General features: G+C 74.1%; 53 protein-coding genes and 1 riboswitch (1 of these 54 cut by a window edge). Of the genes, 26 read left to right on the top strand and 27 right to left on the bottom strand.

The window, feature by feature from the left end; all coding sequences use genetic code 11:
* Nucleotides 1-332, top strand: the end of a protein-coding gene (locus tag AB0K17_RS24090; RefSeq protein ID WP_365969235.1) for a S8 family serine peptidase. It extends 1,219 nt beyond the left edge of the window; the window shows 332 of its 1,551 coding nt (coding positions 1,220-1,551); the start codon falls outside the window, past its left edge; the stop codon is at nucleotides 330-332.
* Here AB0K17_RS24090 and AB0K17_RS24085 read toward each other — a convergent pair.
* Both AB0K17_RS24085 and AB0K17_RS24080 read right to left on the bottom strand, forming a co-directional pair.
* Nucleotides 322-1,002 carry a lysoplasmalogenase gene (locus AB0K17_RS24085; protein WP_365984208.1) on the bottom strand — a complete coding sequence of 227 codons (681 nt, stop codon included), beginning with the start codon at nucleotides 1,000-1,002 and terminating at the stop codon, nucleotides 322-324. The two genes, AB0K17_RS24090 and AB0K17_RS24085, sit on opposite strands and share 11 nt — an antisense overlap.
* Nucleotides 999-1,949: a sterol desaturase family protein gene (locus AB0K17_RS24080; protein ID WP_365984207.1), complete on the bottom strand. Its 951-nt coding sequence runs from the start codon at nucleotides 1,947-1,949 to the stop codon at nucleotides 999-1,001. Before AB0K17_RS24080 ends, AB0K17_RS24085 begins: the two co-directional genes overlap by 4 nt.
* A 233-nt stretch (nucleotides 1,950-2,182) precedes the next feature.
* On the opposite strand from AB0K17_RS24080, the gene AB0K17_RS24075 reads away from it, so the two are divergent.
* The 5 genes from AB0K17_RS24075 (at nucleotide 2,183) to AB0K17_RS24055 (ending at nucleotide 9,322) form a co-directional block, all read left to right on the top strand.
* On the top strand, nucleotides 2,183-4,810 hold the full coding sequence (locus tag AB0K17_RS24075; RefSeq protein WP_365984206.1) for an MXAN_6230/SCO0854 family RING domain-containing protein: 2,628 nt from the start codon (nucleotides 2,183-2,185) through the stop codon (nucleotides 4,808-4,810).
* Between the two features lie 61 nt (nucleotides 4,811-4,871).
* Nucleotides 4,872-5,861, top strand: coding sequence for a DEDDh family exonuclease (locus AB0K17_RS24070; protein ID WP_365969230.1), 990 nt, complete (start codon nucleotides 4,872-4,874; stop codon nucleotides 5,859-5,861).
* A gap of 56 nt (nucleotides 5,862-5,917) precedes the next feature.
* Complete coding sequence (locus AB0K17_RS24065) at nucleotides 5,918-6,742, top strand: SURF1 family protein (protein ID WP_365984204.1); 825 nt, start codon at nucleotides 5,918-5,920, stop codon at nucleotides 6,740-6,742.
* A 29-nt stretch (nucleotides 6,743-6,771) separates the two neighbouring features.
* Entirely contained in the window at nucleotides 6,772-8,562 is a 1,791-nt protein-coding gene (locus tag AB0K17_RS24060; RefSeq protein WP_365984203.1) for a glycoside hydrolase family 15 protein, read from the top strand.
* A 4-nt stretch (nucleotides 8,563-8,566) separates the two neighbouring features.
* The gene (locus AB0K17_RS24055; protein ID WP_365984202.1) at nucleotides 8,567-9,322 is read left to right on the top strand and encodes an SDR family oxidoreductase; all 756 of its coding nucleotides are present in this window, start codon (nucleotides 8,567-8,569) and stop codon (nucleotides 9,320-9,322) included.
* A 249-nt stretch (nucleotides 9,323-9,571) separates the two neighbouring features.
* Here the strand turns inward: AB0K17_RS24055 and amaP are convergent, their stop codons facing one another.
* The 8 genes from amaP to AB0K17_RS24015 all read right to left on the bottom strand — a co-directional run bounded on the left by amaP (nucleotide 9,572) and on the right by AB0K17_RS24015 (nucleotide 14,947).
* Entirely contained in the window at nucleotides 9,572-10,168 is a 597-nt protein-coding gene (amaP, locus tag AB0K17_RS24050; RefSeq protein ID WP_365984201.1) for an alkaline shock response membrane anchor protein AmaP, read from the bottom strand.
* Between the two features lie 7 nt (nucleotides 10,169-10,175).
* Entirely contained in the window at nucleotides 10,176-10,724 is a 549-nt protein-coding gene (locus AB0K17_RS24045) for a DUF6286 domain-containing protein (protein ID WP_365964797.1), read from the bottom strand.
* Nucleotides 10,721-11,074, bottom strand: a complete 354-nt coding sequence (locus AB0K17_RS24040; protein ID WP_365984200.1) for a hypothetical protein — start codon at nucleotides 11,072-11,074, stop codon at nucleotides 10,721-10,723. The genes AB0K17_RS24045 and AB0K17_RS24040 overlap by 4 nt, the downstream gene beginning before the upstream one ends.
* Before the next feature lie 3 nt (nucleotides 11,075-11,077).
* Nucleotides 11,078-11,278: a hypothetical protein gene (locus tag AB0K17_RS24035; protein ID WP_344436967.1), complete on the bottom strand. Its 201-nt coding sequence runs from the start codon at nucleotides 11,276-11,278 to the stop codon at nucleotides 11,078-11,080.
* 10 nt (nucleotides 11,279-11,288) lie between these two features.
* On the bottom strand, nucleotides 11,289-11,750 hold the full coding sequence (locus AB0K17_RS24030) for an Asp23/Gls24 family envelope stress response protein (RefSeq protein WP_365964799.1): 462 nt from the start codon (nucleotides 11,748-11,750) through the stop codon (nucleotides 11,289-11,291).
* A gap of 70 nt (nucleotides 11,751-11,820) precedes the next feature.
* The gene (locus tag AB0K17_RS24025) at nucleotides 11,821-12,612 is read right to left on the bottom strand and encodes an enoyl-CoA hydratase/isomerase family protein (protein ID WP_365964800.1); all 792 of its coding nucleotides are present in this window, start codon (nucleotides 12,610-12,612) and stop codon (nucleotides 11,821-11,823) included.
* 123 nt (nucleotides 12,613-12,735) lie between these two features.
* On the bottom strand, nucleotides 12,736-12,957 hold the full coding sequence (locus AB0K17_RS24020; protein ID WP_344436970.1) for a helix-turn-helix domain-containing protein: 222 nt from the start codon (nucleotides 12,955-12,957) through the stop codon (nucleotides 12,736-12,738).
* 391 nt (nucleotides 12,958-13,348) lie between these two features.
* Entirely contained in the window at nucleotides 13,349-14,947 is a 1,599-nt protein-coding gene (locus AB0K17_RS24015) for an ABC-F family ATP-binding cassette domain-containing protein (protein WP_365964801.1), read from the bottom strand.
* A gap of 191 nt (nucleotides 14,948-15,138) precedes the next feature.
* Between AB0K17_RS24015 and AB0K17_RS24010 the strand changes: the two genes are divergently transcribed.
* The gene (locus AB0K17_RS24010) at nucleotides 15,139-16,029 is read left to right on the top strand and encodes a neutral zinc metallopeptidase (protein ID WP_365984199.1); all 891 of its coding nucleotides are present in this window, start codon (nucleotides 15,139-15,141) and stop codon (nucleotides 16,027-16,029) included.
* Between the two features lie 4 nt (nucleotides 16,030-16,033).
* Complete coding sequence (locus tag AB0K17_RS24005; RefSeq protein ID WP_365984198.1) at nucleotides 16,034-16,456, top strand: VOC family protein; 423 nt, start codon at nucleotides 16,034-16,036, stop codon at nucleotides 16,454-16,456.
* Between the two features lie 134 nt (nucleotides 16,457-16,590).
* Here AB0K17_RS24005 and AB0K17_RS24000 read toward each other — a convergent pair whose 3' ends face one another.
* The 3 genes from AB0K17_RS24000 to AB0K17_RS23990 all read right to left on the bottom strand — a co-directional run bounded on the left by AB0K17_RS24000 (nucleotide 16,591) and on the right by AB0K17_RS23990 (nucleotide 19,987).
* Nucleotides 16,591-17,997, bottom strand: coding sequence for a hypothetical protein (locus AB0K17_RS24000; protein WP_365964804.1), 1,407 nt, complete (start codon nucleotides 17,995-17,997; stop codon nucleotides 16,591-16,593).
* Between the two features lie 102 nt (nucleotides 17,998-18,099).
* Nucleotides 18,100-19,245, bottom strand: coding sequence for a prolyl oligopeptidase family serine peptidase (locus AB0K17_RS23995; RefSeq protein WP_365984197.1), 1,146 nt, complete (start codon nucleotides 19,243-19,245; stop codon nucleotides 18,100-18,102).
* A 49-nt stretch (nucleotides 19,246-19,294) separates the two neighbouring features.
* A complete protein-coding gene (locus AB0K17_RS23990; RefSeq protein ID WP_365964806.1) occupies nucleotides 19,295-19,987 on the bottom strand; it encodes a class II aldolase/adducin family protein in 693 nt (230 codons plus the stop codon).
* A 115-nt stretch (nucleotides 19,988-20,102) separates the two neighbouring features.
* Here AB0K17_RS23990 and AB0K17_RS23985 point away from each other — a divergent pair, with 115 nt between their 5' ends.
* The 9 genes from AB0K17_RS23985 (at nucleotide 20,103) to cobC (ending at nucleotide 30,047) form a co-directional block, all read left to right on the top strand.
* Nucleotides 20,103-21,350, top strand: a complete 1,248-nt coding sequence (locus AB0K17_RS23985) for an inorganic phosphate transporter (RefSeq protein WP_365984196.1) — start codon at nucleotides 20,103-20,105, stop codon at nucleotides 21,348-21,350.
* 26 nt (nucleotides 21,351-21,376) lie between these two features.
* A complete protein-coding gene (locus tag AB0K17_RS23980) occupies nucleotides 21,377-21,601 on the top strand; it encodes a hypothetical protein (protein WP_365964808.1) in 225 nt (74 codons plus the stop codon).
* 209 nt (nucleotides 21,602-21,810) lie between these two features.
* Nucleotides 21,811-21,935, top strand: a riboswitch (cobalamin riboswitch).
* A 57-nt stretch (nucleotides 21,936-21,992) separates the two neighbouring features.
* Nucleotides 21,993-22,964 (top strand): cobalamin biosynthesis protein, encoded by a 972-nt coding sequence (locus tag AB0K17_RS23975; RefSeq protein WP_365984195.1) that lies wholly within the window; start codon nucleotides 21,993-21,995, stop codon nucleotides 22,962-22,964.
* On the top strand, nucleotides 22,961-24,517 hold the full coding sequence (locus AB0K17_RS23970; protein ID WP_365964810.1) for a cobyric acid synthase: 1,557 nt from the start codon (nucleotides 22,961-22,963) through the stop codon (nucleotides 24,515-24,517). Before AB0K17_RS23975 ends, AB0K17_RS23970 begins: the two co-directional genes overlap by 4 nt.
* Nucleotides 24,517-26,622: a putative cobaltochelatase gene (locus AB0K17_RS23965; RefSeq protein ID WP_365984194.1), complete on the top strand. Its 2,106-nt coding sequence runs from the start codon at nucleotides 24,517-24,519 to the stop codon at nucleotides 26,620-26,622. Before AB0K17_RS23970 ends, AB0K17_RS23965 begins: the two co-directional genes overlap by 1 nt.
* On the top strand, nucleotides 26,622-27,221 hold the full coding sequence (cobO, locus tag AB0K17_RS23960) for a cob(I)yrinic acid a,c-diamide adenosyltransferase (RefSeq protein WP_344436983.1): 600 nt from the start codon (nucleotides 26,622-26,624) through the stop codon (nucleotides 27,219-27,221). Before AB0K17_RS23965 ends, cobO begins: the two co-directional genes overlap by 1 nt.
* Complete coding sequence (locus AB0K17_RS23955) at nucleotides 27,215-28,594, top strand: cobyrinate a,c-diamide synthase (RefSeq protein ID WP_365984193.1); 1,380 nt, start codon at nucleotides 27,215-27,217, stop codon at nucleotides 28,592-28,594. Before cobO ends, AB0K17_RS23955 begins: the two co-directional genes overlap by 7 nt.
* Nucleotides 28,591-28,962, top strand: coding sequence for a cobalamin biosynthesis protein (locus AB0K17_RS23950; protein ID WP_365984192.1), 372 nt, complete (start codon nucleotides 28,591-28,593; stop codon nucleotides 28,960-28,962). Before AB0K17_RS23955 ends, AB0K17_RS23950 begins: the two co-directional genes overlap by 4 nt.
* A gap of 11 nt (nucleotides 28,963-28,973) precedes the next feature.
* Nucleotides 28,974-30,047, top strand: a complete 1,074-nt coding sequence (gene cobC, locus AB0K17_RS23945; RefSeq protein WP_365984191.1) for an Rv2231c family pyridoxal phosphate-dependent protein CobC — start codon at nucleotides 28,974-28,976, stop codon at nucleotides 30,045-30,047.
* Nucleotides 30,048-30,310: 263 nt separating this feature from the next.
* Here cobC and AB0K17_RS23940 read toward each other — a convergent pair whose 3' ends face one another.
* Nucleotides 30,311-31,213, bottom strand: coding sequence for an SCO1860 family LAETG-anchored protein (locus tag AB0K17_RS23940; protein WP_365984190.1), 903 nt, complete (start codon nucleotides 31,211-31,213; stop codon nucleotides 30,311-30,313).
* Between the two features lie 173 nt (nucleotides 31,214-31,386).
* Nucleotides 31,387-32,508 carry an amidohydrolase family protein gene (locus tag AB0K17_RS23935; RefSeq protein ID WP_365964817.1) on the bottom strand — a complete coding sequence of 374 codons (1,122 nt, stop codon included), beginning with the start codon at nucleotides 32,506-32,508 and terminating at the stop codon, nucleotides 31,387-31,389.
* 146 nt (nucleotides 32,509-32,654) lie between these two features.
* Between AB0K17_RS23935 and AB0K17_RS23930 the strand changes: the two genes are divergently transcribed.
* From AB0K17_RS23930 to AB0K17_RS23915, 4 genes are all read left to right on the top strand, one after another.
* On the top strand, nucleotides 32,655-33,659 hold the full coding sequence (locus AB0K17_RS23930) for a hypothetical protein (RefSeq protein ID WP_365984189.1): 1,005 nt from the start codon (nucleotides 32,655-32,657) through the stop codon (nucleotides 33,657-33,659).
* Nucleotides 33,656-34,909, top strand: coding sequence for a histidine kinase (locus AB0K17_RS23925; RefSeq protein ID WP_365984188.1), 1,254 nt, complete (start codon nucleotides 33,656-33,658; stop codon nucleotides 34,907-34,909). Before AB0K17_RS23930 ends, AB0K17_RS23925 begins: the two co-directional genes overlap by 4 nt.
* On the top strand, nucleotides 34,906-35,583 hold the full coding sequence (locus tag AB0K17_RS23920; protein ID WP_365984187.1) for a response regulator transcription factor: 678 nt from the start codon (nucleotides 34,906-34,908) through the stop codon (nucleotides 35,581-35,583). The genes AB0K17_RS23925 and AB0K17_RS23920 overlap by 4 nt, the downstream gene beginning before the upstream one ends.
* A 75-nt stretch (nucleotides 35,584-35,658) precedes the next feature.
* On the top strand, nucleotides 35,659-36,855 hold the full coding sequence (locus AB0K17_RS23915; RefSeq protein ID WP_365984225.1) for a TerD family protein: 1,197 nt from the start codon (nucleotides 35,659-35,661) through the stop codon (nucleotides 36,853-36,855).
* Here the strand turns inward: AB0K17_RS23915 and AB0K17_RS23910 are convergent.
* The 3 genes from AB0K17_RS23910 to AB0K17_RS23900 all read right to left on the bottom strand — a co-directional run bounded on the left by AB0K17_RS23910 (nucleotide 36,803) and on the right by AB0K17_RS23900 (nucleotide 41,090).
* Entirely contained in the window at nucleotides 36,803-37,858 is a 1,056-nt protein-coding gene (locus AB0K17_RS23910) for an MsnO8 family LLM class oxidoreductase (protein ID WP_365984186.1), read from the bottom strand. The two genes, AB0K17_RS23915 and AB0K17_RS23910, sit on opposite strands and share 53 nt — an antisense overlap.
* 11 nt (nucleotides 37,859-37,869) lie before the next feature.
* Nucleotides 37,870-39,297 (bottom strand): alkaline phosphatase PhoX, encoded by a 1,428-nt coding sequence (locus tag AB0K17_RS23905; RefSeq protein ID WP_365964934.1) that lies wholly within the window; start codon nucleotides 39,295-39,297, stop codon nucleotides 37,870-37,872.
* A 257-nt stretch (nucleotides 39,298-39,554) separates the two neighbouring features.
* Nucleotides 39,555-41,090, bottom strand: coding sequence for a hypothetical protein (locus AB0K17_RS23900; protein WP_365964822.1), 1,536 nt, complete (start codon nucleotides 41,088-41,090; stop codon nucleotides 39,555-39,557).
* A 748-nt stretch (nucleotides 41,091-41,838) separates the two neighbouring features.
* On the opposite strand from AB0K17_RS23900, the gene AB0K17_RS23895 reads away from it, so the two are divergent.
* A complete protein-coding gene (locus tag AB0K17_RS23895) occupies nucleotides 41,839-43,695 on the top strand; it encodes an endonuclease/exonuclease/phosphatase family protein (protein WP_365984224.1) in 1,857 nt (618 codons plus the stop codon).
* A gap of 73 nt (nucleotides 43,696-43,768) precedes the next feature.
* Here the strand turns inward: AB0K17_RS23895 and dapD are convergent, their stop codons facing one another.
* Complete coding sequence (gene dapD, locus AB0K17_RS23890) at nucleotides 43,769-44,761, bottom strand: 2,3,4,5-tetrahydropyridine-2,6-dicarboxylate N-succinyltransferase (protein WP_365964823.1); 993 nt, start codon at nucleotides 44,759-44,761, stop codon at nucleotides 43,769-43,771.
* A 259-nt stretch (nucleotides 44,762-45,020) separates the two neighbouring features.
* On the opposite strand from dapD, the gene AB0K17_RS23885 reads away from it, so the two are divergent.
* Nucleotides 45,021-46,235 (top strand): S8 family peptidase, encoded by a 1,215-nt coding sequence (locus tag AB0K17_RS23885; protein WP_365964824.1) that lies wholly within the window; start codon nucleotides 45,021-45,023, stop codon nucleotides 46,233-46,235.
* Between the two features lie 73 nt (nucleotides 46,236-46,308).
* On the opposite strand, the gene AB0K17_RS23880 is transcribed toward AB0K17_RS23885, so the two are convergent.
* The 8 genes from AB0K17_RS23880 to AB0K17_RS23845 all read right to left on the bottom strand — a co-directional run bounded on the left by AB0K17_RS23880 (nucleotide 46,309) and on the right by AB0K17_RS23845 (nucleotide 52,908).
* Nucleotides 46,309-46,647 carry a metal-sulfur cluster assembly factor gene (locus tag AB0K17_RS23880; RefSeq protein WP_344436998.1) on the bottom strand — a complete coding sequence of 113 codons (339 nt, stop codon included), beginning with the start codon at nucleotides 46,645-46,647 and terminating at the stop codon, nucleotides 46,309-46,311.
* On the bottom strand, nucleotides 46,644-47,099 hold the full coding sequence (gene sufU / locus AB0K17_RS23875) for a Fe-S cluster assembly sulfur transfer protein SufU (RefSeq protein WP_365964825.1): 456 nt from the start codon (nucleotides 47,097-47,099) through the stop codon (nucleotides 46,644-46,646). Before sufU ends, AB0K17_RS23880 begins: the two co-directional genes overlap by 4 nt.
* 12 nt (nucleotides 47,100-47,111) lie before the next feature.
* Nucleotides 47,112-48,371 (bottom strand): cysteine desulfurase, encoded by a 1,260-nt coding sequence (locus AB0K17_RS23870; RefSeq protein ID WP_344437001.1) that lies wholly within the window; start codon nucleotides 48,369-48,371, stop codon nucleotides 47,112-47,114.
* Nucleotides 48,368-49,132: a Fe-S cluster assembly ATPase SufC gene (gene sufC / locus AB0K17_RS23865; protein WP_365964826.1), complete on the bottom strand. Its 765-nt coding sequence runs from the start codon at nucleotides 49,130-49,132 to the stop codon at nucleotides 48,368-48,370. Before sufC ends, AB0K17_RS23870 begins: the two co-directional genes overlap by 4 nt.
* 7 nt (nucleotides 49,133-49,139) lie before the next feature.
* Nucleotides 49,140-49,460 (bottom strand): non-heme iron oxygenase ferredoxin subunit, encoded by a 321-nt coding sequence (locus tag AB0K17_RS23860; RefSeq protein WP_344437005.1) that lies wholly within the window; start codon nucleotides 49,458-49,460, stop codon nucleotides 49,140-49,142.
* On the bottom strand, nucleotides 49,457-50,638 hold the full coding sequence (gene sufD / locus AB0K17_RS23855) for a Fe-S cluster assembly protein SufD (protein WP_365964827.1): 1,182 nt from the start codon (nucleotides 50,636-50,638) through the stop codon (nucleotides 49,457-49,459). The genes AB0K17_RS23860 and sufD overlap by 4 nt, the downstream gene beginning before the upstream one ends.
* Before the next feature lie 66 nt (nucleotides 50,639-50,704).
* A complete protein-coding gene (gene sufB / locus AB0K17_RS23850) occupies nucleotides 50,705-52,126 on the bottom strand; it encodes a Fe-S cluster assembly protein SufB (RefSeq protein ID WP_365964828.1) in 1,422 nt (473 codons plus the stop codon).
* Nucleotides 52,123-52,908: a helix-turn-helix domain-containing protein gene (locus tag AB0K17_RS23845; RefSeq protein WP_365964829.1), complete on the bottom strand. Its 786-nt coding sequence runs from the start codon at nucleotides 52,906-52,908 to the stop codon at nucleotides 52,123-52,125. The genes sufB and AB0K17_RS23845 overlap by 4 nt, the downstream gene beginning before the upstream one ends.
* A gap of 136 nt (nucleotides 52,909-53,044) precedes the next feature.
* Between AB0K17_RS23845 and AB0K17_RS23840 the strand changes: the two genes are divergently transcribed.
* From AB0K17_RS23840 to AB0K17_RS23830, 3 genes are all read left to right on the top strand, one after another.
* Entirely contained in the window at nucleotides 53,045-53,971 is a 927-nt protein-coding gene (locus AB0K17_RS23840; RefSeq protein WP_365984185.1) for an ABC transporter ATP-binding protein, read from the top strand.
* Nucleotides 53,968-54,738 (top strand): ABC transporter permease, encoded by a 771-nt coding sequence (locus tag AB0K17_RS23835; protein ID WP_365984184.1) that lies wholly within the window; start codon nucleotides 53,968-53,970, stop codon nucleotides 54,736-54,738. Before AB0K17_RS23840 ends, AB0K17_RS23835 begins: the two co-directional genes overlap by 4 nt.
* 66 nt (nucleotides 54,739-54,804) lie before the next feature.
* Nucleotides 54,805-55,800: a COX15/CtaA family protein gene (locus AB0K17_RS23830; protein ID WP_365984183.1), complete on the top strand. Its 996-nt coding sequence runs from the start codon at nucleotides 54,805-54,807 to the stop codon at nucleotides 55,798-55,800.
* The last annotated feature ends 118 nt before the right edge of the window (nucleotides 55,801-55,918 follow it).

Here is a 55,918-nt window from a genome sequence, read left to right as displayed (position 1 = left end):
GCGACTCGCTGCAGATACCCGAACTGCCCGCCAAGGACGGCAGGATCCTGTCCACCCTGCCCGGCGGCGACTGGGGCTTCCTGCAGGGCACCTCGATGGCCAGCCCGCACGTGGCGGGCGTGGCGGCGCTGCTCAAGAGCGCCCACCCGAAGTCGAGCCCGCAGGAGATCCAGTGGCTCCTGAAGGCCCAGGCGAAGAACCCGGGCTGCCCGGCCGCCGGCTACGACCCGGACGGCACGGGCAAGTGGAAGGCCGCGTGCACCGGCACCAAGCACGTCAACAGCTTCTACGGCTACGGCATCGTCGACGCCCTGGCGGCCGTCACGGACTGACCGCCGCCCGCGCGGGGGCCGGCCGGCCGCTGCCGGCCCCCGCCGCCGCGACGCACCGGTGCACGCCGTACGCGAGCAGGGCCTGGGCGGCGGCATAGGTGAGCATCACCCAGAACTGGGCGGCGGGCGCCTGCGGCCAGCCGGCGAGCCCGCCGGCCAGCAGCGAGTCGGAGACGAGGAAGAGCAGTCCGCCGGCCGCGGCCCACACCCCGGCCCGGGTCGCGGCCAGGGCCATGGCGGTCAGCAACAGGCTGTACAGGACGACGGGCAGCCGCATGCCGGCCTCCAGGCCGGGCCACAGCAGGGCCACCGTGGCGAGCCAGGCGGCGGCGTAGGCGACGGCGAGCCGGTACGTACGGCTGCCGCTGGACGTGCCGTGCCGGGCGAACAGCGCGAGGTAGCACAGGTGTCCTGCGGCGAAGGCCGCCATGCCCACCAGGAACGGCGTACGGCCGTCGGCCTGCAGCAGGATGTCGCCGGCGCAGCCGCACAGCAGGGCCGCGGCGAGCAGGCGCGAGCCGCCGTGCAGCAGCACGGCGGCGGCCAGCAGCGGCATCAGGGCCGGTTTGGTCAGGTGGGCGAGGGTCGTGGCGTGGGCGAGCAGCGCGCCGAGGTGGGCCGCGGCGACGGTGCCGAAGGCCGCCGGCACCGCCCGGGCGGCGGCCCTCACGCGGCCCGTCCGGGCTGCACGGGATGCACGGGCGCCGGGCGTTCGGCGCGCGCGGCCGGCTCCGCGGATTCGACGGGCTCGACGGGCTCGGCGGGCCCGGCCGGTCCGCCGGTCGCCGGCCGGGGCTGCCAGCCGGGGCCACGGAAGACGCGGCCGGCGCGCTCGCGCCAGCTGCGGGCGGCCCGCACGTCGCGGGCGATCGCGGCGTACTCGTGCGTGGCCACGCGCAGCGGGTTGTAGGTGGCGATGTTCTTCGTCAGCCCGTAGACGGGACGTTCGCCCTCCGGCACGAAGGAGCCGAACATCCGGTCCCAGACGATGAGGATGCCGCCGAAGTTGCGGTCGAGGTAACCGCCCTGGGACGCATGGTGGACGCGGTGGTGCGAGGGCGTGTTGAGGACGAACTCCAGCGGCCTCGGCAGCGTGCCGACGCGCTCGGTGTGCACCCAGAACTGGTAGACGAGATTGACCGACGAGCAGAACGCCAACGCCGCCGGGTGCACGCCGGCGAGCACCATGGGCACGTAGAACGGCCACACGGTCAGCGACGTCCACGGCTGGCGCAGGGCGGTGGTGAGGTTGAACTTCCTGCTGGAGTGGTGCACCACGTGGCAGGCCCACAGGATGCGCACCACGTGGTGGCCGCGGTGCGACCAGTAGTAGAAGAAGTCCTGCGCGAGCAGCATCAGCGGGAGCGTCCACCACAGGACGGGCACGCGCAGCGGGGTCAGTTCGTACAGGGCCGTGTAGAGCGCGACGATCGGGATCTTCCACAGGGCGTCGAAGGCGAGGCTGCCGAGCCCCATGCCGATGCTGGTCGCCGCGTCCTTGGCCGCGTACCCCTCCAGGCGGTCGTCGGGATGGATGCGGTAGCTCACCGCTTCCAGTGCGGTGAGCACGACGAAGGCGGGTATGGACCACAGGACCACGTCGGGTAGGTGCGGCATGGGCGCACCATAAACACGCCGACGGCCTTGTCGCTAGGGGTTGTTACCCCCGGGTACCGAATCTTTGTTACCGGCGGTCGCCGGGCGCCGGAAAACCGTTCGCACCGGTGATCGGCGGGCTCCTAGAATCGTGGCGCGGGGGCGGCTCCGCGGTGTGCTTCCTTCTCCTTTCCTCCAAAGAAACGAGCGCGCCCACTTCCCGCCCCCGCTTCGCTTTCTCCGGGGGGTTCTTCGTGTCCACGCTTCAGGCCGTTCTGCTGCGCCGCGCCCAGATTGTCCATGTCGACCACGAGCCGGCGACGGGCCCGGCCGCCGGCGACGCGCGCACGGCTGCAGGGCTGACGGCCCTGGAGGCCGAGCTGCTCGCGCGCGGGCACGCGCTGACCGAGCCGCTGCGCTCGGTGCTGGCCGGCGCCGGGCCCGAGGCCCTCGCCGACACGGGGCGCAGTCTGCTGCGGGCGCTCGACGCGCAGTTGGGGGCGGACCGTACGCACATGCCGCTGTTCCGCGACTTCCCCGCCTCGGTGCCGCACGACACGCTCGCGCTGTACGTCGACCGGGTCTTCGCCCTGCTGCTGCAGCAGCCGGACCAGCCGTGCGTGCTGTGCGGGACGGTCGGGCGGGTGCATCCGGTCGCGCCGTGCGCGCACCTGGTGTGCCGTTCCTGCTGGGACGGCGCGGACTACGCCGGGTGCCCGCTGTGCCACCGGCGCATCGACCGCGAGGATCCGTTCCTGCGGCCGTCGCGCCAGGTGCCGCCCCCGGGCGCGTCTTCCCAGGGCCCGCTGAAGCTGCTGGTGCTGGGGACGTCGCGGACCGCGGACGCCGCCCGCGAGCTGGCCGCACTGCTCGCCCGCGCCACGCCGCTGTCGCCGCAGGACCGGGACGACCTCAAGGTGCTGCTGGCGCACGCCGGGCCCGGGGGCCTGACGTGGCTGCCGCAGGACGTCCCGGTGCGCGAGACCAAGGCACTGGTGCTCGGCACGCTGCTGCGCGACGGCGGCCCGGCGACCGTGGCGGCGGTGCGCGAGCTGCTGCCGCTGCGGCTGACAACCGCCACCGACGTGCTGCGGCTGCTGTGCGTGTGGTCCGGCGGCGAGGCGGACCTGCTGCAGCCGCCGCGCCAGCGCGGCCTGCCGCGCCCGCTGCGCCGCGAACTGCTGGAGGTGCTGGACGCGTTCGACACCGCCTCGCTCGTCGAGGACCTGCTGCGGCACCGGGCCGCGTGGCTGCGCGCCGCCGAGCTGCTGCACCCCTTCGAGCAGCACGCGCGCCACCCGCGGGCGGCGCTGGCCTTCGCGGCCCTGCGCAGCACGGACGTCTCGGGTGCCGGCCCGCTGGCCCGCGCGCTGTCGGTGACGGCGCAGCGGCACCCGCAGGCGGTGGCGGTACGGGCGGCGGCCGACGGCCGTGCGCGGATCGTGCCGCACACCTGGGCGGGGCGCACCGAGGAGGCGCTGCGCGCCGGTGATCCGGCAGCGGCCGTGGCGCTGCTGCGGCAGCGGCCCGGCGAGCTGGTGCGGCGCCTGGACCATGTGCTGCGGCTGTACGGCGGCGGCGAGCTCGCGCCGGCGGTGGCCGAGGCGCTGGAAGAGGGGTTGCCCAGGGTGGGCCCCGGGGCGCTGCTGGGGGCGCTGGGCGCCCTGCGGGGGCGGCACCTGCCCTCGGGGCGGCGGGTGTTCTTCCCCCGGGGCGCGGTGACGTGCGTGCACGCGGTGGAGGACCTGCGCGAGCCGCTGGCCGCGCCGGTCGTGGAGCGGGTGTGCGCGCTGCTGGAGGCGGAGGCGCTGCGGCGGCTGTCGGCCGCCCCGCCGTTCGAGGTGGCGCTGCTGGACTGCGGCCTGGCCGCCCTGGCCGTGCCCTTCGCCGAGCACTCGGCGGCCGCGTCCCTGGTGGCGGTGCCGCGCGGCAGCACCCTGGACCTGCCCGAGGGGGGCGTGCTGCGGCTGTTCCTGCACTGGATGGAGCCCGAGGGCGCGCGGGTGGACCTCGACCTGTCGGTGGCCTTCTTCGACGAGGAATGGAACGGCGTCGGGCTGTGCGACTACACGAAGCTGCGGTTCCGGCACGACGCCGCGGTGCACTCCGGCGACCTCACCTCCGCGCCGGCGCCCGACGGCGCGACCGAGTACGTCGACCTGGACGTGCTCGCCCTGCTGGAGGCGGACGTGCGCTATGCGGTGCCGGTGGTCTTCAGCTACAACAACATTCCCTTCGAGGAGCTGCCGGACGCCTTCGCCGGGTTCATGACGCTGCCGGGCACGGGGGCGCGCGGCGCGGCGTACGACCCGCGCACGGTGCGCCAGCGCTTCGACCTGACCGGGCGGTCGCGGGCGTGCGTGCCGATGGTCGTCGACCTGGCGGAGGGGCGTGCCCTGTGGACCGATGTCCATCTTCCGGGTGACAGCGGCCTGCACAGCGTGGGCCGGCACGGCAACGCGATGGGCGCGCTGGGCCGCGAGCTGACCGGCTACTTCTCCGGCGGCGCCCGGCTGAGCCTGTGGGAGCTGTGCTGCTGGCACGCGGCCGCCCGCGCGGGCGAGGTCGCGGTGATCCGGCGCGTGCCGGGCGGGGCCGCCGAGCTGTGGCGGTACGGGCGCCGGGAGGGCGAGGGCGCCGGTGCCTTCGCGGCGCGACTGCGCGCGCTGGCGCCCCCCGACTTCTGCGAGCCGGTGGGGGACGCCCACGAGCTGGCCGCGGCGGCGGTCGAGGGCCGGCACGCCTTCGTCGCCCTGCTGGAGGGGGCGGTGGGCGTGCGCAAGGCGACGGGTACGGTCTACCGTCTGCTGCCGGGCGCGGTCGACGGGTGCGAGGGCACGGTGCGGGTGACGGCCGGCGGGCTGCTGTCGGCGCTGGCCTGAAGGTGTCGCTCGGCACGGCCGGATCCCGCGCTGTCAGTGCGGGCCCTTAAGCTCTTGGACCATGCTCGACGACCGCACCGACACACCCCTGCCCGACCCGTGGCCGGCCGCCTATCCCGAGGGGTACGCGGTCGTCGACGTGGAGACCACCGGGCTCGCCCGGGACGACCGGATAGTGTCGGCGGCGGTCTACCAGCTGGACGCCCGGGGCCGGGTCGAGGACCGGTGGTACACGCTGGTCAACCCCGAGCGCGACCCGGGGCCGGTGTGGATCCACGGCCTGACCTCCGAAGTCCTCGAGGGCGCGCCGCTGTTCGCGGAGATCGCCGGCGCGTTCGCGGAGCGGCTCGCGGGCCGGGTGCTGGTGGCGCACAACGCGGCCTTCGACTGGTCGATGATCGCCCGTGAGTACGCCCGGGCGCGCTCGGCCGCGCCGGTGCGCCAACGGCTGTGCACGATCGCGCTGTCGAAGGAGCTCGGGCTGCCGCTGCCCAACCACAAGCTGGAGTCGCTCGCCGCGCACTACGGCGTGGTGCAGGAGCGCGCCCACCACGCGCTGGACGACGCCCGGGTGCTGGCGGAGGCGTTCCGGCCGAGTCTGCACCGGGCGGCCGCAAGCGGGCTGCGGCTGCCGTTGCTGGCCTGCCAGCCGCTGACGGAGTGGTCCGACTCGCCGGCGCCCGTCCCGTCGCCGAGGGCCGGTTATCAGCCGTCGTTCCGCTCGACGTGGCGGGCGAGCCGCAAGCGTCCGGCGTGTCCGTATCCCAACCCCGGACACTACAAACCGGGCGAACAGCTCATTCAGGGCATGCGGGTGGCGTTCTCCGGCGACACCTCCATCGACCGCGAGCTGCTGGAGGACCGGGCCGTGGAGGCCGGACTGCACGTGGCGACGAGCATCTCCCGGCTGACCAGCGTGCTGGTCACCAACGACCCCGACTCCCCCACCTCCAAGGTCACCAAGGCCCGCACCTTCGGCACCCCCGTGATCGACGAGGCGGCCTTCGTCCAGCTCCTGTCCCACGTGATCCCCGCCGAGAGCCGGGTCTGACCGGCAAGCGGCACCCACCGGCCGGGGTGCGAATCCCACCAGGTACCGTCAAATGCGTGTACCGCTTCCTGCTGACCCGGCAGTGGGTGATCCTCACCCTCGTGGGGCTCGCCCTGATCCCGGCGATGATCAGACTGGGCTTCTGGCAGCTGCATCGCCACGAGGCCCGGGTGGCGCGCAACGACCACATCGCCCGTAGCCTCACCCGGCCCCCGGTGCCCGTCACCGAGCTGACCGCCCCGGGGCGCGACGTGGCGCAGGACGCCGTCTGGCGCCGGGTCACCGCGACCGGCACGTACGACGCCAAGGGCGAGGTCGTCGCCCGCTACCGCACGGACGCCTCCGGCAAGTCCGGCTACATGGTCATCACCCCCCTCGTGCTGGACGACGGCCGCGCGGTGCTGGTCAACCGCGGCTGGATCCCGGCCGACGCGGGTCAGCTGACGTTCCCCGAGGTTCCCGCGCCCCCGACCGGGAAGATCACCGTGACCGGCCGGCTGCGCGCCGACGAGACGGCCAGCAGCGGTATCAAGGACACCAAGGGCCTGCCGCCCCGCATGATCATGCGGATCAACAGCGAGCGCCAGGCCGCCACGCTGCACCGCAGCCTGCTCGGCGGCTACCTGGAGCTGATCTCCCCCACCGCCGCCGGCCAGCCCCAGGTCGTGCCCGACCCGGACCACAGCAGCATCGGCAACCACATGGCGTACGCGATCCAGTGGTGGCTGTTCTCCGCGTTCGTCCCCGTCGGCTGGGTCGTGCTCGTGCGCCGTGAGCGCCGCGACCGGGCCGCGCAGGCCGCGCAGGCCGCGCAGCAGCAGACGATCGCGCAGGACGGCGCACCCGAACCGGTCGCCCGGACAGCCCCCGGCGCGGAGTAACCACCCTCCCAGCTGGGAAGACGCCACGCGTGGCAGCACTCATCGAGGACTACGCGCTCATCGGCGACCTCCAGACCGCGGCCCTCGTCGGCCGCGACGGCTCGATCGACTGGCTCTGCCTGCCCCGCTTCGACTCCCCCGCCTGCTTCGCCGCCCTCCTCGGCGACGAGGACAACGGCCACTGGCGCCTGGCCCCCGCAGGCGCCGGCACCTGCACCCGGCGCGCCTACCTGCAGGACTCCCTGGTCCTTCAGTCCGTGTGGGAGACCGCCGGCGGCACGGTGAAGGTCACCGACTTCATGCCGCAGCGCGACCGCGCCCCCGACCTGGTGCGCATCGTCGAGGGCGTCAGCGGCCGCGTCGAGATGCTCGGCGTGCTGCGGCTGCGCTTCGACTACGGCGCCATCGTGCCCTGGGTGCGCCGCACCGACGGACACCGCGTCGCCGTCGCCGGCCCCGACTCCGCCTGGCTGCGCAGCGAACCGGAGGTGCCCACCCGCGGCGAGGGCCGCAGCACCCGCTCGGAGTTCACGGTCGGCGCCGGGGAGAAGATCGCCTTCGTCCTGACCTGGCACCCCTCCCACGAGCCCCGGCCCGCCCTCATCGACCCCCACGAGGCCCTCGACCACAGCCTCGCCGACTGGCGCGCCTGGGCCGGCCGCTGCCGCTACCGCGGCCCCTACCGCGAGGCCGTCGTCCGCTCGCTGCTCACCCTCAAGGCCCTCACCTACGCCCCCACCGGCGGCATCGTCGCGGCCCCGACCACCTCCCTGCCCGAGGAGATCGGCGGCGTGCGCAACTGGGACTACCGCTACTGCTGGCTGCGCGACTCCACCCTCACCCTGAACTCGCTGCTCGCCCTCGGCTACGAGGACGAGGCCCGCGCCTGGCGCGACTGGCTGGTACGGGCCGTCGCCGGCGACCCCGCCGACCTGCAGACGATGTACGGGCTGGCGGGCGAGCGCCGGCTGCCGGAGACCGAGCTGCCCTGGCTGGCCGGCTACGAGCGCTCCTACCCCGTACGCACCGGCAACGGCGCCGTCTCCCAGCTGCAGCTCGACGTCTACGGCGAGGTCGTCGACTCCCTGCACGCCGCCCGCGAGGGCGGGCTGCGCGCCAAGCCGCACGCCTGGAACATCCAGCGCTGCTTCCTGGACTTCCTGCGCGAGCACTGGCGCGAGCCCGACGCCGGCCTGTGGGAGGTGCGCGGCCCGCGCCGGCACTTCGTGCACTCCAAGGTCATGGCCTGGGTCGCCGCCGACCGCGCGGTGCGCACGCTGGAGGCCGACGCGACCCTGGACGGCGACCTGGACGGCTGGCGGACCCTGCGCGAGGAGATCCACCGCGAGGTGTGCGAGAAGGGGTACGACGCCGGGCGCGGCGCCTTCGTCCAGTCCTACGGCTCCACCGAACTGGACGCCGCCACCCTGCTCATCCCCCGCACCGGCTTCCTGCCGCCCGACGACCCGCGCGTGATGGCCACCGTCGACGCGGTACGGCGGGAGCTGACCGACGACGGCTTCGTGCGCCGCTACGGCGACGGCCTCGCCCACACGGCGGTGGACGGCATCTCCGGCACCGAAGGCACCTTCCTGGCCTGCTCCTTCTGGCTGGCCGACGCACTGCACCTGACCGGGCGCCCCAAGGAGGCCCGCGCCCTCTTCGAGCGGCTTCTGGCCGTGCGCAACGACGTCGGCCTGCTGGCCGAGGAGTACGCCCCGGGCGCCGGCCGGCAGCTGGGCAACTTCCCGCAGGCGTTCAGCCACATCGGCCTCGTGGGCACTGCCTTGTTGCTCGACGGCGCCGGACCGGCACACTGAGGGCATGGATCTTGGACTGAAGGACCGGGTGTACGTCCTGACCGGAGCCAGCCGCGGCCTCGGCCACGCCACCGCACGCCAACTGACCGCCGACGGCGCCCGCGTGGTCCTCTCCGGCCGCGACGCGGACGCCGCCGCGGCGGCGGCACGGGAGCTCGGCCCCGGCGCGATCGGCATCGGCGCGGACAACGCCGACCCCACGGCGGCCGAGCGGCTGCTGCGCGCGGCGCGCGAGCGCTTCGGACGCCTCGACGGCGTCCTCATCAGCGTCGGCGGCCCGCCGCCGGGCACGGCCCTCGGCAACGACGACGACCAGTGGCGGGCCGCGTTCGACTCCGTCTTCCTCGGCGCGGTGCGGCTGGCCCGGGCGGCCGCGGCGGAGTTGGGCGAGGGCGGCGTGATCGGCTTCGTCCTCTCGGGCTCCGTCCACGAACCGATCCCGGGCCTGACCATCTCCAACGGCCTGCGCCCGGGCCTGGCCGGCTTCGCCAAGTCCCTCTCCCGCGAACTCGGCCCCCGCGGCATCCGCGTGATCGGCCTCGCCCCGGGCCGCATCGCGACCGACCGGCTGAAGGAACTGGACGCCCTGTCCGGCGACGCCGAGGCGACGAAGGCGCGCCGCGAGGCGGAGATCCCCCTCGGCCGCTACGGCGCCCCCGAGGAATTCGGCCGCGCGGCGGCCTTCCTGCTCTCCCCGGCCGCGTCGTACGTGACGGGGGTGGTCCTGTCGGTGGACGGGGGCGCCCGGCACGGGTTCTGATCCTCGTCACACGGCCACCACGGCGCCCCGTCAGGGTCGCGGGGACACGCGGCCACCACGGCGCCCCATAAGGGGCGCGGGGAACTGCGCGACAAGCCAGGGCGCACCCGCAGAGGGAATACTGCGCTTGACCCGGTCCCGCGCGTCGACTGCGGGCCGTCGCCGGCCGATCGCGCCCACGCGGCGGCAGCCGCAGATCGAACGCTGCCCCGCGCCCCTTATGGGGCGCGGGGAACTGCCATTCGCTGCCTATCCCACCCGCTCCGCGCGGCGGCGCGCCGCGCGCAGGCGGATCTGCGCAGGCAGGCGGCCCAGCCCCGCCGAGGCCCGCGCGTGCCGCAGCACCTCGCCCGTCAGCCGGGCCAGCGCGCCCGCCGGCGCCGCCCGCGCCCCCAGCACCACGACGATGCGCACCTGCGGCGCCGTGCGTCGTCCCGACAGGACGACAAGGGCCCGGTCCACGCCGTCGAGCGCCTCGGCCTCCGCCTCCATGGCCTCCTCCAGGGCCCGGCCGCGCACGACGTCGACCTGACCGCCGCCGCCGACGACGGCCACCTCCCGCAGCCGCCGGCGGCGGCCCTGCGCCCAGAGCCACCCCAGGGCGAGCAGCACGGTGACGGCCAGGGTGGCGAGGACCGCCGGCCACCACCACGACCGTGCCCGCCACCGCTGCCGCTGTGCCGGGGTGAGCAGGACGTCGTCGGGCCCGTCGAAGGGCCAGGCCGCCGGCAGCCGGACGGCCCAGCGCCGTTGCAGGTCGAGCGCGCCGACCAGGACGGCGGCGCCGAGTGCCACGAGCAGCACTCCGGCGAGGGCGAGCAGCACGCGGTTGACGGTCCTGAGCACCGTGGGCTCACCCCTTCGGCGGGCGGCGGACGTGCACGGACAGGGAGGGTTCGCGGACCAGGCCCAAGGCGCGGACGCCGTCGGCGAGGGCGGAGTTGACGTCGGTGCGCACCTCGTCCAGGTCGCGGAAGTGGGACTCGGCGCGGGCCCGCACGACCCGGCGCCCGACGTCGACGCGCACCGAGCGCACGCCGGGCACCTCCAGGGCGCGGTCGCGCAGCACCAGGGCCGCGGCGCGGCGTTCGAGCGCGGGGCGTACCTCGGCGTCGTCGTACCGCATCGGCAGCAGCCGGCGCATGCCGGGGGTGAGGGCGAGGGCGATCAGCCACCCTCCGGCGAGGACGCAGGCCACGGCGCCGGTGACGATCCAGGGGTTGTGCAGGGGCACGGTGGCCAGGTCGTGGGCGAGGGTGCGGCGCCAGGCCATGGCGGGGTGGCCGGCCCGTACGGCGGCGGTGTCGTAGAGCAGCAGCCCGGCGGCGGCGAGGAGGGCGGCGGCGAGCAGGGCCGCGGGCAGCCTGCGGGTGGACCACGGGCGCCGGTCGCCACGGCTCATCGCACCCGCTCCCCGGTGGTGCGCGCGGTGTGGACGGAGTGCAGCCGTTCGACGGTGACCGCCACTTCGGGCACCTCCATGCCCGCCAGGGTGCGGACCCTTTCGACGATGCGTGCGCGGACGTCCCGGCAGCGGGCGGCGAGGTCGGCGGGGTAGTCGAGTTCGACGGCGACGCGGACGCGGGCGGTGCCGTCGTGCACGTCGACGGCGGCGTAGGGCGGTTCGTGGCCTTCGGGCAGGGTGCCGGTGAGCGCTTCGCGCGCCGCCTGGCCGGCGATCTTGGCGACGACGCAGTCGGCGATCCGGGTGGCCCCGCGGTCGGCGGGCTCCACCGGGCGTGGTGCGGCCACCGGCTACCTCCCGCGTCCGTCGCGGTCGCGGGGGCGCAGCAGGCGCGCGAACTCCCCCGGTTCGAGGTCGCCGTCGAAGTAGCGGCCGGCGACGAAGCCGATCGCGCCCAGCGAGCCGACCAGCAGGAAGGCGCCGAACCCGCCGAAGTATCCGGCGAAGCCGAGTGCCATGCCGGCGGCGAGGCCGGCCACGGCCATGCTCATCACACGCTCCTCACTGGATCCGCGGCTCGGGCTCTTCCTCTTCCTCGTCGGGCAGCTTGACGTCGGTGACGGCGATGTTGACCTCGACGACCTCGAGTCCGGTCATGCGTTCCACGGCGGTGACGACGTTCTCCCGCACGGCGCGGGCCACGTCCGCGATGGCGACGCCGTAGTCGACGACGATCTCCAGGTCGAGGGCCGTCTGCACCTCGCCGACCTCGGCCTTGACCCCGCGGGTGGCCGACCTGCTGCCGGGGACGCGGTCGCGCACGGCGCCGAAGGAGCGGCTCAGGCCGCTGCCGAGGGCGTGGACGCCCAGCACGTCGCGGGCCGCAAGGCCCGCGATCTTCTCCACGACGCCGTCGGCGATCGTGGTGCGCCCCCGTTCGGCGGGGACGGGCAGCTCCTTGCCGCCGCGGCCCGTCGCGGTGGCGGGCCGGCCCAGGTGGCTCTGGTCGGTGGTGTCGGTCATCTCGATCCTCCTCCAGTCCTTCTGCCACCTTAGGCGGGGTCGTTACACCCCGCCCGGGCGGAAGGGGGCGCTATTCGCCGAGGCCCGCCAGGTCGCGCAGCCGGCGCGCCTGCGCCGCGCGCTCGGCCACGCGCTGCTCCTCGTACGTGCGGTCGAGGGCGCCGCGCAGCAGGGCCTTGGTCTCGACGACGGCGTCGCGCGGGGCCGCGAGCAGGGCGGCGGTCAGGTCGTCGGTGGCGGCGGCGAGCTCGTCGAGCGGGACGACGACGTTGGCCAGGCCGATGCGCTCGGCCTCCGCCGCGTGGACGAAGCGCCCGGTGGCGCAGATCTCCAGGGCGCGCGCATAGCCGACCAGGCCGACCAGCGGGTGGGTGCCGGTGAGGTCGGGCACCAGGCCCAGGCTGGTCTCGCGCATCGCGAACTGGGCGTCCTCGGCACACAGGCGCAGGTCGCAGGCGAGGGCGAGCTGGAAGCCGGCACCGACGGCGTGGCCCTGGACAGCGGCTATGGAGACGATGTCGGGGCGTCGCCACCAGGTGAACGCCTCCTGGTAGGCGGCGATTTCCGCGTCGAGCGCCGCATCGGTGCCGCGCGCGAGGTCCAGGAAGGACGGCTCGCCGTCGAAGCCTTCGGGCGTGAAGGCCTGACGGTCGAGGCCGGCGGAGAAGGACGCGCCCTGCGACCTGAGCACCACGACCCGCACGGTGCCCGGCAGCAGCCGGCCCGCCTCGGTCAGCGCCCGCCACAGCGCGGGCGACTGGACGTTGCGCTTGGCGGGGTTGGTGAGCGTGACGGTGGCAACCGCGTCGTCGACGGTGAGCTGTACGCCGTCCTGGTCGAGCAGGGTGTTGCGGGCAGTCATGGAGGCCTCCGGATGGGCCGCAGTCGCGTAATGGTGACTGCACAGTAACCACCCGGGCGGCCGGTCGGCCGACCGGGTGGGCTGTCCTGACTGCTGTGCTCGCTTGCTGCGGGATGCGCGGCGTCAGACCGAGGCGGCCTTCTTGCCGCGCGTTGCTCCGCCGCGGCCGCGCAGGACCACGCCGGATTCCGTGAGCATCCGGTGGACGAAGCCGTAGGAGCGGCCGGTCTCTTCGGCCAGCGCCCTGATGCTCGCACCGGAGTCGTACTTCCTCTTCAGGTCTGCCGCGAGCTTTTCGCGCGCGGCGCCGGTCACCCGGCTGCCCTTCTTCAGAGTCTCGGCCACCCGTGCCTCCTCATGGGAGATGCGCCTCTTGTCTCTCATGATCACCCCTAGGGCGCGTCATGGCCACCCATTCGGCAAGGTCGATCCGAAGTCCGCCGGCGGAAACCGCCGCGCAATCGGGCCACGACAACGCCCGGAACAGGGGATTTGATTCGTTTCCGACTCGTACGGCCGTACGGGTGGTGCGGCGAACGGGCAGGTCAGACGGGTGCCCCGCGCGGCCGGCGCAAACGGCGCCCCGCACCTCGCACAGCGCGTGCGCCGGAGCGTCCGGTGGCGCGGGGGTACGAGCCGCCCTCACTCAGATGATGGATCACGACTCGGCCGAATGATCGGGAGGCGACCGATCAAGACGGTGGCACGGGGTGCCGGGCGGGCCCGGCGGCGCCGGTCAGGCAAGCGCCACCAGGTCGGCGTAGTCCGGGCCCCACAGGTCCTCCACGCCGTCGGGCAGCAGAATGATCCGCTCCGGCTCCAGCGCCGCGACGGCGCCCTCGTCGTGCGTGACCAGCACGACCGCGCCCTTGTAGGTGCGCAGGGCGCCGAGGATCTCCTCGCGGCTGGCGGGGTCGAGGTTGTTGGTGGGCTCGTCCAGCAGCAGCACGTTGGCGGACGAGACGACGAGGGTGGCCAGCGCCAGACGGGTCTTCTCGCCGCCGGAGAGCACCCCGGCCGGCTTGTCGACGTCGTCGCCGGAGAAGAGGAAGGAGCCCAGCACCTTGCGGACCTCGACCAGGTCCAGGTCGGGCGCCGCGGAGCGCATGTTCTCCAGGACCGTGCGCTCCGGGTCGAGCGTCTCGTGCTCCTGCGCGTAGTAGCCCATCTTCAGCCCGTGACCGGGCGTGACCTGCCCGGTGTCGGGCTGCTCGGCCCCGGCCAGCAGGCGCAGCAGGGTGGTCTTGCCGGCGCCGTTGAGGCCGAGGATGACCACGCGGGAGCCCTTGTCGATCGCGAGGTCGACGTCGGTGAAGATCTCCAGGGAGCCGTAGGACTTCGACAGGCCCTCCGCCATCAGCGGCGTCTTCCCGCAGGGCGCGGGCTCGGGGAAGCGCAGCTTGGCGACCTTGTCGGCGGCGCGCTCGGCCTCCAGGCCGGAGAGCAGCTTCTCGGCGCGGCGGGCCATGTTCTGCGCGGCGACGGTCTTGGTGGCCTTGGCGCGCATCTTGTCGGCCTGGGCGTTGAGGGCGGCGGCCTTCTTCTCGGCGTTCTGCCGCTCGCGCCGGCGGCGCTTCTCGTCGGCCTCGCGCTGCTGCTGGTACAGCTTCCAGCCCATGTTGTAGACGTCGATCACCGAGCGGTTGGCATCGAGGTAGAAGACCTTGTTGACGACCGTCTCGACGAGGTCGACGTCGTGGGAGATGACCACGAAGCCGCCGCGGTAGGTCTTGAGGTAGTCGCGCAGCCAGGCGATCGAGTCGGCGTCGAGGTGGTTGGTCGGCTCGTCCAGCAGCAGGGTGTCGGCGTCGGAGAACAGGATCCGGGCCAGCTCGACGCGGCGGCGCTGACCGCCGGAGAGGGTGTGCAGGGGCTGGCCGAGGACGCGGTCGGGCAGGCCCAGGCTGGCGGCGATGGTGGCGGCCTCGGCCTCGGCGGCGTACCCGCCCTTGGTGAGGAACTCCGTCTCCAGGCGCTCGTACTTCTTCATCGCCTTCTCGCGGGTGGCCCCCTTGCCGTTGGCCATCCGGTCCTCGTTCTCGCGCATCTTGCGCAGCACCGCGTCGAGGCCGCGCGCGGAGAGCACGCGGTCGCGGGCGAGGACGTCGAGGTCGCCGGTGCGCGGGTCCTGGGGGAGGTAGCCCACCTCTCCCGAACGGGTGATGGTGCCGGCGGTGGGCATGCCCTCACCCGCCAGGCACTTGGTGAGGGTGGTCTTGCCGGCGCCGTTGCGGCCGACGAGGCCGATGCGGTCGCCCTTGGCGATGCGGAAGCTGGCGGACTCGATGAGGACGCGTGCGCCGGCGCGCAGCTCGAGGCCGGAAGCGGTGATCACGGGGTGGTACTCCTGAGCAGGGTGGACGGCGGAGGGACGGGCTGCGGTCGGTTCGACGCCGTCTAATGCACGAGGAGAATGGCCATGGAGCCAGTCTAACGGGGGCGTGCAAGCCGTTTTCCCGGGCGGGGTCCGTGCGCGTCCCCGATACTCGTTCCGGGAGGACGGCGAGCCCGGAGGGCGGTGGGCGCATGCAGTTCGACGACGACGCGGATCTCGACACCTCGCAGGTGCAGGATCGGCGCTCGGGCATCCCCGGTGGGGGGCTGACCGTCGGGGGCGGCATCGTCGGGCTGATCGCCCTGGCGCTCGGGCTGATCTTCGGCGTCGGGCCGCAGGAGCTGGGGCTCGGCGGCGGCGGGCCGGCGCCGCACGCCTCCGCCAGTACGGAGGCCGAGGTCGCCCGCAGCTGCCGTACGGGCAAGGACGCCAACACCCGGCAGGACTGCCGCATCGTCGGGATCGTCAACAGCGCCCAGTCGTTCTGGAGCGGGGAGCTCACGCGCCGCTCGGGCACCTACACGCCGGCCTCGACCGTGCTGTTCACCGGCCGGGTCTCCACCGCGTGCGGCGCCGCCACCTCGGCCGTCGGCCCCTTCTACTGCCCCGGCGACCGCAAGGTCTACCTGGACCTGGGCTTCTTCGACGAGCTGCGCACGAAGTTCGGGGCGAGCGGCGGGCCCTTCGCCCAGGCGTACGTGGTGGCCCACGAGTACGGCCACCACGTGCAGAACCTCACCGGCACCCTCTCCCGCGCCCAGGACCGGCTCACCGGCGCCGGCAGCAACTCGGTCAAGGTCGAGCTCCAGGCCGACTGCTACGCCGGCGTCTGGGCCCACCACGCGACGACGACCCCGGAGAAGTCCACCGGCCGGCCGCTGGTCAAACAGCTGACCAAGGCCGACATCGACGACGGCCTGTCGGCCGCGGCCGCCGTCGGCGACGACCGCATCCAGGAGCGGTTCCAGGGCAAGGTCACGCCCGAGAGCTGGACGCACGGCTCGGCGGCCCAGCGCCGGCAGTGGTTCACCACCGGGTACACCACGGGGGACACGACCCGCTGCGACACGTTCAAGGAGTGACCTCATGACAGGGACGAGCACCGCCGCGCCCACCATCAGCCCGGCACTGCTGTACGACGACGCCAAGGCCGCGATCGACCAGCTCACCGAGGCCTTCGGCTTCACCCAGGTCGCGCTGTACGAGAGCGAGGACGGCACCGTCCTGCACGCCGAGCTCGCCTACGGCAACGGCATCGTCATGGTCGGCTCCAGAGGTCGCGGCGGCGTCTTCGACGACGCGATGGCGGGCGCCGGGCCCATGGGTGTCTACGTGGTCGTCGAGGACACCGACGCGCACCACAAGCGGGCGGTGGAGCACGGCGTGGAGATCGTGATGCCGCCGACGGACCAGGAGTACGGCTCGCGCGACTACATGGCCCGCGACCTCGGCGGCAACGTCTGGAGCTTCGGCACCTACGCGCCCCAGGGGCCGCAGGTGGCGGGCTGAGGCGCCCCGTAGGGGCGCGGGGAACTGCGCGATCGGCCACCGACGGCCCGCAGCCTTGGGTGGAGCGCAACACTCCCCGTGCGGGCACGTCGTGGCTTGTCGCGCAGTTCCCCGCGCCCCTGCGGGGCGTCGTCCTACGCCCCGCCCCGGTGGACCTGGAACGCCGCCCGGCGCACCGCCTTGGCCAGGGCCGGGTCGGGGTGGGCGGCGGCGAGTGCGACCAGCACCTGGACGGTGCGGGGGTGGCCCACCGCGCGTACCTCCTCCAGCAGCCCCGGCACGGTGCCCTGCACCGCCGACTCCAGGTGGCGCACCAGCAGGCGCCCCTCCCCGTGGTCGGCCACGGCCGCCGCCGTGTCCACCCACAGCCAGGTGGCCTCCTCGCGGGTGAGCACCTCCGCGGCCTCCTCGGGGTCGTGCCCCTCGTGCTCGGCCAGCCACAGCAGCGCGTACGGCCGCAGGACGGGCTCGGCGGCCGCGGCCCGCACGGCGGGCTCGGCGGGCGCACCGACGGCGCGCAGCGCCTCGAAGGCCAGGCCGCGGACCATGGCGTCGTCGCCGCGGGCGGCCTCCAGCAGCTCGGTGACGGCGCTGCGCACGGGCCGGGCGGCCAGCCAGGCGCGGTACTCGGCGCGGGCGGGGCCGGGGGTGAGGTCGGCGCAGCCGAGCAGCATGGCCTGCGCGGACAGCTCGATGTTGCCGGCGGGGCTCTGGGCGGCGACGCAGATCTGCTCCAGCTTGACCCACACCGCCCAGTTGCCGAGCGCGGTCAGCACGGCCTCGGCGGCCGGGCCCGTGCCGCGCATGACCAGGGCGCCGACCGAGTCCAGCGCGGCGAGGGCCCAGTCCAGCAGGCCGGGCAGCGGGTCGCCGGCGGCGGCGCGGGCCGGGGCGGGCGGCGTCGGGGCCCCGTAGGGCACCTCGCACCGCTCGGCGCGGATCTCGGCGACGCGCTGCTGCAGCAGGTCGAGCAGCATCGCCACCGACACCGGCCCGGCCGACAGGTGCATGACGGACAGCAGCTGCGGGACGGCCTCCACGACCTCGGCGGCGACCGTCGGGTCGGCGTCGGCGGGCTCGGGGTGGGCCAGGGACCAGGCGTCGAAGAGGGCGACCCAGCCGCGCAGCACGGCGCTGTCGTCGCGGTCCCAGGCCTGCAGCCGCCAGCCGGGCCGGGCGGTGTCGCCGTGCAGCTCCAACAGGCCGGCCAGGCGCGCGCGGTCCCAGTGGTGGCGCACCTCGTGCGGCGTCAGCCCCAGTGCCGCCGTGGCGCGTTCGGCCGTGGGGCCGCACAGCCCGCCTTCCGCGCCGGGCCGCAGCACGGCGCCGCGGGCGCACTCCTCGGCCACCCAACGGGCCAACCGGACCGCGCCGGTGAGGCCGGCCCGGGCCAGCCGGGCGAGTTCCTGCCGGGCCGGGGTGCCGGCGGGCGGGCGGGGCGCCGGACGGGCGCCGCGGCCCGCCACGGCCCGGCGGGCGGCCGTGATCGGCTGTCGGGGGACCAGTCTGAGCCGGGAGTCGCGCGGAGTACGGGACGTCACAGGAGCAGTCTTGCCGTTCACGCTCCGAAAACCCAATCGGAATCAACTATCCGGCCGCGCGGGGCCCCTGGCGAGGTGCCACGGGGCGTCTCGCACGACGTGTCACATGAGGGGGACGAGGAAGCGCCGCAGCGCCTCCTCGTAGCGCTCCGGGTCGGCGTTCCAGGCGCCGGCGTGGCCGGCGCCGCGCACGGTCTGCAGCGAGAACAGCGCCGGTTTGCGGGCGACGAGCGCCCGGGAGCGCTCCAGTGGCGCGAGGGTGTCCTCGGTGCCGTGGAGGACGAGGACGGGCACGTCGAGCGGGCCGGGGTCGGCGGCCTGGGCGAGTCCGTCGGGGGCCAGGCCGAGGCGGCCCTCGGCCGCCCGGACCGCAAGCGGAATCAGCGGCGCCGGGGCGCGGTGGACCGACAGGGCCGCCATCAGGGCGGGCCAGTCGAGCACCGGGGCGTCCAGGACGAGCCCGCTGACGCGCCCCCGTATCTCCGGGCCGGAGCTCCCCTGCGCCTCGCGGACGGCGGCCAGCAGCGCCATCGTCGCCCCGGTGGACCAGCCGTGCAGCACCACGCGGCGGGCGCCGTTGGCCACCGCGTAGCGGACAGCAGCGTCCACATCCCGCCACTCCCTGGCGCCGAAGTGGCTGATTCCGTGCGCCTGGCGCGGTGCCCCGGGATCACCCCGGTAGGTGACGGCGAGCACCGGCAGGCGGTGCCGGTGCAGGAACGGCATCAGCACCATGGCGTGCTCGCGGCCGGCGAAGGGACCGTGCACGCTGATCACCCACGTGTCGCGGCCGCCCGGCACGAACCAGGCGGGCAGCGGCCCCAGCTCGCCCGGCACCGTCACGTCGTCGTGGTCGATGCCCAGCGCGTCCCGGGGCGTGCCGGTGTGCAGCTGCGGGGTGAGCCGGACCCGGTCGCCGGGCTGCAGGGTGCCCGTGACCACCTTCTCCAGGCGCCGCACCACGCAGTCGTGCGGATGCGAGACGTCCGGGACGACCGGTCCGACGACCGCGTGCATCCGGCGGCCGGCCAGGCCGTACGTACCGGGGCGCAGCGCGGCCGGGGTACGGGTGAGGGTGACGGTGCCGGAGTCCACGTCGTGCACGGTGAGCCGGGGCTCGCCCGGCAGCGGGTGGCCCGGGGCGGCCTTCAGGGCGGCGTCACCGGCGTAGCGGCCGACGGCGACGGCGGCTGCGCCGAGGCCGATCAGTGTGGTTGCGGCCCACGCGGCCGCTCGGCGGGCGCTCACGCCTTCCAGTGTGGGCGGCGTCGCCGCCACCGGCCAGTGGGCGGGCGCACTACGGCTGCTGGCCGTAGCCGGAGAGTTTCTCCGCCGCCTGCGCCAGCTGGTCCGGGGACAGGAGGGCCGGGGTGCCGCCCGGGACGGAGGAGGCCGTCAGCCACAGCCGGCACATCCACTCCAGCTGGGCCGTGCGGTCGTAGGCCTGGTCGAGGGTGTCGCCGTGGGTGAGGGTGCCGTGGTTGCGCAGCAGACAGCCGGTGCGGCCGTCGAGGGCGGCCAGCACGTGCCCGGCCAGTTCCTCGGTGCCGTACAGGGCGTACGGGGCCACGCGCACCGGGCCGCCGAGGGCCGCGGTCATGTAGTGGACGGCGGGCAGCTCGCCGACCAGCAGGGAGACGGCCGTGGCGTGCACGGCATGGGTGTGCACGATCGCGGCCGCGCCGGTGGCGCGGTAGACGGCCAGGTGCATGGGCAGTTCGCTGGTGGGGGTCAGCGTGCCGAGCACCTGCCGGCCGTCCAGGTCGACGCCGACGACGTCGGCGGGTCCCAGCCGGTCGTACGGGACGCCGCTGGGCGTGACGAGCACCACGTCCCCGACCCTCGCGGAGACGTTCCCCGACGTGCCCACCACCAGCCGGTCGGCAGTGCTGCGGCGAGCCGTGGAGACCACATCCGCCCAGGTACGGGCGATGTCGTCGGGGAGTGGGCCCCCTTGTCCGGGGATCCCCGGGGACGGTTCGGACAGCATCTTCGATCTCCACCTCCGGATGCCTTCGCCAACGCTCGCGACCCCGTTCACCTTCCGTTCACCCTGAGTCCCTACGGTCGCCGCGTACTGACCATCGAACTGATTGCCTGGGTGAATGGAACACATCACGCTTCTCATCGGGATCGTGATCGTCACGGCCTTGGTGTTCGACTTTACGAACGGCTTCCACGACACGGCCAACGCCATGGCCACCACCATCTCCACCGGAGCGCTCAAGCCCAAGACCGCGGTCGCCATGTCGGCCGTCCTCAATCTCGTCGGTGCGTTCCTGTCCGTCGAGGTCGCCAAGACGATCTCCGGGGGCATCATCGATGAGAGCGCCGGCATCCGGCCAGAAGTGATCTTCGCCGGCCTCATCGGCGCCATCGTCTGGAACCTGCTCACCTGGCTGGCCGGCCTGCCCTCCAGCTCCTCGCACGCCCTCTTCGGCGGCCTCATCGGCGCCACCGTCGCCTCCGTCGGCTTCCACGCGGTCAACGCCGACAAGGTCGTCATGAAGGTGCTCATCCCCGCGGTCGCCGCGCCGATCGTGGCCGGCATCGCCGCCACCGTCGCCACCCGCCTGACCTACCGCCTGGCCAAGGGCCGCGACGAGCGCGACACCGCGAAGGGCTACCGCGTCGGCCAGATCGCCTCGGCCGCCCTGGTCTCCCTCGCCCACGGCACCAACGACGCCCAGAAGACCATGGGCGTCATCACCCTCACCCTGGTCGCCGGCGGCGTCGTCGCCCCGCACTCCGACCCGCCGATGTGGGTCATCGTCTCCGCGGGCCTGGCCATCGCACTCGGTACGTACATCGGCGGCTGGCGCATCATCCAGACCCTCGGCAAGGGCCTCACCGACATCAAGCCCGCGCAGGGCTTCGCCGCCCAGACCGGCGCCGCCACGGTGATCCTCGCCTCCTCCCACATCGGCTTCGCCCTCTCCACCACCCAGGTCTGCTCCGGCTCGATCATGGGCGCCGGCCTCGGCCGCAAGGGCGGCGTCGTGCGCTGGTCGACCGCCGGCCGCATGGTCGCGGCCTGGGGTCTGACCCTGCCGGCCGCCGGCCTCGTCGCCGCCGGCGCGGCCCTCCTGGCCGACCAGGGCCGGTGGGGCGTGACCGCCGTCGCCGTCCTCGGCCTGGCCGTCTGCGGCGGCATCTGGGCGGCCTCGCGCCGCAAGCCGGTCACCCACGACAACGTCAACGACCTCAACGAGCCGCAGGGCATCGCCACCCCGGCCACCGTGGAGCCCGTCGGCGTGGTCACCGCGGCCCTCCAGGCCGTCGCCCCGCCGCCGGCCGGCCCCACGGCCGCCCACGCCCCGGCCCCCACCCCCACCCCCGCGACGACCGGCTGAGCGCCGGGCACGGAGGAAGAAACACCATGCACATCGACTGGGCAGCTTTCGCCGAGGTCTTCGGGGTCAGCCTCGTGGTGACCGTCGGGCTCGTGGGCCTGTTCACGCTCGGCATCGTCGGCACGTCCCGCAGGACGGACGCGGCGGGCGGCACGGCGGCCGCGGGCGCGCTGGCGCGCACGGGCGCGTACGCGTGCTTCGCGCTGTGCGCGGCGGCCGTCGGATACGGCATCTCGCTGATCGTGGCCTGAGTCCACGCGCACCGAAAGGGCGGACCGGAGTTTGCTCCGGCCGCCCTTTCGGCGTTGGCGGGTGACCCGTCGGGGGTCCGGGGGCAGCGCCCCCGGGAAACGGTGAAAGGGCGGGTCAGGGGCTCGGCCGCCCGCAGGGCCCCGCCCCCGGGGCGAGTTGACGGGCCTTCCGGGACCGTGGTGGACTGCCCGGGCCAAACGGCGACAGCAGAGGAAGCCGGTGCGAATCCGGCGCGGTCCCGCCACTGTCACCGGGGAGTGTCCCCCCACCCAACAGGGCCACGGCGCAAGCCGGAAGGCCGGGGGCGATGCGGATCCGGGAGCCAGGAGACTCTGGTCGCCGGTCACGTCGAGCCAGGGCGAGGACCCTGAGTGAGGACACGCATCGGCCATGCCCTGTCGCGGTTTCGCCTGCGGCGCCGCCCTCGGATTCCTGGGCGACCTGGTTGTCGGTGACCCCCGCAGGGGGCACCCTGTTGCCGCGTTCGGGCGTGCGGCCCACGCCCTGGAGCAGCGCTTGTGGCGCGACGACCGCGGACGCGGTGCGCTGTACGCCGCCGTGTGCACCGGTACCACCGTGGCGGGCGCCGCGCTGCTGGCCCGTGCGGTGCGCGGCCGGCGGGGCGCGGACGTCGCCCTGACGGCGGCCGTCACCTGGGCGGTGATCGGTGGGACGTCGCTGGCCCGGGAGGCCCGGGCGATCGGCGGGGCGCTGGCCGCCGGTGATCTGGAGGTGGCCCGGGAGCGGTTGCCGCATCTGTGCGGCCGTGACCCGTCGTCGCTGGACGCCCAGCAGATCGCCCGTGCCGTGGTGGAGTCGGTGGCCGAGAACACCTCGGACGCCGTCGTCGGCGCCCTGGTGTGGGGCGCGCTCGCGGGCGTACCGGGCCTGGTGGGCTTCCGTGCGGTGAACACGCTGGATGCGATGGTCGGTCACAAGTCGCCGCGGTACCGCCGCTTCGGCTGGGCGTCGGCCCGGCTGGACGACGTCGTCGGCTGGCCCGGTGCGCGGCTGACCGCGGCCCTGGCGGTGCTGGCCGCGCCGGATCCGCGCGGTGCCGCGCGGGTGGCGCGACGGGACGCGCACCGTCACCCGAGCCCCAACGCCGGCCCGGTCGAGGCGGCGTTCGCGGGGGCGCTGGGGGTGCGTCTGGGCGGGACGCTGGCGTACGGGGGCCGCATCGAGCACCGGCCCGTCCTGGGCGCGGAGCTGCGCGCCGTGCGCACCGGGGACATCGAGCGCGCGGTGCGCCTTTCGCGCCGGGTGTCGCTGCTGGCGCTGGGCTGTGCGGTCGGGGGCCGGGCAGTGGGCAGCCTTCTGAGGGCCGGGACGACCAGGACTGGGAAAGCGAGGAACCGGTGACATCGCAACCGCGGGGCGGGGGCCTGCTGGTGGCCGGGACCACCTCGGACGCGGGCAAGAGCGTGGTGACGGCGGGCATCTGCCGCTGGTTGTCCCGCAAGGGCGTCAAGGTCGCGCCGTTCAAGGCGCAGAACATGTCGCTCAATTCGTTCGTGACGCGCGAGGGCGCGGAGATAGGGCGTGCGCAGGCCATGCAGGCGGCCGCGGCGCGCGTCGAGCCGAGTGCGCTGATGAATCCGGTGCTGCTCAAGCCCGGCAGCGACCGCAGCAGCCAGGTCGTGCTGATGGGGAGACCGGTGGGTGAGCTGAGCGCCCGCGGTTACCACCAGGGGCGTCAGGAGCAGTTGTTCGCCACGGTGACGGAGTGCCTGGCCGAGCTGCGGCGTACGCACGACGCGGTGATCTGCGAGGGCGCCGGCAGTCCGGCGGAGATCAACCTGCGTCGTTCCGACATCGTCAACATGGGCCTGGCCCGGGCCGCGCGGCTGCCCGTGGTCGTGGTCGGCGACATCGACCGCGGCGGCGTCTTCGCGTCCTTCTTCGGTACGACGGCGCTGCTCTCCCCCGAGGACCAGGAGCTGATAGCGGGGTACGTGGTCAACAAGTTCCGGGGCGATGTGACGCTGCTGGAGCCGGGCCTGGAGATGCTGCGCGACCTGACGGGCCGGGCGACGTTCGGCGTGCTGCCGTTCGCCCACGGCCTGGGCATCGACGAGGAGGACGGCCTGCGGGTCTCCCTGCGCGGCGCGGTCCGCGAGTCGGTGGTCGCCGCCCCGCACGGCGCGGACATCCTGCGGGTCGCCGTGTGCGCGGTGCCGCTGATGTCGAACTTCACGGACGTGGACGCGCTGGCGGCCGAACCGGGCGTCGTCGTGCGGTTCGTGGACCGACCCGAGGAGCTCGCCGACGCGGACCTGGTGGTCGTCCCGGGTACGCGCGGCACCGTACGGGCGCTGGCGTGGCTGCGGACGCGCGGGCTCGCCGACGCCCTCGTCCGGCGGGCGGCGCAGGGCCGCCCCGTCCTGGGCATCTGCGGCGGCTTCCAGCTGCTGGGCGAGCGCATCGACGACGAGGTCGAGTCGCGGGCGGGCACGGTCGAGGGGCTGGGCCTGCTGCCGGTGCACGTGCGCTTCGCGGTGGAGAAGACCCTGGCCCGGCCGGTCGGCGAGGCCCTGGGCGAGCACGTGGAGGGGTACGAGATCCACCACGGCGTGGCGGACGTACGGGGCGGGGACGAAGCCTTCCTGGACGGCTGCCGGGTGGGCGCGGTGTGGGGCACGCACTGGCACGGCTCCCTGGAGAGCGACGGCTTCCGCCGGGCGTTCCTGCGCGAGGTCGCCCGCGCGGCCGGACGGGCGTTCGTCCCGGCGCCCGGCACGTCCTTCGCCGCGCTGCGGGAGGAACAGCTCGACCGGCTCGGCGATCTGATCGAGGAACACGCGGACACGGACGCGCTGCTGCGCCTCATCGAGGACGGGGTGCCGGGCGGAGTGCCGTTCATACCGCCCGGGGCACCGCAACTGACCCGTTCCCCCCAGGGAGGTAACCGCTGATGTCCTCGTCCACCTACCCCTTCACCGCCGTCGTCGGCATGGACGACATGCGCCTCGGTCTCCTGCTCAACGCGATCTCGCCGTCGATCGGCGGCGTCCTGGTGCGCGGCGAGAAGGGCACCGCGAAGACCACCACCGTCAGGGCGCTCGCGGCGCTGCTGCCCGAGGTGGAGACCGTCGCGGACTGCCGGTTCTCCTGCGACCCGGCGGCGCCGGACCCGCACTGCCCGGACGGGCCGCACGCGGGCGCCGACCGTGCCGTGCGCCCCGCGCGGATGGTGGAGCTGCCCGTCGGCGCGTCCGAGGACCGGCTCGTCGGCTCGCTCGACATCGAGCGGGCCCTGGGCGAGGGCGTCAAGGCGTTCGAGCCCGGCCTGCTGGCCGCGGCCCACCGGGGCGTGCTCTACGTCGACGAGGTCAACTTGTTGGGCGACCACCTCGTCGACTCGCTCCTCGACGCGGCGGCCACCGGTGTCTCCTCCGTCGAACGCGAGGGCGTCTCCGTCCGTCACGCCTCCCGCTTCCTGCTCGTGGGCACCATGAACCCCGAGGAGGGCGAGCTGCGCCCGCAGCTCCTCGACCGTTTCGGGCTGACCGTCGAGGTCGCGGCCTCGCGCGAGACCGAGGAACGGGTCGAGGTCGTGCGCCGCCGCCTGGCCTTCGACGAGGACCCCGCGGGCTTCGCCGGGCGGTGGGCCGCCGAGGAGGAGGCGCTGCGCGCCCGCCTCGCCGCGGCCCGGGCGCTGCTGCCCGGCGTCCGGCTCGGGGACGGCGCGCTGCGCCGGATCGCGGCCGTGTGCGCCGGCTTCGAGGTGGACGGCATGCGCGCGGACATCGTCACCGCGCGGACGGCCGCGGCCCTGGCCGCGTGGGCGGGGCGCACCCGGGTGTTGACGGAGGACGTGCGGCAGGCGGCCCTGCTCGCGCTCCCCCACCGGCGGCGGCGTGCGCCGTTCGACGCGCCGGGCCTGGACGAGGCCAAGCTGGACGAGATCCTTGCGCAGTTCGAGGACGTCGAGGACGAGGACCCCGAGCCGGACCCCGATCCCGGTCCCGGCTCCGACCCCGAGCCGGACCCCGGCCCGGAGGGGCCAGAGGGACCGCAGGGGCCCGACGACGGTCCCGACGGCGGCGGCCGGCCGCCGCAGGACGGCGGGGCCGACGGCCCCCTCACCCCGGACGTACCGCCCCAGCGGGAGGAGCGGGCGCCGGACGGCGGCCCGCAGGACGCCCCGGCGGCCGGCGGCGGCGAAGCCACCGAGGCCCCCGCCGTGGCCGCCGCGGACCCCTTCCGCACCCGCCGCTTCTCGGTGCCCGGCCTCGGCGAGGGCGCCGACGGGCGCCGCTCGCGCGCCCTGACCGCGCACGGGCGTACGACGGGGGCGCGCCGCCCCCGCGGGCGCGTGCTGTCCGCCCTTCACCTGGCCGCCACCGTGCAGGCCGCCGCCCCGCACCAGCGGGCGCGCGGGCGCACCGGGCGGGGGCTCGTGGTGCGCCGCGACGACCTGCGCGAGGCGGTGCGCGAGGGCCGGGAGGGCAACCTCGTGCTGTTCGTCGTCGACGCCTCCGGCTCCATGGCCGCGCGCAAGCGGATGAGCGCCGTCAAGGGCGCCGTCCTGTCGCTGCTCATGGACGCCTACCAGCGCCGCGACAAGGTCGGCATGATCACCTTCCGGGGCGGGGCGGCGGAGCTCGCGCTGCCGCCGACCTCGTCGGTCGAGGCCGGCGCCGCCCGGCTGCAGCAGCTGTCCACCGGCGGCCGCACCCCGCTGGCGGCAGGCCTGCTGCAGGCCCACGAGGTGCTGCGCGTGGAGCGCCTGCGCGACCCCTCGCGCCGGCCCCTGGTGGTCGTGGTCACCGACGGCCGGGCCACCGGCGGCCCCGAGCCCGTGCAGCGCGCCCGGCGCGCGGCCGGCCTGCTCGCCGCCGCGGGCACGGCCTCGGTGGTCGTGGACTGCGAGGCCGGGCCGGTGCGCCTGGGGCTCGCCGGCGACCTCGGCCGGGCCCTCGGCGGTCCGGTCGTCACCCTCGACGACCTGCGCGCGGACACCGTCTCCGCGCTCGTCCGCACCGTACGCGACACCCACACCAGGAGGGCCGCCTGATGCCCAAGGGACAGCCGACCGTCGTTCCCGACGACGGGCTCACCACCCGCCAGCGCCGCAACCGCCCGCTGCTCCTCGTCCACACCGGCACCGGCAAGGGCAAGTCGACGGCCGCCTTCGGGCTGGCCCTGCGGGCCTGGAACCAGGGCTGGCCGATCGGGGTTTTCCAGTTCGTGAAGTCCGCCAAGTGGAAGGTCGGCGAGGAGAACGCCCTGCGCGTGCTCGGCGCCTCCGGCGAGGGCGGCACGGTCGACTGGCACAAGATGGGCGAGGGCTGGTCCTGGATCCAGCGCGACAGCGAGCTCAGCAACGAGGAGAAGGCCAAGGAGGGCTGGGAGCAGGTCAAGCGCGACCTGGCGGCGGAGAAGTACAAGCTGTACGTGCTGGACGAGTTCGCCTACCCCATCCACTGGGGCTGGGTGGACGTGGCCGAGGTCGTCGAGGTCCTGCGCGACCGGCCCGGCACCCAGCACGTCGTCATCACCGGCCGCAACGCGCCGCAGCAGCTCCTGGACGCCGCCGACCTGGTCACCGACATGACCAAGGTCAAGCACCCCATGGACGCCGGCCAGAAGGGCCAGCGGGGCATCGAGTGGTGACCGTCCCCCGCCTGGTGATCGCCGCCCCGGCCTCCGGCAGCGGCAAGACCACCGTCGCCACCGGCCTGATGCGGGCCTTCGCCGACGCGGGCCTGGCCGTCTCCCCCCACAAGGTCGGCCCCGACTACATCGACCCCGGCTACCACGCGCTCGCCACCGGCCGCCCCGGCCGCAACCTCGACGCGTACCTGTGCGGGCCGGAGCGGGTCGCCCCGCTGTTCCTGCACGGCGCCGCGGGCTGCGACATCGCCGTCGTCGAGGGCGTCATGGGCCTGTTCGACGGCGCCGCCGGTCAGGGCGAACTGGCCTCCACCGCCCACGTGGCCAAACTGCTGCGCGCCCCCGTGGTGCTCGTCGTCGACGCGTCCTCGCAGTCGCGGTCGGTGGCGGCCCTGGTGCACGGATTCGCCTCCTGGGACCCGGAGGTACGGGTCGCGGGCGTCATCCTCAACAAGGTCGCCTCCGACCGCCACGAGGACCTGCTGCGCGAGGCGCTGGGCGGCGCCGGGGTACCGGTGCTGGGCGCCGTCCGGCGCGCCGGACAGGTCCACACGCCCTCCCGCCACCTGGGCCTGGTGCCGGTGGCGGAACGGCACGCCGATGCGGTGGACGCGGTGGCGGAATTCGCGGCGAGAGTACGCCAGGGCTGCGACCTGCAGGCCCTGCTGGCCCTGGCGCACAGCGCCCCGCCGCTCGCGGCGGAACCGTGGAGCGCCTGCGGCGGGCCGGATTCGGCACCTGCCGGTTTGCGCCCAGGTACGAAACGGCCAGTCGTGGCCGTCGCCGGCGGTGCCGCGTTCACGTTCTCGTACGCCGAGCACACCGAACTGCTCACCGCCGCCGGCGCGGAGGTCGTCACCTTCGACCCTCTCCGCGACGAGTCGCTCCCCGACGGCACGCGAGCCCTCGTCATCGGCGGCGGGTTCCCCGAGATGTACGCGGCGGAGCTCTCCGCCAACGAGCCCCTGCGCAAGGCCGTGGAGGAGCTGGCGCGTTCGGGCGCGCCGATCGCCGCCGAATGCGCCGGCCTGCTCTACCTCGCCCGCTCCCTGGACGGCAAACCCATGTGCGGCGTGCTGTCCGCAGATGCGCACATGTCCGAGCGGCTGACGCTCGGCTACCGGGAGGCCGTCGCCGTGACCGACAGTCCGCTGGCCGCCGCCGGTACCCGCGTGCGCGGGCACGAGTTCCACCGCACGGTGATCGAGCCGGCTGCCGGTGCGACCCCGGCGTGGGGGTTCACGCACCCGCGCCGTCAGGTCGAGGGCTTCGTCCACGGCGGCACCGTGCACGCCTCGTACCTGCACGTCCACTGGGCCGGAGCCCCCGGCACCGCGGCCCGCCTCGTCGCGGCGGCGGCCGCGCGGACGTGAACGTGTACGTCGGCGTCGGCGCCCGCCGCGGCGTGGGCGCCGACGAGGTGCTGGCCCTGATCGCGCGTACCGTCCGCGAGGCCGACAAGGCGGCGGCCGTCGTCGCCCTGGCCACCGTCGACGCCAAGGCGGACGAGCCCGGCATCGTGGCCGCCGCACGGCACCTCGGCGTGCCGCTGCTGACGTACCCGGCGGCCGCGCTGGCCGCCCGCCCGGGCCCGGGCCGGCCGTCGCCGGCGGCGCTGGCCGCCGTGGGCGTCCCGGGGGTGGCGGAGGCGGCGGCGCTCGCGGCCGCCGGGGAGGGGGCCGTCCTCCTCGTCGGCAAGCGGATCTCACCGCGTGCAACCTGTGCCGTCGCCCGCCGGTAACGTATCCGCTCGTGCACCGCATATCCCCTGAAACAGCCCCCGACCTCGACCTCCGCCACCACGGGGACGCCGAAGTGCGCGGTCTGGGCGCGCAGTTGACCGATCTGGCGGTCAATGTGCGCGCCGGTACGCCCCCGCAGTGGCTGCGGGAGCGGATAGCCGACTCGCTGGGCACGCTCGCCGCGTACCCGGACGGCCGGGCGGCGCGGCGCGCGGTGGCCGTGCGGCACGGGTTGCCGGAGGAGCGGGTGCTGCTGACGGCCGGTGCGGCGGAGGCGTTCGTGCTGCTGGCCCGTGCACTGCGGGTGCGGCGGGCGGTGGTGGTCCATCCGCAGTTCACCGAGCCGGAGTCGGCGCTGCGGGATGCGGGGCACGCGGTGGAGCGCGTGGTGCTGGACGCCGCGGGCGGCTTCCGCCTCGACCCGCGGGCGGTGCCGGCCGACGCGGACCTGGTGATCGTCGGCAACCCCACCAACCCCACCTCCGTGCTGCATCCGGCCCGTGACCTGGCCCGGCTGGCCCGCCCGGGCCGGACGCTGGTGGTGGACGAGGCGTTCATGGACGCGGTGCCGGGCGAGCGGGAGTCGCTGGCCTCCCGGACGGATCTGCCGGGGCTCGTCGTCCTGCGCAGCCTCACCAAGACATGGGGCCTGGCGGGGCTGCGCATCGGGTACGTCCTGGCCGCCCCGGACACGGTGGCCGCCCTCGAACGCGCCCAGCCGCTGTGGCCGGTGTCGACGCCGGCGCTGGCCGCCGCCGAGGCGTGCAGCAGGGCCCTCGCGCTCGCGGAGGCCGAGCGGGCGGCGCAGGAGACCGCCGCCGACCGGACGCACCTGCTGGCCCGGCTCGCGGAGTTCGCCGAGGTGGCGGCGGTCGGCCCGGCGGCGGCCCCGTTCGTCCTGATACGCCTGCCGAATGCGGCGGCGGTCCGCCTGCGCCTGCGGGCCCTGGGCTTCGCGGTGCGCAGGGGCGACACGTTCCCGGGCCTGGGCCCGGACTACGTACGCCTGGCGGTCCGCGACCGCGAGACGACGGACCGCTTCGTCGAGGTCCTCAAACAGGCGCTTTCGGGCAGTGCCCCGTAGGGGCGCGGGGCAGTGCCGATCTGCGGCTGCCGCCGCGAGGGCGCGACACGCCACGGCGCCCCGTAAGGGGCGCGGGGAACTGCGCGACAAGCCACGACGGGCCCGCAGCCGACCCCCGGGGTGGCGTGTCAGCGGCGGGCCGTCGCCGGCCGATCGCGCCCACGCGGCAGCAGCCGCACATCGACTCCGCCCCGCGCCCCTTACGGGGCACTGCATGATCCGCCGGACACGCCCCCAGGGGCGCGGGGAACTGCGCGACAGACTCAGCCCTTGCGCCGGCGCGCCGCGATCAGTGCCGCGCCGCCCGCCACGACGAGCAGCCCCGCCCCGCCCAGCAGGTACGGCGTCGTGGAACTGCCCCCCGTCTCGGCGAGGTTCCTGCCCACTGGCGTGGCCGCCGTCTGCGGCTTGACGTCCGGGGCCTCTGCCTTCACCTCCGCCTCCGGCGTGCGGCAAGCGGCCCGGGCCAGTGTCACCTTGCCGGTCACCTTGGCCACGCCCAGGGCGAGCGGGTCGACGGCGACGTCGAGGTCGAGTGCCGTGGCCGCGGCCGTGCGGGTCGTCGTGGTGCTCTGCGAGAGCGCCAGCCGTACGTGGCCGACGCCCGGGACGGTGACGTCGGTCGGTCCGTTCGCGGTGAGGGTGATCTTCTTGCCGAGCACCGAGACGCTGCCGGGCACGTGGGCGTTCGCGGTGGGGGTGCGGCCGGTCTCGCACACGGCTTCCGCGGTGATCTGCCGGGCCTGCAGCAGGGGGCGGACCGGCAGGCCCGGCAGGCGGACGGCGGCACCGACGACCTCGGCGCGGGCCTTGGCCGCCGTGCGGTCGGCGGTGGCGTGGGCGGTGGCGGCGTCGGCGCGCAGGATGCCGACGGGGCGGCCCTCCTCGATGCCGTCGAGGCTGACGGCGAGCGTGGTCCTGGTGGCGTCGCCGGGCGCGTGGACGTCGTCGAGCACGGCGTCGACGGGTACGTGCGCGGACCCGCCGAGCAGGGAGACGTCGAGGCCGGTGCGCAGGACGGTGGCTTCGGCGGTGCCGGTGGTGCCGGTCGTCCCGCTCGCCTGTGCGGGCGCGGCGCCGAGGGTCAGCGCGCCGAGGACGAGCGCGAGGAGGGCCGCCGGACGGCGTGCGGGCATGCCGAAGGACGGGCTGGTGGTGCTGGACACGTGTGTGGAACCCCCACGGGAGACAAGGAGCCGCCGGCGCGCCAATGGGGGACATCGCACGCCGACGGCATCGACCCCGCCATGGTGGGTGCCGTGTGGGTGAACCCACGTCAATCCGGAGCCAGTTCACTCCAAAGGGTGGGTTTCGCTTGACGGTGCCCCACTGGAACCAGCTAGAGCACCACGCGGCCCCGCAGCACCACCCGCTGCGGCGCGCCCAGCACCCGTACGTCCGCGCGGGGGTCGGCGTCGTAGAGGACCAGGTCGGCCGGGGCGCCCTCCTCCAGGCCCGGCCGGCCGAGCCACGCGCGCGCTCCCCACGAGGCGGCGGACAGCGCCTCCAGGGGCGGGATGCCGGCCTTGACGAGCTCGCCGACCTCCTGGGCGACCAGGCCGTGCGGCAGCGCGCCGCCCGCGTCGGTGCCGACGTAGACGGGGATGCCGGCGTCGTGGGCGGCGCCGACGGTCTCGTAGCGGCGGGCGTGCAGGCGGCGCATGTGGTCGGCCCACTGCGGGAACTTCTTCTCGCCGCCGTCGGCGAGCCGCGGGAAGGTGGCGATGTTGACCAGCGTCGGCACGATGGCCACGCCCCGTTCGGCGAAGAGCGGGATGGTCTCCTCGGTCAGTCCGGTGGCGTGCTCGATGCAGTCGATGCCCGCCTCCACCAGTGGGGCGAGGGTCTCCTCGGCGAAGCAGTGCGCGGTGACGCGCGCGCCGAGCCGGTGCGCCTCGGCGATCGCGGCCTCGACGGCGCCGCGGGGCCAGCAGGCGGCCAGGTCGCCGGTCTCGCGGTCGATCCAGTCGCCCACGAGCTTGACCCAGCCGTCGCCCCGGCGGGCCTCGCGCGCCACGTACGCGACGAGGTCCTCGGGCTCGATCTCATGGGCGTAGTTGCGGATGTAGCGCTTGGTGCGGGCGATGTGGCGGCCGGCGCGGATGATGCGCGGCAGGTCCTCGCGGTCGTCGATCCAGCGGGTGTCGGCGGGCGTGCCGGCGTCGCGCAGCAGCAGGGCTCCGGCGTGCCGTTCGGTCAGGGCCTGCTTCTCCGTGGTCGAGTCGTCGACGGCGCCGTGGGCGTCGAGTCCGACGTGGCAGTGGGCGTCGACGAGTCCGGGCAGCGCCCAGCCGTGGAGGGTGGTGACGTCGTGCGCGCCGACCGGTCGGTCGTAGGTGATCCGCCCGCCGACCACCCACATCTCGTCGCGCACCCCGCTCAGGGGGTCCGGACCGGTCAATATCCGTCCCTTGATGTGCAGCACCGGTGCCGCTGCCGCGCTGTCGTTCATGGAGGCCATGCACGCACTGTACGAGCCGCCCTCCCCCCGGGCGCCACCCCCGGCCCGGCCCGTTCGCCGGGAGGAGGGCGGCTCCGCCGCGCGGCGGAGGGAGTCCGCCGTGCGGGCCGAGGCGCCGGCTGCGGCACCGCGGAAGTCTTGGTGGCATGACGCACGTCCTTGCTCCCTCCCGGCACAGCGCCCCCGCCACCGCCCGCCGTCTGCTGCGGGCCGTCGCCGTCCTGGCCTGTGCGCCCTACCTGACGCTGAAGGCGGCCTGGTTGTGCGGCAGCCGGGCCGGGATCCCCGACGGCAGTCCGCTGCTGACCGACGACGTGATGCTGAAGGCAATCAACGCGGTCACCGTTGCGATGGACCTGAGCGTGATCGTGCTCGCCCTGCTGCTGACGCGGCCCTGGGGCAGGCGGGTCCCGGCGTGGCTGCTCGTGCTGCCGATGTACGGGGCGGCCGGGCTGCTCACGCCGATCATGGTGGGTTTCCCCGCCCAGCTGGTGCTGCGCGCCGTCGGTGCCGGGCACGGCGGGACGCCGGTGAAGGCGGCCGAACCGTTCCTCGCCGACTGGGTCTTCCGCGTCGTCTACGGCGGCTTCATCGTCCAGGGGCTGTGTCTGGGCGCCCTGTTCGCGCTGTACGCCCGCGACCGCTGGGGCCACCTGTGGCGCGGGCGCACGGGGGACGCGGGCCGTCGCGCCCGGGGCCGGGGCGAGCGGCTGCCGGCGCTGGCGGCGGTGGCGCTGGCCCCGCTGCCGCTGGGGGTGCACCTGGTGTGGGCGACCGGGTCGACGATCGGGCTGCCCGCCAAGATCGCCGCCGCCCGCCACGGCGAAGCCGCCGTCCTGGACGCCGCCTTCGTGCTCGCCGCCGCGGCCGCCGCGACCGGGCTGGTGCAGTTCCTGCGGCGCCGCGGCGGCTGGAGGCTGCGGACGGCGCTGCTGTGCACGGCCGTTCCCTCGGCGGCGCTCAGCTGCTGGGGCGGCTGGCTGATCGTCGCCGCACTCACCGCCCCGGACCGGCACGACCGGGCGGCCACGCCGCTGATGCTCGTCACCTACGCTGTCCAAGTGATCATCGGACTTCTGGTGCTCGCCGCCGGCGCCCGCTACTTCACCCGGCGGGCGGCAGCAGCGCCGGCCCCGGCCCGTACGCGGTGAGGGCCGCCCTGACGGGCCTCCTGGGGCGCCGTGCCCGGCTGCGCTGGGTGCACCTGCTGCTGGGCGGTGCCCTGCTCATGCCGTACTACCTGCTGACCAACACCGTGCTGTCGGTGTTCCTGCCGACGACCAACGTCTTCATGAACCCCAGCGTCCGCTGGCAGTTCGGGGCGCTCCTGCTCGCCCTGCCGCCGGCAGCCGTCACCGCCCTGCACCCGCTCGCACGACCGCTGGAGGGCGGTGCCGCGCGGGCGCTGCTCGTGCTGCCGGCGGACGGGCCGGCCGGGGGCCCGGCCCGCACCTGGGCGGCGCGGGGGCGCACGGCGCTGTGGTACGCGCTGCACCTGCTGGCCGGAGGCCTGGTCAGCGGCATGTCGCTGGCCGCGCCGCCGGCCGCCCTGGTGCTGCTCGCGCTGCCGGTCCTCGGCCGGCCCTGGCGGACGCACGACGTGGCGTGGCTCCAGGTCTTCGACGGGCCGGGCGCGGCGCTGGCCCCTCTGGCCGGGGCCGCGCTGCTGGCGCTGATCGTCGTCACCTCGTGGGCGGTCGGTGCGCTGCTGGCGGCCTGCGCGCCCGTCCTGCTGGGCCCGACCCCCGCCGAACGGCTGGCCGCCAGCGAGCGGCACGCCCACGAACTGGCCCTGCGCAACCGGCTGGCGCGGGAACTGCACGACTCGGTCGGGCACGCGCTCAGCGCCGTGACACTGCAGGCCGGCGCCGCACGCCGGCTGCTGGAGAGCGACCCCGCGTTCGTCCGCCAGGCGCTGGAGGCGATCGAGGAGACCACCCGCGCGGCCGTCGGCGAACTCGACACCGTCCTCGGCCTGCTGCGCGAGGACGGCACCGCACAGCACTCCCCCGCCCCCTGCCTGACGGACCTCGACGGCCTGCTGGAGCGCACCCGTGCCGCCGGCGGCACGGTCGAGGCGAGCGTGCCCGCCGGGCTGGGGACGGTGCCCCCGCACGTCTCCCGCGAGGCCTACCGCATCGTGCAGGAGGGGCTCGCCAACGCCCTGCGGCACGCGGGCCCGGTGCCCGTCCGGCTGCTGATCACCACCGACGACGACCATGTGGAGGTCACCATGGACAATCCGCTGGGGCCGGGCCCCTCCCGGCGCCGCGGCGGCGGCCGGGGCCTGCCCGGCATCGCCGAGCGCGCCCGGCTGCTGCGCGGCAGCGCCTCGTGGGGCGCGGACGGGAACGGCTGGCGACTGGCGGTGCGCCTGCCGCTGCGCGGGGACGCCCGGTGAGCGCGGGACCGGTGCGCGTCCTGCTGGCGGACGACGAGCGCCTGGTCCGTACCGCCCTGCGGGCCGTCCTGGGGGCCGAGCCGGGGCTGGAGGTCGTCGGCGAGGCCACGACGGGCGCCGAGGCGGTCTCGCTCGCCCGCGAGGTGCGCCCCGACGTCGTGCTCATGGACGTCCGGATGCCGGAGGTCGACGGGATCCGCGCCACGGAACTGATCCTCTCGGGCATGGACGCCCCGCCGCGCGTGGTGGTGCTGACGACGTTCGAGAACGACTCCTACGTCTACGACGCGCTGCGCGCCGGCGCCACCGGCTTCCTGCTCAAGCGCGCGGGCGCGGACGAACTCGTCCGCGCCCTGCACCTGGTGGCGCACGGCGACTCGCTGCTGTTCCCCGCCGCCGTACGCGACCTGGCCGCCGCCCACGCCGGGCGCGGCGCCCGGCGGGCGCGCGCGACCGCCCTGCGGGAGAGGCTCTCGGAGCGGGAGGCGGACGTGCTGCGCCTGATGGCGGCCGGCATGACCAACGCCGAGATCGCCGACCGCCTGGGGGTGGGCGCCGCCACGGTCAAGACGCACGTGGCGGCCGTGCTGGCCAAGCTGGGCGTCCGCGACCGCACGCAGGCCGTCATCGCCGCCTACGAAAGCGGTTTCGTCGCCCCGGCCGGCGAGCGGTGACCGGGCCGGGGCGAGGGGCTGCTCGGGTCATGGAACCGTAAAGGGACCTTGCGCGTTACCCGGGTCATGACCGCTATGACACCCGGCTCGAACCTGCCGCTCTCCGTCGCCCGCGTGACGGTGGACGTCACCGCCCCGGTGCGGCTCGACGTTTCGGGCCTGCTGCTCGCCCCCAACGGCAAGGTGCGCTCCGACGACGACTTCGTCTTCTACAACCAGCCCACCGGCCCGGGCGTGACCCACCGTGCCGCCTCCGGCTCCTCGCCCGACGCGATCACCGTCGACACCGCGGCCGTTCCCGCGGAGATCGACAAGATCGTGGTCACGGCCAGCCCGGACGCCCCCGGGGCGACCTTCGCCGGCATCGAGCCCACGGCGACCGTGCGCAACGCGGACGACGGCACCGTGATCGCCACCTTCACTCCGCCGCAGCTGGCGACGGAGACGGCACTGGTGATCGTCGAGGTCTACCGGCGGGGCGGCGCGTGGAAGGTGCGGGCGGTCGGGCAGGGCTACGCCGACGGGCTGGCCGGCATCGCCACGGACTTCGGCGTGAGCGTGGAGGAGCCGGCGGCGCCGCCGGCGGCACCGGCAGCCGTCGCCCCCGCGGCGCCGGTGACCCCTGCCGCGCCCCCGGTCCCCGCAGCGCCCCCGGCGCCGCCCGCCGCGCCTCCTGCGCCGCCGGCCGCGCCCGGCAAGGTGAACCTCGACAAGGGCCGGGTCAGCCTCCGCAAGAACGAGACGGTCTCCCTCGTCAAGAACGGTCAGCCGCTGATGCGTTCGGTGCGCATGGGCCTGGGCTGGGAGCCGGCCTGGAACGGCCGGGCCATCGACCTGGACGCCTCGGTCATCGCCTACGGCCCCGACCGCAACATGATCGACGCCTGCTACTTCGGCCGTCTGCAGATCCTGGGCGGTACCGTCCAGCACTCCGGCGACAACCTCACCGGCGAGGGCTCGGGCGACGACGAGTCGATCACCGTCCACCTGGGCGGCCTGCCGCCGGAGGTCACCGGCCTGGTCTTCACCGTCAGCTCCTTCACCGGCCAGAAGTTCACCGAGGTCGCCAAGGCGTACTGCCGGCTGCTCGACGCGCAGTCGGGCGAGGAGCTCGTCCGCTTCGACCTCACCGGCTCGGAGCCGACGACGGGCGTGCTGATGTGCAAGTTCATCCGCCAGTTCTCCGGCGAGTGGGAGATGACGGCGATGGGCGAGTTCGTCAAGTCCAAGACGGTACGGGATCTGGTGAAGCCGGCCGCCCAGGCACTGTGACGCCACCCGCCGGGCCGGCCAGCCGCGCCAGCCGGCCGTACGAGTCCAGCAGCGCGGCCCTGTCGTAGGAACCGGTGGTCACCAGCACCTCGTCCGCCCCGGTGCGCCGCACCAGGTCGGCGAGGGCGGCGGCCACCTCCTCCTGCGTACCGTGGAGGTGGCCCGCGAGCGACGACTCGTACAGCTCCCGCTCCCGGTCGGTCATCTCCAGCGCCGCCACCTCCTCGGCCGGGACCAGCGGTGGGAAGACCCCGTGCGTACGGGAGCGGGCCAGCGCCCACGCCTCCGGCATCAGCAGCCGCAGGGCCGCCTCGCGTGTGTCCGCCACGGCCACGTTGCCGGCGACGACCACATAGGGCTCCTGCCACCACACCGACGGCCGGAAGCCGTCGCGGTAGCGCTCGATCGCCGCGAGCGCCGCGCCCTGCCGCTTCAGCCCGCCGATCACCAGCGCGGCACCGGCGCGGGCGGCCACGTCGGCGCCGGCGTCGTTGGCGAGCACGAACACCGGCAGGCGCAGCCCCTCGGCGGGACGGGCGTGCACACCGGCGTACGGCAGCGGGTCGCCCGTGAACCAGTCGGCCAGCTCGGCGAGCTGCGCACCGAAGTCCCCCATCGCCTCCTTGCCGGTGCCCAGCGCCCGCCGGATGCCGTCGGTGAAGCCCACCGAACGCCCCAGGCCCATGTCGATGCGCCCGGGGAAGAGCGACTCCAGCACCCCGAACTGCTCGGCGACCACGAGCGGGCGGTGGTTGGGCAGCATCACGCCGCCCGTGCCCACCCGGATCCGCGAGGTCGCGGCGGCGACGGCCGCGGCCAGCACGGTGGGCGCGGACCCGGCGACCCCGGGCACGCTGTGGTGCTCGGCGACCCAGAAGCGGTGGAAGCCCAGCGCCTCGGCCTGCTGCGCGAACCGTACGGTGTCGCGCAGCGCCTCACCGGGCGGGCGGCCGCGGCGGGTGTGGGAGCGGTCCAGTACCGAGATCCGAAGGCTCACCCCCACGTCAACAGCGGCTACCGCCCAGAATTCCCCCGGCCGCCCTGGTGGCGCCACGGTCCGGTGATCGCGAGCATGATGCCGGGCTCCTGGATGTTGGCGAACAGCGTCCGCCCGTCGGGGGAGAACGTCACTCCCGTGAACTCGCTGTACTCCGGCTTGCCGGGCGTGCCGTTGTCGAGCTGGTTGCGGGCGATCGGGTAGGTGCGCCCGTCGTCGAGCACGCCGAACAGGTGCTGCAGACCCTGGCCGTCCTCGGCTATGACCAGGCCCCCGTGGGGGGAGACGGTGATGTTGTCGGGGCCGTCGAAGGCGCCCTCCCGCTCGGGGTGCTCGTTGACGCCGAAACGGACCTTGAGGGTCAGGGTGCGGTGGCCGGGGCTGTAGAACCACACCTGGCCGTCGTGCCGGACCGGGCTCTCCTCGCGGGCGTAGGACGACACCACGTACACGCCGCCGTCGCCCCACCACATCCCCTCCAGCTTGCGGGCACGGGTGACCCGGCCGCTCGGGAACTGCTTGCGCACGGAGACCTTCCGTGCGTCACGGTCGGGGACGTCCACCCAGTCGACGCCGTAGACCGTGCCGGGGCGCGTGGCACGCGAGAGGTCGTCGACGAACCGGCCGCCGGAGTCCACGCACCGGAACGCCTGCAGGACGCCGGCGTCGTCGGCGAGCGTGCGCAGCCTGCCGTGCCCGTGCCGGAAGCCGTCCGGCGGCGTCCAGCGGTAGAACAGGCCGTTGGGGGTGTCGGCGTCCTCGGTGAGGTAGAGATGGCCCCGGCGCGGGTCGACGACGACGGCCTCATGGGCGTAACGACCCAGCGCCTTCACCGGCTTGGGAGCACGATTGGCGCGGCGGTCGTGCGGGTCGACCTCGAAGACGTAGCCGTGGTCCTTGGTCATGCCGCGCTCGCCGGCCTTGTCCTCGGTCTCCTCGCAGGTCAGCCAGGTGCCCCAGGGGGTGGCACCGCCCGCGCAGTTCGTGGAGGTGCCCGCGATGCCGACCCGTTCGGCGACGTGGTCGCCGTGCCGGGCGACCTCCACGACCGTGCAGCCGCCGGCCGCGGCCGGGTCGTACACCAGCCCCTCCGCGAGCGGCACGGGGTGCTTCCAGCCGGCCCGCGGACCCTTCAGCTCATGGTTGTTGACCAGCACGGTGCTGCCGCGCGGGCCCTCGAAGGCGGCCGTGCCGTCGTGGTTCGAGGGCGTGAACTCCCCGCTCTCCAGCCGGGTGACGCCGCTGTGCGTGACGATGCGGTACGAGAAGCCCTCCGGCAGCGCCAGGATGCCGGCCGGGTCGGGCCGCAGCGGCCCGTACCCCACCGCGGCGGGCGCGGCGAGCGCACCGGGCGCACTCGCCAGCACCCCCGCACTGCCGGCCAGCGCCACCCCGGCACCGGCGAGGGCGGATCGTGCGGCGAACTCTCTTCGACTGAGGGTCATCTGCGCCTCCAGAACCGGTCGGACGGCGGGCACCGCCCACCTTCCCGTTCCCCGGAGAACCCACCGTGAACACCCCGCGACACGCGCGATGCGGGGCCGCAAAGCATGCGGCACCACGGCGCCCCGAAGGGGCGCGGGACAGTGCCGATCTGCGGCTGCCGCCGCGTGGGCGCGATCGGCCACGGACGGCCTGCAGCCGACACCGCACCTGCGGGAGCGTCGTGGCTTTCGCGCAGTTCCCCGCGCCCCTTCGGGCCCTAGCCGCGGGCTCCGCCCCGCGAGCGGGCCTTGAAGGCCGCCTTGCGGGCCTGCTTGGCCGCCGTCTTGTCGGCCAGCAGCCGGCCCATCGCCTCCAGGACGTCGCCGGTCGCCGGGTGGTCCACCTTCCACGCCGCGTCGAAGAAGCCGCCGTGCCGGCTCACCACGCTCTCGGTGAGCTCGCGGAGGTCCTCCTCGTCCTCCTCGGTCGTGGCCGAGTCGAGCTGGGCGGCGATCGTGTCGACGGTGAGCCACAGGACCGTCGCCGCGTCCGGCTCGGGGACGTCGGTGATGCCGCGCTCGGCGAGCCAGACCCGGGCCAGGCCGCCGAGGTGCGGGTCGGTGACGGCCTCGCGCAGGGCGGGTTCGGCCTCGGGGCCGGCGAGGGCGAGCACCTGCTGGCAGGCCAGTCGGCGCCCGGGGCCCTCCGCGTCGTCGCCGCGGGCGGCGGCGAGCAGTTCGCGGGCCGCGTCGAGGTCGCCGCGGCGCTCCAGCCACAGGCGGGCCTCGGCGTGTGCGGCGCCCCGGGGGTGGTGCGGCAGGGCGGCGAGGAGCTCGTCGGCGCCGGCCTCGGCGAGGTCGCCGACGGCGGGCGCGTCGATGCCGGCGTCGAGCATGCGTGCGCGCACGGCGAACAGGCCCAGGGGGGTGAGGGCGACCATGCCGTAGCGGCTGACGTCCTCGTCCTCGGGCAGGTCGGAGGAGATGCCGTCGACGGACTCCTTGATGTGGCCCTCGCCGTCGACGACCTCGACGAGGGACTCGTCGACGGGCCGGTAGTGGACGATGCCGGTGGGCTCCAGGATCCGGAACTGGTCGTCCAGGCGCATCATCGCGTCGGACACCTCCTCCAGCACCTCGTCCGTGGGCTCGTCCATGTCGTCCGGCACGATCATGGACGCGGCGAGCGCGGGCAGCGGCACGGGCCGCTCGGGGGAGCCCTGTTCGAGGGCGGTGAGCAGGTAGAGGTTGCCGAGGACGCCGTCGAGGAAGTCGGCCTCCTCCTCCGGGTTCCAGTCGAGGGAGTCGAGGTCGAGGTCGCCGTCCTCGACGGAGCCGCTGAGCTGGTCGACGAGGTCGGCCAGGTCGGGGGCGGCGGCGTCGGCCAGGACGGTCTCCAGGCCGCCGAGCCACAGCTCCAGTACGTCCTGGGGGCTGCCGGAGGTGAGCGTGGCCAGCTCCTCGCCGGCGGCGGCGGTGCCGGCGGGCTCGTCGCCGGTGGCGTCGGCGGCCTCCAGGGCCTGCTCGGCGGCGGGGTCCTCGGTGAACTCCACCAGGCCGGTGTCCAGGGCCAGCTGCCAGGCCTCGGCGGTGTACGCGGTGCCGTTCTCGTCGTCGTCGAGGCCGAGGAGTCCGGCGGCGGTGTGCAGTTGGTCGGCGAGGAGTTCGCCGTCGCGGCCGACCGGGGTGCCCTCGCCGGCCCAGCGGGCGAGGCGGGCGGCGCGGGCGAACAGCGGCGCGCTGAGCGCGTCGCGGGCGAGCTCCGCATCGGAGGGCAGCCGCACCGGCGGCATGGTCGGGCGCTCTGCGGACATCAGGGGGGTCAACTCCTCGTCGGGCGGCCGCACCGGGCCGGGCCGGGTTCACTGTCGTCGGCCGGGATCCGCTGCGTGCAGGGCCCCGGTGCCGGGGCCAAGCCTAGGCCGTGTCCGGCGGATCTTCGTCACGCGCCACCACGGCGCCCCGTAGGGGCGCGGGGCGGTGTCGATCTGCGGCTGCGCCGTGTGGGCGCGACAAGCCACGACGCGCCCGCAGACGCAGTGCCGTGCTGCGCCCGGACCCCGCGGGGGTGATACGTCGTCTGCAGGCCGCCGGTGGCTGATCGCGCCCACGCGGCGGCAGCCGCAGATCGACAACGCCCCGCGCCCCTTAGGGGGAACTGCATGATCCGCCGGACACGGCCTGGACGGCGCCGGTGTCCCACCCGCCGTTCACCGGGCCGTCACCGGGCGCCGTGAGGATCCGGCCGCGTTCCGCCCCGCGCGGCGGGTGGGGTGACGGACGGTCGGGTGTGGGCGAAACCCTTGACAACTGACCCGCTCGCACCGGAAATTGACGCGCGTAGATTGCGTGTCGACCCCACAACGGCTAGTAATCACCTCGCACCATTTTTGGCCAGACCCGCACTATCCGTGATCAATCGCCGGTCGGGGCCCTGACGCATGCCGTTGTCAGGGCCCTGACCAGCGTCCGATCGCACCCGAGCACGCCCCACCCCTGGCCGACGCATGGCCGGCGCCCGACCAGCGCCGATCCGACCACTCCCACCCGGAGGACCTCGTGCTGCCCAGCCGCAACCGCCGCAGCCTGACCGGACGCACCGCGACCGTCGGCTCCCTCATAGCCGGGGCGCTCGCCGCCGGGCTGCTCTCCCCCGTGAGCGCGAACGCCGCGAGCGCCGACGCCGCCCCCGCCGGCACCCGCATCCACGACATCCAGGGCACCACCCGCATCTCGCCGTTCGCCGGCCGCCAGGTCGCCGACGTCCCCGGCATCGTCACCGCCGTCCGCGCCTTCGGCTCCTCGCGCGGCTTCTGGGTCCAGGACGCGCAGCCCGACCGTGACGAGGCCACCAGCGAGGCCGTGTTCGTCTTCACCGGCTCCACCACCCCCGCCGTCGCCGTCGGGGATGCGGTGCTGGTCTCCGGCACCGTCACCGAGTACTACCCCGGTGGCGAGGCCGCGGGCGGCCAGTCGGTGACCCAGATCACCAAGGCCGCCGTCACCGTCACCTCCTCCGGCAACGCCCTGCCGGCGCCCGTCGTGCTGAACCCCGCCACCCTCCCGGACCGGTACGCGCCCGACGCCCACGGCGGCTCCATCGAGAACCTCCCGCTGCGCCCGACCCGCTACGCCCTGGACCGCTACGAGTCCCTGGAGGGCATGCGCGTCGAGGTGCGCAACGCGCTCGTCACCGGCGCCACCAACGACCACCACGAGCTGTGGGTCACCGCCGAGCCCCGCCACAACCGCACCGCCCGCGGCGGCACCCTCTACGGCTCGTACGCCGACCCCAACGCCGGCCGCGTCAAGGTCGCCTCGCTCATCCCCTTCGCCCAGCGCCCCTTCCCCGTGGCGAACGTCGGCGACGAGCTGACCGGTGCCACCACGGGCCCGCTGGACTACGACAACTTCGGCGGCTACACCCTCCAGGCCACCGTGCTGGGCACCCTCACCGACCGCAAGCTGCAGCGCGAGACCACGCGCAAGCAGAAGGACGGCGAGCTCGCCGTGGCCACCTACAACGTGGAGAACCTCTCCCCGAAGACCCCGCAGGCGAAGTTCGACCGCCTGGCGACGGCCCTGGTGAACAACCTCGCCTCGCCCGACGTCGTGGCGCTGGAGGAGGTCCAGGACAACAGCGGCCCCGCCGACGACCACGTCGTCGACGCCACGCAGACGCTGACCAGGCTCACCGACGCCATCAGGGCCGCGGGCGGCCCGGCCTACCAGTGGCGGCAGATCGACCCGGTCGACGGCCGGGACGGCGGCCAGCCGGGCGGCAACATCCGTACCGCCTTCCTCTTCAACCCCACCCGCGTCTCCTTCAAGGACATCCCCGGCGGGGACTCCACCACGGCCGTGAAGGTCACCCGCGCCGGCGGCAAGGCCGCCCTGTCCGCCTCCCCCGGCCGCATCGAGCCGGGCGACACCGCATGGACCAACAGCCGCAAGCCGCTGGTGGGCCAGTTCTCCTTCCGCGGCAAGGACGTCTTCGTCGTCGCCAACCACTTCAACTCCAAGGGTGGCGACCAGGGCCTGGAGGGCCGCTTCCAGCCCCCGGCCCGCACCTCGGAGGTCCAGCGCACCCGGCAGGCGCAGCTCGTCAACGGCTTCGTCAAGCAGCTGCTCGCCGCCGACCGCAACGCCGAGGTGGTCGTCGCCGGCGACCTCAACGACTACCAGTTCTCCCCGGCCCTGGGCGCCCTGACCGCCGGCGGCGTCCTGACCGACCAGGTCACCCGCCTGCCCCGCCAGGAGCGCTACGGCTACGTCTACCAGGGCAACTCCCAGGTCCTGGACCACATCCTGACCAGCCGCCGCGTGGGCCGCGTCGACTACGACATCGTCCACATCAACGCCGAGTTCGCCGACCAGGCCAGCGACCACGACCCCCAGGTGCTGCGCTTCAGGCCGTGACCTGCCGATGAACGACAGCGGCCGTACGGCGGGGTGCCCCCGCCGTACGGCCGCTTCGTGCTGTCCGCCCGCGTCAGTCGTTGCTGTGCAGCATCTCGTTCAGGCCGCCCCAGCTGCTCTTGTACGGGTGGGCCTCGACGGCGCCCGTGGTGGAGTTGCGGCGGAAGAGGATGTTGCTGGCGCCGGAGAGGGTGAGGGCCTTGACGACCTCGCCGTCGGGCAGGGAGACACGGGTGCCGGCAGTGACGTACAGGCCGGCCTCGACGACGCAGTCGTCGCCGAGCGCGATGCCGATGCCCGACTCGGCGCCCAGCAGGCAGCGCTCGCCGATGGAGATGATCTGCTTGCCGCCGCCGGAGAGGGTGCCCATGGTGGAGGCGCCGCCGCCGATGTCGGAGCCGTCGCCGACGACGACGCCTGCGCTGATGCGGCCCTCGACCATGGAGGTGCCCAGCGTGCCGGCGTTGAAGTTGACGAAGCCCTCGTGCATGACGGTGGTGCCGGCGCCCAGGTGCGCGCCCAGGCGGACGCGGTCGGCGTCGGCGATGCGCACGCCGGAGGGCGTGACGTAGTCGGTCATCCGCGGGAACTTGTCGACGCTGGTGACCTGCAGGTGCAGGCCCTCGGCGCGGGCGTTCAGGCGGGCGCGGTCGACCTGGTCGACCGGGACGGGGCCGAGCGAGGTCCAGGCGACGTTGGCGAGCAGGCCGAAGATGCCGTCGAGGTTCTGGCCGTGCGGCGCGACCAGGCGGTGCGAGAGCAGGTGCAGGCGCAGGTAGACGTCGTGCGTGTCGAGCGGCTTGTCGTCCAGGGAGGCGATGACCGTGCGGACGGCCACCACGTCGACGCCGCGGCGGGCGTCCGGGCCGACGGCCTTGACGGCGGCCTCGCCCAGCAGCTCGGCGGCGCGCTCGGCGCCGAGCACCTCGGTGCCGGCCGGGCCGGGGGCCTCGGTCAGCTCGGGGGCCGGGAACCAGGTGTCGAGGACGGTGCCGTCCGCGGCGACGGTGGCGAGGCCGGCGGCGACGGCGCCGGTGGTGGTACGGGGAGCAACAGCATCGGTCATGTGCGAAAACCTAACCGGACGGGCCCGTCGAAGGCGAACCGGCCGCCCACGGCGCGCTGGCCGCCCGGCCGCCGCTCGTGTCACGCGGATGGCGCACCCCACCAGCCGGACGGCCCCGCCCGCGTCGCACTCCGGAAATAGTCGACATATCCATAGGGAGGGCGGCCCCCGGGACAACGCTCCCGGCCCGGGGACCGCCCGACCCGTCCGACCTCCCCGAATGGTCCCCGCCGCACCGGCCCCCCGAACGGAAACCAGCATGACACCGCTCAGACGCCGTCTGATCGCAGCCCTGTCCCTGTCCGCCGCGCTGACCGTCCACCTCGCCATCTACCCGGCCACCGCCTCCGACCCCGAACCGGGGCGGGCCGCGCACCTGGCGCCGCTGGAGCGCACCGCGGGCGAGCGGGTGCCCGGGCACTACATCGTGACCCTGCGCAAGGGCTCCAGCCCGCGGACCCTGTCCGCCTCGCTGGGCGTGGTGCCCGACCGCGTCTACACCCACTCCCTGACCGGTTTCGCCGCCACGCTGACGCCCCAGCAGCTGGAGGCGGTGCGCAGCTCGCCGGACGTCGAGGCGGTGGAGGAGGACGCCGTCTTCGCCGAGGCGGACCGGCCCGTCGCGGCCGGCGCCCGGGCCCCGACCGACTCCTGGGGCCTGGACCGGATCGACCAGCGCTCCCTGCCGCTGAACGGCCGGTTCGACGTCAGCGCCACCGGCGAGGGCGCCACCGCCTTCATCCTGGACACCGGGATCGACTACTCCCACCCGGACTTCGGCGGCCGCGCCCACCGGGGCGCCGACCTGGTCTCCCAGGGCGGCGACGCGAGCGACTGCGCCTCCGGCAGCGGCCACGGCACCCACGTGGCCGGTGTCGTGGGCGGTGCGACGTACGGCGTGGCGCGGCGGGCGACGCTGGTCAGCGTCCGGGTGCTGGACTGCCAGGGCCGGGGCACCACGTCGGGCATCCTCTCCGGGCTGGACTGGGTGGCCACCAACGCGCCGGCCGCCTCCGTCCTCAACGCCTCCCTGGTCGGGCCGCTGTCGCGGAGCATGGACTCCGCCGTCGACAGCGTCGCCGCCAGGGGCGTGCCACCGCTCGTCGCGGCCGGCAACAGCAACGACAGCGCCTGCTCCCACTCCCCCGGCGCGGCGCTGACGGCCCTGGCGGTGGGGGCGACCAACCGCATGGACCAGATGACGGACTTCACCAGCTACGGGCCCTGCGCCCGCATCATGGCGCCGGGCGAGGACATCGTCTCCGACCGCGTGGGCGGCGGCTCGACCACCAAGAGCGGCACCTCCCAGGCGACGCCCTTCACGACGGGTGTGGCGGCCCTGTACAAGGCCCGGAACCCCTCGGCGACCTCGTCGGCGGTCATCAACTGGCTGCTCTCGCAGTCCACGAAGGACACGGTCACCGACCTCAAGCCGGGCACCCCGAACAGGCTGCTGTACACGGGGAATCCGTAGAAAAGGCGGCAGCCCGCCTCCCCGTGGTTGCGGGGAGGCGGGCTGCCGGGCGTCGTGCGGAAGCGACCGGGGCTCAGACGTTGAAGCCCAGCGCGCGCAGCTGCTCGCGGCCCTCGTCGGTGATCTTGTCGGGGCCCCACGGCGGCATCCAGACCCAGTTGATGCGCAGCTCGTTGACGATGCCGTCGGTGGCGGACTTCGCCTGGTCCTCGATGACGTCGGTGAGCGGGCAGGCCGCGGAGGTGAGCGTCATGTCGAGGGTGGCGATGTTGGCGTCGTCGATGTGGATGCCGTAGATCAGGCCCAGGTTGACGACGTCGATGCCGAGCTCGGGGTCGACGACGTCGTAGAGGGCCTCGCGGACCTCCTCCTCGGTGGCCGGCTTGGTCGTGGTCTCTGCGTTGTCGCTCATGCGGTCTTCCTCTCGGACAGCGCCTGGGCTGTCGCGTCCTTCCACGCCATCCAGCTCAGCAGGGCGCACTTGACCCGCGCGGGGTACTTGGAGACGCCGGCGAACGCGACGGCGTCCTCCAGCACCTCCTCCATGGCGTCGTCCGGCTCGATGCGGCCCTTGGACTGCATCAGCTCCAGGAAGGTCTCCTGGATCCTGCGGGCCTCGTCGAGGCCCTTGCCGACCAGCAGCTCGTTGAGCACGGAGGCGCTGGCCTGGCTGATGGAGCAGCCCTGGCCCTCGTAGGAGACGTCTTCGATCGTCTCACCGTCGAGCCGCACCCGCAGCGTGATCTCGTCGCCGCACGTGGGGTTGACGTGGTGCACCTCGGCGTCGCCGTCGCGCAGGCCGCGCCCGTGCGGATTCTTGTAGTGGTCCAGGATGACGTCCTGGTACATCGAATCAAGCTTCACAGTCAGCCCTCGTCAGCCGAAGAAGTTCCGGACGTGCTCCAGGCCCTCGATGAGGGCGTCGACCTCACCGGGCGTGGAGTACAGGTAGAACGACGCTCGCGTGGTCGCCGGAATTCCGTAGCGCAGGCAGACGGGGCGGGCGCAGTGGTGGCCGACGCGCACGGCGATGCCCTGCTCGTCGAGGACCTGGCCCACGTCGTGCGGGTGGATGTCGCCGAGCGTGAAGGAGACGGCCGCGCCGCGGTCCTCGGCCGTGGTGGGGCCGATGATGCGCAGGTCCGGCACCTCCTGCAGGCGGCGGATCGCGTACTCGGTGATGGCGTGCTCGTGCCGGGCGATGTTCTCCATGCCGATCGAGGTGAGGTAGTCCACCGCGGCACCGAGGCCGACGGCCTGGGCGATCGGGGGCGTGCCGGCCTCGAACTTGTGGGGTGCCGGGGCGTAGGTGGAGGAGTGCATCGAGACGGTCTCGATCATCTCGCCGCCGCCGAGGAAGGGCGGCAGGTCCTCCAGCAGCTCCTGGCGGCCCCACAGGACGCCGATGCCGTCGGGGCCGCACATCTTGTGGCCGGTGAAGGCCACGAAGTCGGCCTGCAGGGCCTGGACGTCCAGCGGCATGTGGGGAGCGGCCTGGGAGGCGTCGACGACGACGAGCGCGCCGACCTCCTGGGCCCGCCGGACTATGGCCTCGACGGGGTTGAGGGTGCCGAGGATGTTGGAGACCAGCACGAAGGAGACGACCTTGGTCTTCTCGGTGATGATCTCGTCGATGTTCGACAGGTCGAGGCGGCCGTCGTCGGTGAGGCCGAACCACTTCAGCTTCGCGCCCGAGCGCTGCGCGAGCAGCTGCCAGGGGACGATGTTGGAGTGGTGCTCCATCTCCGTGATGACGATCTCGGTCTCGTGGTCCACGCGGTAGGGCTCGTCGGCCCAGGCCAGCATGTTCGCCACGAGGTTGAGCGACTCGGAGGCGTTCTTGGTGAAGATCACCTCGTCGCGGCTCGGCGCGTTGATGAACGCCGCGATCTTGTCACGGGCGCCCTCGTACAGCGCCGTGGCCTCCTCGGCGAGCACGTGCACGCCGCGGTGGACGTTGGCGTTGTGCCGCTCGTAGTGCTCGTTGAGCACGTCGAGCACCTGGCGCGGCTTCTGGGAGGTGGCCGCGTTGTCCAGGTAGACGAGCTTCTTCCCGTCGTGGACGATCCGGTCCAGGATCGGGAAGTCCTTGCGGATCGCGTCGGTGTCGAGGAGACCCGGCAGCTGAATGGTCACGCCGTGACGCCACCCTTCACGTATGCCTCGTAGCCCTCGTTCTCCAGCTTGTCGGCGAGCTCGGCGCCGCCGGACTCGACGATGCGGCCGCCCGCGAAGACGTGCACGAAGTCGGGCTTGATGTAGCGCAGGATGCGCGTGTAGTGGGTGATCAGCAGGGTGCCGACCTCACCGGTCTCGCGCACGCGGTTGACGCCCTCGGAGACGATGCGCAGGGCGTCGACGTCCAGGCCGGAGTCGGTCTCGTCGAGGATCGCCAGCTTGGGCTTGAGCAGCTCCAGCTGGAGGATCTCGTGGCGCTTCTTCTCACCGCCGGAGAAGCCCTCGTTGACGTTGCGCTCGGCGAAGGCGGGGTCCATCTGGAGACGCGCCATGGCCTCCTTGACCTCCTTCACCCAGGTGCGCAGCTTGGGGGCCTCGCCGCGGACGGCGGTGGCGGAGGTGCGCAGGAAGTTGGAGACGGAGACACCGGGGACCTCGACCGGGTACTGCATGGCGAGGAAGACGCCGGCGCGGGCCCGCTCGTCGACGGACATCTCCAGGACGTTCTCGCCGTCGAGGGTGACGGTGCCGCCGGTGATCGTGTACTTGGGGTGGCCGGCCAGCGAGTAGGCCAGGGTCGACTTGCCCGAGCCGTTGGGGCCCATGATGGCGTGGGTCTCGCCCTGCTTCACGGTCAGGTCGACGCCCTTGAGGATCTCCCGGGAGCCGTTCTCGGCCTCGACGGAGACGTGCAGGTCGTGGATCTCAAGCGTTGCCATGGGGAACTCAGGACTCCTGGGTGACGGAGACGAGCACGTCGTCCCCTTCGATCTTGACGGGGTATACGGGGACGGGCTGCGTCGCGGGGAGGCAGTCGGGCTTGCCGGTGCGCAGGTCGAAGCTGGAGCCGTGCAGCCAGCACTCGATGTGGCAGTTCTCGACCTCGCCCTCGGAGAGCGAGACGTTGGCGTGCGAGCAGATGTCGTTGATCGCGAACACCTCGCCCTCGGTGCGCACGAGCGACACCGGGGTGCCGTCGACCTCGACCCGCTTGGGGGTGTCCTCCTCCAGCTCGGCCAGGGAGGCAACCTTCACGAACTCGCTCATGCGACCGACGCCTCCAGCTCTTCCTCGATCTTCGCGATCAGGCGCTCCTCCAGCTCGGGGATGCCGATCTGCTGGACGAGCTCGGCGAAGAAGCCGCGCACGACCAGGCGACGGGCCTCCTGCTCGGGGATGCCGCGGGCCATCAGGTAGAACAGCTGCTCGTCGTCGAAGCGGCCGGTGGCCGAGGCGTGGCCGGCGCCGACGATCTCGCCGGTCTCGATCTCCAGGTTGGGGACCGAGTCGACGCGGGCGCCGTCGGTGAGGACGAGGTTGCGGTTGAGCTCGTAGGTGTCGGTGCCCTCGGCCGCGGCGCGGATGAGGACGTCGCCGATCCACACCGCGTGCGCGTCCTTGCCCTGCAGCGCGCCCTTGAAGACGACGTTGCTGCGGCAGTGCGGGGTGTCGTGGTCGACGAAGAGGCGGTGCTCCTGGTGCTGACCGTTGTCGGTGAAGTACAGGCCGTACAGCTCGGCCTCGCCGCCCGGGGCGCCGTAGACGACCCGCGGGTGCAGGCGCACCAGGTCGCCGCCGAAGGTGACGATCACGGACTTGAAGGAGGCGTCGCGGCCGATCAGCGCGGTGTGCTGGGCGACGTGGACGGCGGTGTCGGCCCAGTCCTGGACGGAGACGACGGTGAGCTTGGCGCCGTCGCCGATGACGTACTCGACGTTGGCGGCCAGGGTGGCGTCACCGGTGTGGTCGATGACGACGACGGCCTCGGCGAAGGCGCCGACCTCGACCTGCAGGTGGCCGAAGGCGACCCCGCCCTCGCCGTGCGCGGAGATACGCACCGGCTCGGTGAGGACCGCATCCTTGGGGACGGTGACGACCGAGGCCTTCTCGAAGGAGCTGTACGCCTGGGCGACGACCCGGTCGACGGGCTTGCCGGCGCGGCCGAGGCGGGCGTCGTCGCGACCGACGGTCTCCACGGTCACGCCCTGGGGGGCGCTCACCTCGACCTTGACCCCGGCGCCGTCGGCGACCGCGGTGCCGTCGTGCAGGCCGCGCAGGCGCGCCAGCGGGGTGAAGCGCCACTCCTCCTCCCGGCCGTGCGGCACGGGGAAGTCGGCGACGTCGTAGGAGGCGAGGGCGGAGAAGCGGGATTCGATGGGCTGCTCGGCCCCGCCCACCTGGATGGCGCCGTCGGTGGTGCTGCCGACGGGAGTGTTGTCAGCCATGGCTGTCGTCGTGCTCTCTTCCTGTCACAAAGTTTTCGCTGCGTCGTGTGGAAAGGGGCGGTGGCGTCAGCCGACCGAGCCTTCCATCTGCAGCTCGATCAGCCGGTTGAGCTCCAGCGCGTACTCCATGGGGAGCTCGCGGGCGATCGGCTCGACGAAGCCGCGCACGATCATCGCCATGGCCTCGTCCTCGGACAGGCCGCGGCTCATCAGGTAGAAGAGCTGGTCCTCACTGACCTTGGAGACGGTCGCCTCGTGGCCCATGGAGACGTCGTCCTCGCGGACGTCGACGTAGGGGTAGGTGTCCGACCGGGAGATCGTGTCGACCAGCAGTGCGTCGCACAGCACGTTGGACTTCGAGCCGTGGGCGCCCTCGGCGATCTCGATCAGACCGCGGTAGGAGGTGCGGCCGCCGCCCCGGGCCACCGACTTGGAGACGATGTTGGAGGAGGTGTTGGGCGCCATGTGGACCATCTTGGCGCCGGCGTCCTGGTGCTGGCCCTGGCCGGAGAAGGCGATGGAGAGCGTCTCGCCCTTGGCGTGCTCGCCCATCAGGTAGACGGCCGGGTACTTCATGGTCACCTTGGAGCCGATGTTGCCGTCGACCCACTCCATGGTCGCGCCCTCGTAGGCCACGGCACGCTTGGTGACCAGGTTGTAGACGTTGTTCGACCAGTTCTGGATGGTCGTGTAGCGGCAGCGGCCGCCCTTCTTGACGATGATCTCCACGACGGCGCTGTGCAGCGAGTCGGAGGAGTAGATCGGGGCGGTGCAGCCCTCGACGTAGTGCACGTAGGCGTTCTCGTCGACGATGATCAGCGTCCGCTCGAACTGGCCCATGTTCTCCGTGTTGATGCGGAAGTAGGCCTGCAGCGGGATGTCGACGTGGACGCCCGGCGGGACGTAGATGAAGGAGCCGCCGGACCACACGGCGGTGTTCAGCGCGGCGAACTTGTTGTCACCGGCCGGGATGACCGTGCCGAAGTACTCCTGGAAGAGCTCGGGGTGCTCCTTCAGGGCGGTGTCGGTGTCCAGGAAGATGACGCCCTGCTCCTCCAGGTCCTCGCGGATCTGGTGGTAGACGACCTCGGACTCGTACTGCGCGGCGACACCGGCGACCAGGCGCTGCTTCTCCGCCTCGGGGATGCCCAGCTTGTCGTAGGTGTTCTTGATGTCCTCCGGCAGCTCCTCCCAGGAGGCCGCGGCCTTCTCGGTGGAGCGCACGAAGTACTTGATGTTGTCGAAGTCGATGCCGGACAGGTCGGAGCCCCAGGTCGGCATGGGCTTCTTGCCGAAGAGCTTGAGGCCCTTCAGACGGAGCTTGAGCATCCACTCGGGCTCGGACTTCTTGGCCGAGATGTCGCGGACGACGTCCTCGGAGAGGCCACGCCGGGCGGCGGCACCGGCCACGTCGGAGTCGGCCCAGCCGTATTCGTAGGTGCCCAGGCCCTCGAGCTCAGGGTGGGCAGTCTCCGTGGGGAGAGTCATGCGGGGTTCCTCCCGGCCGTGCTGGTGGATGCGGTGTTGATCGTCTTGGGGATGAACGTCGTGCACACACCGTCGCCGTGGGCGATGGTGGCGAGACGTTGCACATGGGTCCCGAGCAGGCGGGAGAAGACCTCGGTCTCCGCCTCGCACAGCTGCGGGAACTGCTCGGCGACGTGGGCGACCGGGCAGTGGTGCTGGCAGAGCTGTTCGCCGACCGGTGCGCTGCGCGCCGTAGCAGCGTACCCGTCCGCGGTCAATGCCCGGGCGAGGGCCTCGGTGCGCTCCTCGGGGGGCGCGGCCTGCACGCGCTCGCGGTACGCCTCGGCCTGCGCGGCCATGCGGGCCCGGGCGAAGGCCGCGACCGCGGCCTCCCCGGCCTCGCCGCCGCCGGCGGCCTGGGCGATCCACTGGAGGGCGTCCCGGGCGAGCTGGTCGTAGGCCTGGTCGAAGGCGTCCCGGCCGCAGTCGGTGAGCGCGAAGACCTTGGCGGGGCGGCCGCGGCCGCGGGCGCCGTAGACGCGCTTCTCGCGGGGCTCGACGATCCCCTCGGCGACCAGGGTGTCCAGGTGCCGGCGTACGGCCGCCTGGGTGAGCTCCAGGCGCTCGGCCAGCTCGGCGGCGGTGGAGGGGCCGTGGTCGAGGATGGAGCGGGCCACGCGGTTGCGGGTGCCGCGCTGCTCGTCGCGGTCGCGGGCGTCGCGCGCGGGTGCGGGCACGACGGCATCCGGCCCGGCGGCCTGGCCGGCCGCGGGAGCCTCCGGTGCCTCGCCCGCGTATTTCACAACACCATTGTTGCGTAATTGCCCGAAGCCCGACAAGCGCCGGAGGATCACGGAACGGTGGCTTTGATCACTTAGGGTTACCTAACCGGCCACCCCGGCGGGGTCCGTCCGGGCGCGTGCTCCGTAGACTTCCCGCATGCATGAAGAGCCCGCGGTCGAGGTCCACGGCCTGGTCAAGCGGTACGGGACGAAGACCGCGGTGAACGGACTGGACCTGACCGTCGCACGCGGCGGCGTCACCGCCGTCCTCGGCCCCAACGGGGCCGGCAAGACCACCACCATCGAGACCTGCGAGGGCTACCGCCGCCCCGACGCCGGCACCGTCCGCGTCCTGGGCCTGGACCCGGTCGCCGACGCCGCCCGGCTGCGCCCCCGCATCGGCGTGATGCTGCAGAGCGGCGGCATCTACGCCGGCGCCCGCGCCCACGAGATGCTGCGGCACGTCGCCGCCCTGCACGCCCACCCCCTGGACGTGGACGCCCTCGTCGAGCGCCTGGGCCTGGCCGAATGCGGCCGCACGAACTACCGCCGGCTCTCCGGCGGCCAGCAGCAGCGCCTCTCCCTCGCCATGGCCGTCGTCGGCCGCCCCGAGCTCGTCTTCCTCGACGAGCCCACCGCCGGCCTCGACCCGCAGGCCCGCCGCGCCACCTGGGACCTGGTGCGCGAGCTGCGCACCGACGGCGTGACGGTCGTGCTGTCCACCCACTACATGGACGAGGCCGAGCAGCTGGCCGACGACGTCGCCATCGTCGACGGCGGCCGCGTCGTCGCCCAGGGCAGCCCCGAGAAGCTGTGCCGGGGCGGCGCCGAGAACACCCTGCGCTTCACCGGCCGGCCCGGCCTGGACCTGGCCTCGCTGCTCAGGGCGCTGCCCACCGGCTCCGCCGCCGCGGAGGCCTCCCCCGGCTCGTACCAGGTGAGCGGCACGGTCGACCCGCAGCTGCTGGCGACGGTCACGGCCTGGTGCGCCCAGCACGGCGTCATGCCGGACCGCATAACGGTCGAGCGCCACACGCTCGAGGACGTCTTCTTGGAGCTCACCGGTAAGGAGCTGCGCGCATGACCGTCACCGGTACGTTCACCCCTCGTCCCGGCGCCGCGCCGCTGGGGCGGATGATCCGTGCGCAGGCCGCGCTGGAGACGCGGATGCTGCTGCGCAACGCCGAGCAGCTGCTGCTGACCGTGGTCATCCCCACGCTGCTGCTGGTGCTCTTCAGCGCCGTCGACATCGTCGACACCGGCAGCGGAAAGGCCGTCGACTTCCTCACCCCCGGCGTGCTGGCGCTCGCGGTGATGTCGACCGCGTTCACCGGCCAGGCCATCGCCACCGGCTTCGAGCGCCGTTACGGCGTGCTCAAGCGGCTGGGCGCCTCGCCGCTGCCGCGCTGGGCGCTGATGACGGCGAAGACCTGCTCGGTGCTGGTCACCGAGGTGCTGCAGGTGGCGCTGCTGACCGTGATCGCCTTCGCGCTGGGCTGGTCGCCGCACGGCAACCCGTTCGCCGTCGTGGCCCTGCTGCTGCTCGGCACCGCCGCGTTCTCCGGCCTGGGGCTGTTGATGGCCGGCACGCTCAAGGCGGAGGCGACCCTGGCCGCCGCCAACCTGGTCTTCCTGCTCCTGCTGGTCGGCGGCGGGGTGATCGTGCCGTTGGAGAAGTTCCCGGGCGCGGTGCAGTCCGTCCTCGGCGTGCTGCCCATCTCCGCGCTCTCCGACGGCCTGCGCGACGTGCTGCGCGACGGCGCCGTCATGCCCTGGGCCGACCTGGGCATCCTGGGCGTCTGGGCCGTGCTGGGGCTGGGTGCCGCGGGCCGCTTCTTCCGCTGGGAGTGAGACGGGCGCGGCACGCTGCGGGGGGCTCGTGAATCCGTGCACAAACACCCCCGTACGATGACTGGCGTGCCGAAAACGCTGAACCCCCTCCAGCTCGTCGCCGACCGCTGGCAGCCCTCCGCCCGCTTCGTCCGACGCGCCGTGCTCGCCACCGTCGTCATGGCCGTCGTCATCGTGGTCACCGGCGGCGCGGTCCGGCTCACCCAGTCGGGCCTCGGCTGCCCGACGTGGCCGACGTGCACGGAGGACAGCCTGACGCCCACGCCCGCCATGGGCATCAACGGCGTCATCGAGTTCACCAACCGCATGCTGACGTACGTGCTGTGCGCCGTCGTCGGCGTGGCGATCGTGGCGGCGCGCGCCCACCTGCCGCGCCGGCGGGGCCTCACCCGGCTGGGCTGGATCCAGTTCTGGATCATCGCCGCGAACGGCATCATCGGCGGCATCACCGTGCTGACGGGCCTCAACCCATACATCGTCGCCGCGCACTTCCTCGCCTCCACGGCGCTGCTGACGGTCGCCGTGGTGATGTGGCACCGCTCCCACGAGGGCGACGAGGAGCCCCGCGACCTGGTGGCCCGCCCCGTACGCCAGCTCGGCTGGATCCTGGTCGCGACGACCGCCCTGCTGATCGTGGCCGGCACCGTGGTGACCGGCTCCGGCCGGCACGCGGGCGACGCCAAGAAGAACGTCCACCGCATCCCGCTGGACTGGCACCAGATCACCCAGCTGCACGTCGACTTCGTCTTCGTCGTCGTCGGCCTGACGGTGGCCCTGTGGTTCGTGCTGCGGGCCGTCGGGGCGCCGGCGGTGCCGCGGCGGCGGGTGGCGGAGCTGTTCGTCGTGCTGATGCTGCAGGGGGTCGTCGGGTACGTGCAGTACTTCAACGACTCGCCCGAGATCGTGGTGGGCACGCACATGTTCGGCTCGTGCCTGGTGTGGATCGCGGCCTTGCGGGTGTCGCTGTCGCTCCGTACGCGGGGCGAGGCGCCCTCGGTGCCGGCGCCGGCCGGCGAGGCCGCCGCCGCACCGGCCGCGGAGCCTGCGGCCGCAGGCCGCTAGACGACGCGCCCCGAAAGGGGCGCCCCGTAGGGGCGCGGGGAACTGCGCGACAAGCCACGACGTGCCCGCAGCTGCGGTGTCGGCTGCGGGCCGTCGGTGGCCGAGATCGGAAGAGCGT

Source organism: Streptomyces sp. NPDC049585, assembly GCF_040675615.1.
In the GTDB taxonomy this organism is placed as follows: Bacteria; Actinomycetota; Actinomycetes; order Streptomycetales; family Streptomycetaceae; genus Streptomyces; species Streptomyces luteosporeus.
Note: the sequence above shows the minus strand (reverse complement) of the source record. Positions and strands in the feature narration are given on the sequence as shown.

What these genes read in the sequence shown, in the direction of transcription:
- AB0K17_RS24080 (WP_365984207.1), bottom strand. Translation starts at nt 1,949, where the DNA reads ATGCCGCACCTACCCGACGTGGTCCTGTGGTCCATACCCGCCTTCGTC.
- AB0K17_RS24070 (WP_365969230.1), top strand. Translation starts at nt 4,872, where the DNA reads ATGCTCGACGACCGCACCGACACACCCCTGCCCGACCCGTGGCCGGCC.
- AB0K17_RS24055 (WP_365984202.1), top strand. Translation starts at nt 8,567, where the DNA reads ATGGATCTTGGACTGAAGGACCGGGTGTACGTCCTGACCGGAGCCAGC.
- AB0K17_RS24045 (WP_365964797.1), bottom strand. Translation starts at nt 10,724, where the DNA reads ATGAGCCGTGGCGACCGGCGCCCGTGGTCCACCCGCAGGCTGCCCGCG.
- AB0K17_RS24035 (WP_344436967.1), bottom strand. Translation starts at nt 11,278, where the DNA reads ATGAGCATGGCCGTGGCCGGCCTCGCCGCCGGCATGGCACTCGGCTTC.
- AB0K17_RS24030 (WP_365964799.1), bottom strand. Translation starts at nt 11,750, where the DNA reads ATGACCGACACCACCGACCAGAGCCACCTGGGCCGGCCCGCCACCGCG.
- AB0K17_RS24025 (WP_365964800.1), bottom strand. Translation starts at nt 12,612, where the DNA reads ATGACTGCCCGCAACACCCTGCTCGACCAGGACGGCGTACAGCTCACC.
- AB0K17_RS24010 (WP_365984199.1), top strand. Translation starts at nt 15,139, where the DNA reads ATGCAGTTCGACGACGACGCGGATCTCGACACCTCGCAGGTGCAGGAT.
- AB0K17_RS24005 (WP_365984198.1), top strand. Translation starts at nt 16,034, where the DNA reads ATGACAGGGACGAGCACCGCCGCGCCCACCATCAGCCCGGCACTGCTG.
- AB0K17_RS23990 (WP_365964806.1), bottom strand. Translation starts at nt 19,987, where the DNA reads ATGCTGTCCGAACCGTCCCCGGGGATCCCCGGACAAGGGGGCCCACTC.
- AB0K17_RS23985 (WP_365984196.1), top strand. Translation starts at nt 20,103, where the DNA reads ATGGAACACATCACGCTTCTCATCGGGATCGTGATCGTCACGGCCTTG.
- AB0K17_RS23980 (WP_365964808.1), top strand. Translation starts at nt 21,377, where the DNA reads ATGCACATCGACTGGGCAGCTTTCGCCGAGGTCTTCGGGGTCAGCCTC.
- AB0K17_RS23975 (WP_365984195.1), top strand. Translation starts at nt 21,993, where the DNA reads ATGCCCTGTCGCGGTTTCGCCTGCGGCGCCGCCCTCGGATTCCTGGGC.
- AB0K17_RS23965 (WP_365984194.1), top strand. Translation starts at nt 24,517, where the DNA reads ATGTCCTCGTCCACCTACCCCTTCACCGCCGTCGTCGGCATGGACGAC.
- cobO (WP_344436983.1), top strand. Translation starts at nt 26,622, where the DNA reads ATGCCCAAGGGACAGCCGACCGTCGTTCCCGACGACGGGCTCACCACC.
- AB0K17_RS23935 (WP_365964817.1), bottom strand. Translation starts at nt 32,508, where the DNA reads ATGGCCTCCATGAACGACAGCGCGGCAGCGGCACCGGTGCTGCACATC.
- AB0K17_RS23930 (WP_365984189.1), top strand. Translation starts at nt 32,655, where the DNA reads ATGACGCACGTCCTTGCTCCCTCCCGGCACAGCGCCCCCGCCACCGCC.
- AB0K17_RS23915 (WP_365984225.1), top strand. Translation starts at nt 35,659, where the DNA reads ATGACACCCGGCTCGAACCTGCCGCTCTCCGTCGCCCGCGTGACGGTG.
- AB0K17_RS23905 (WP_365964934.1), bottom strand. Translation starts at nt 39,297, where the DNA reads ATGACCCTCAGTCGAAGAGAGTTCGCCGCACGATCCGCCCTCGCCGGT.
- AB0K17_RS23900 (WP_365964822.1), bottom strand. Translation starts at nt 41,090, where the DNA reads ATGTCCGCAGAGCGCCCGACCATGCCGCCGGTGCGGCTGCCCTCCGAT.
- dapD (WP_365964823.1), bottom strand. Translation starts at nt 44,761, where the DNA reads ATGACCGATGCTGTTGCTCCCCGTACCACCACCGGCGCCGTCGCCGCC.
- AB0K17_RS23885 (WP_365964824.1), top strand. Translation starts at nt 45,021, where the DNA reads ATGACACCGCTCAGACGCCGTCTGATCGCAGCCCTGTCCCTGTCCGCC.
- AB0K17_RS23880 (WP_344436998.1), bottom strand. Translation starts at nt 46,647, where the DNA reads ATGAGCGACAACGCAGAGACCACGACCAAGCCGGCCACCGAGGAGGAG.
- sufC (WP_365964826.1), bottom strand. Translation starts at nt 49,132, where the DNA reads ATGGCAACGCTTGAGATCCACGACCTGCACGTCTCCGTCGAGGCCGAG.
- AB0K17_RS23860 (WP_344437005.1), bottom strand. Translation starts at nt 49,460, where the DNA reads ATGAGCGAGTTCGTGAAGGTTGCCTCCCTGGCCGAGCTGGAGGAGGAC.
- sufD (WP_365964827.1), bottom strand. Translation starts at nt 50,638, where the DNA reads ATGGCTGACAACACTCCCGTCGGCAGCACCACCGACGGCGCCATCCAG.
- sufB (WP_365964828.1), bottom strand. Translation starts at nt 52,126, where the DNA reads ATGACTCTCCCCACGGAGACTGCCCACCCTGAGCTCGAGGGCCTGGGC.
- AB0K17_RS23840 (WP_365984185.1), top strand. Translation starts at nt 53,045, where the DNA reads ATGCATGAAGAGCCCGCGGTCGAGGTCCACGGCCTGGTCAAGCGGTAC.
- AB0K17_RS23835 (WP_365984184.1), top strand. Translation starts at nt 53,968, where the DNA reads ATGACCGTCACCGGTACGTTCACCCCTCGTCCCGGCGCCGCGCCGCTG.